Origin of the sequence: Mycobacterium riyadhense (assembly GCF_963853645.1) — a bacterium.
Lineage (GTDB): Bacteria > Actinomycetota > Actinomycetes > Mycobacteriales > Mycobacteriaceae > Mycobacterium > Mycobacterium riyadhense.
Map to the genome: position 1 here is coordinate 1,956,874 of NZ_OY970456.1, position 57,671 is coordinate 2,014,544.

Annotated in this window: 49 protein-coding genes and 4 pseudogenes (2 of these 53 only partly in view); 37 read left to right on the plus strand and 16 right to left on the minus strand. The window is 66.7% G+C overall.

Annotated elements, in window-relative coordinates; all coding sequences use genetic code 11:
* The 3 genes from ispG to AADZ78_RS08805 form a co-directional block, all read left to right on the plus strand.
* Positions 1-306 carry the end of a flavodoxin-dependent (E)-4-hydroxy-3-methylbut-2-enyl-diphosphate synthase gene (gene ispG / locus AADZ78_RS08795; RefSeq protein ID WP_085250345.1) on the plus strand. 840 nt of this gene lie to the left of the window's left edge, so the window shows 306 of its 1,146 coding nt (coding positions 841-1,146); its start codon lies off the left edge, out of view; the stop codon is at positions 304-306.
* Positions 307-344: 38 nt separating this feature from the next.
* On the plus strand, positions 345-1,199 hold the full coding sequence (locus AADZ78_RS08800; RefSeq protein ID WP_085250310.1) for a GNAT family N-acetyltransferase: 855 nt from the start codon (positions 345-347) through the stop codon (positions 1,197-1,199).
* 99 nt (positions 1,200-1,298) lie between these two features.
* On the plus strand, positions 1,299-3,110 hold the full coding sequence (locus tag AADZ78_RS08805) for a penicillin-binding transpeptidase domain-containing protein (RefSeq protein ID WP_085250309.1): 1,812 nt from the start codon (positions 1,299-1,301) through the stop codon (positions 3,108-3,110).
* A 261-nt stretch (positions 3,111-3,371) separates the two neighbouring features.
* On the opposite strand, the gene AADZ78_RS08810 is transcribed toward AADZ78_RS08805, so the two are convergent.
* Together AADZ78_RS08810 and AADZ78_RS08815 are read right to left on the minus strand one after the other, a co-directional pair.
* Entirely contained in the window at positions 3,372-4,811 is a 1,440-nt protein-coding gene (locus AADZ78_RS08810) for an ISNCY family transposase (RefSeq protein ID WP_085251832.1), read from the minus strand.
* A 120-nt stretch (positions 4,812-4,931) separates the two neighbouring features.
* Positions 4,932-6,176 (minus strand): annotated as a pseudogene (locus AADZ78_RS08815) (PE family protein); the annotation flags it as partial.
* 167 nt (positions 6,177-6,343) lie between these two features.
* Here AADZ78_RS08815 and AADZ78_RS08820 point away from each other — a divergent pair.
* The 8 genes and pseudogenes from AADZ78_RS08820 to AADZ78_RS08855 all read left to right on the plus strand — a co-directional run bounded on the left by AADZ78_RS08820 (position 6,344) and on the right by AADZ78_RS08855 (position 14,241).
* Positions 6,344-6,931 (plus strand): DUF1707 SHOCT-like domain-containing protein, encoded by a 588-nt coding sequence (locus tag AADZ78_RS08820; RefSeq protein WP_085253353.1) that lies wholly within the window; start codon positions 6,344-6,346, stop codon positions 6,929-6,931.
* Between the two features lie 14 nt (positions 6,932-6,945).
* The gene (map, locus tag AADZ78_RS08825; protein ID WP_085253360.1) at positions 6,946-7,803 is read left to right on the plus strand and encodes a type I methionyl aminopeptidase; all 858 of its coding nucleotides are present in this window, start codon (positions 6,946-6,948) and stop codon (positions 7,801-7,803) included.
* A 69-nt stretch (positions 7,804-7,872) separates the two neighbouring features.
* Positions 7,873-9,366, plus strand: a pseudogene (locus AADZ78_RS08830) (cobyric acid synthase); the annotation flags it as partial.
* A 74-nt stretch (positions 9,367-9,440) separates the two neighbouring features.
* Positions 9,441-9,995 carry an alpha/beta hydrolase gene (locus AADZ78_RS08835; protein ID WP_085253351.1) on the plus strand — a complete coding sequence of 185 codons (555 nt, stop codon included), beginning with the start codon at positions 9,441-9,443 and terminating at the stop codon, positions 9,993-9,995.
* A 23-nt stretch (positions 9,996-10,018) separates the two neighbouring features.
* On the plus strand, positions 10,019-11,371 hold the full coding sequence (locus AADZ78_RS08840) for a glutamine synthetase family protein (RefSeq protein WP_085253350.1): 1,353 nt from the start codon (positions 10,019-10,021) through the stop codon (positions 11,369-11,371).
* 22 nt (positions 11,372-11,393) lie between these two features.
* The gene (locus AADZ78_RS08845; RefSeq protein WP_085253349.1) at positions 11,394-12,101 is read left to right on the plus strand and encodes a gamma-glutamyl-gamma-aminobutyrate hydrolase family protein; all 708 of its coding nucleotides are present in this window, start codon (positions 11,394-11,396) and stop codon (positions 12,099-12,101) included.
* Complete coding sequence (locus AADZ78_RS08850) at positions 12,098-13,468, plus strand: aldehyde dehydrogenase family protein (protein WP_085253348.1); 1,371 nt, start codon at positions 12,098-12,100, stop codon at positions 13,466-13,468. The genes AADZ78_RS08845 and AADZ78_RS08850 overlap by 4 nt, the downstream gene beginning before the upstream one ends.
* Positions 13,465-14,241, plus strand: a complete 777-nt coding sequence (locus tag AADZ78_RS08855) for a 3-oxoacyl-ACP reductase (protein WP_085253347.1) — start codon at positions 13,465-13,467, stop codon at positions 14,239-14,241. The genes AADZ78_RS08850 and AADZ78_RS08855 overlap by 4 nt, the downstream gene beginning before the upstream one ends.
* Positions 14,242-14,253: 12 nt before the next feature.
* Here the strand turns inward: AADZ78_RS08855 and AADZ78_RS08860 are convergent, their stop codons facing one another.
* From AADZ78_RS08860 to AADZ78_RS08895, 8 genes and pseudogenes are all read right to left on the minus strand, one after another.
* Positions 14,254-15,372 (minus strand): alkaline phosphatase family protein, encoded by a 1,119-nt coding sequence (locus AADZ78_RS08860; protein ID WP_085253346.1) that lies wholly within the window; start codon positions 15,370-15,372, stop codon positions 14,254-14,256.
* Positions 15,373-15,825: 453 nt separating this feature from the next.
* Entirely contained in the window at positions 15,826-16,956 is a 1,131-nt protein-coding gene (locus AADZ78_RS08865; protein ID WP_085253345.1) for a HoxN/HupN/NixA family nickel/cobalt transporter, read from the minus strand.
* A 170-nt stretch (positions 16,957-17,126) separates the two neighbouring features.
* The gene (locus AADZ78_RS08870; RefSeq protein ID WP_085253359.1) at positions 17,127-18,971 is read right to left on the minus strand and encodes a PE family protein; all 1,845 of its coding nucleotides are present in this window, start codon (positions 18,969-18,971) and stop codon (positions 17,127-17,129) included.
* Positions 18,972-19,152: 181 nt separating this feature from the next.
* Positions 19,153-20,982, minus strand: coding sequence for a PE family protein (locus AADZ78_RS08875; protein WP_085253344.1), 1,830 nt, complete (start codon positions 20,980-20,982; stop codon positions 19,153-19,155).
* A 107-nt stretch (positions 20,983-21,089) separates the two neighbouring features.
* Positions 21,090-21,317, minus strand: a pseudogene (locus tag AADZ78_RS08880) (FAD-dependent oxidoreductase); the annotation flags it as partial.
* Between the two features lie 18 nt (positions 21,318-21,335).
* The gene (locus AADZ78_RS08885; protein WP_085253358.1) at positions 21,336-23,171 is read right to left on the minus strand and encodes a PE family protein; all 1,836 of its coding nucleotides are present in this window, start codon (positions 23,169-23,171) and stop codon (positions 21,336-21,338) included.
* A gap of 233 nt (positions 23,172-23,404) precedes the next feature.
* A complete protein-coding gene (mtr, locus tag AADZ78_RS08890) occupies positions 23,405-24,784 on the minus strand; it encodes a mycothione reductase (RefSeq protein WP_085253343.1) in 1,380 nt (459 codons plus the stop codon).
* A gap of 10 nt (positions 24,785-24,794) precedes the next feature.
* Entirely contained in the window at positions 24,795-25,811 is a 1,017-nt protein-coding gene (locus AADZ78_RS08895; protein ID WP_085253357.1) for an alpha/beta hydrolase, read from the minus strand.
* Between the two features lie 233 nt (positions 25,812-26,044).
* On the opposite strand from AADZ78_RS08895, the gene AADZ78_RS08900 reads away from it, so the two are divergent.
* From AADZ78_RS08900 to AADZ78_RS08940, 10 genes and pseudogenes are all read left to right on the plus strand, one after another.
* On the plus strand, positions 26,045-26,686 hold the full coding sequence (locus AADZ78_RS08900; RefSeq protein ID WP_239655216.1) for a chorismate--pyruvate lyase family protein: 642 nt from the start codon (positions 26,045-26,047) through the stop codon (positions 26,684-26,686).
* A 145-nt stretch (positions 26,687-26,831) separates the two neighbouring features.
* Positions 26,832-28,313 carry a malate dehydrogenase (quinone) gene (gene mqo / locus AADZ78_RS08905; RefSeq protein WP_085253355.1) on the plus strand — a complete coding sequence of 494 codons (1,482 nt, stop codon included), beginning with the start codon at positions 26,832-26,834 and terminating at the stop codon, positions 28,311-28,313.
* 15 nt (positions 28,314-28,328) lie between these two features.
* A pseudogene (locus AADZ78_RS28980) lies at positions 28,329-28,412 on the plus strand (hypothetical protein); the annotation flags it as partial.
* The gene (locus AADZ78_RS08910) at positions 28,387-28,857 is read left to right on the plus strand and encodes a GNAT family N-acetyltransferase (protein ID WP_085253341.1); all 471 of its coding nucleotides are present in this window, start codon (positions 28,387-28,389) and stop codon (positions 28,855-28,857) included. The pseudogene AADZ78_RS28980 and the gene AADZ78_RS08910, both read left to right, overlap by 26 nt.
* Positions 28,854-30,677: a magnesium chelatase subunit D family protein gene (locus AADZ78_RS08915; protein WP_085253340.1), complete on the plus strand. Its 1,824-nt coding sequence runs from the start codon at positions 28,854-28,856 to the stop codon at positions 30,675-30,677. Before AADZ78_RS08910 ends, AADZ78_RS08915 begins: the two co-directional genes overlap by 4 nt.
* 10 nt (positions 30,678-30,687) lie before the next feature.
* Positions 30,688-31,311: a cob(I)yrinic acid a,c-diamide adenosyltransferase gene (gene cobO / locus AADZ78_RS08920; protein WP_085253339.1), complete on the plus strand. Its 624-nt coding sequence runs from the start codon at positions 30,688-30,690 to the stop codon at positions 31,309-31,311.
* An 88-nt stretch (positions 31,312-31,399) separates the two neighbouring features.
* Positions 31,400-32,785, plus strand: a complete 1,386-nt coding sequence (locus AADZ78_RS08925) for a cobyrinate a,c-diamide synthase (protein WP_085253356.1) — start codon at positions 31,400-31,402, stop codon at positions 32,783-32,785.
* Positions 32,782-34,008 carry a uroporphyrinogen-III C-methyltransferase gene (gene cobA, locus AADZ78_RS08930; RefSeq protein ID WP_085253338.1) on the plus strand — a complete coding sequence of 409 codons (1,227 nt, stop codon included), beginning with the start codon at positions 32,782-32,784 and terminating at the stop codon, positions 34,006-34,008. Before AADZ78_RS08925 ends, cobA begins: the two co-directional genes overlap by 4 nt.
* Before the next feature lie 22 nt (positions 34,009-34,030).
* A complete protein-coding gene (locus AADZ78_RS08935; RefSeq protein WP_085253337.1) occupies positions 34,031-35,623 on the plus strand; it encodes an MFS transporter in 1,593 nt (530 codons plus the stop codon).
* An 89-nt stretch (positions 35,624-35,712) separates the two neighbouring features.
* Entirely contained in the window at positions 35,713-37,461 is a 1,749-nt protein-coding gene (locus tag AADZ78_RS08940) for a proline--tRNA ligase (RefSeq protein ID WP_085253336.1), read from the plus strand.
* An 80-nt stretch (positions 37,462-37,541) separates the two neighbouring features.
* Here AADZ78_RS08940 and AADZ78_RS08945 read toward each other — a convergent pair whose 3' ends face one another.
* From AADZ78_RS08945 to AADZ78_RS08955, 3 genes are all read right to left on the minus strand, one after another.
* Positions 37,542-39,308 (minus strand): IS1634 family transposase, encoded by a 1,767-nt coding sequence (locus AADZ78_RS08945; protein WP_239655096.1) that lies wholly within the window; start codon positions 39,306-39,308, stop codon positions 37,542-37,544.
* A gap of 223 nt (positions 39,309-39,531) precedes the next feature.
* Positions 39,532-40,020 carry a ferritin-like domain-containing protein gene (locus AADZ78_RS08950; RefSeq protein WP_085248518.1) on the minus strand — a complete coding sequence of 163 codons (489 nt, stop codon included), beginning with the start codon at positions 40,018-40,020 and terminating at the stop codon, positions 39,532-39,534.
* On the minus strand, positions 40,017-40,550 hold the full coding sequence (locus AADZ78_RS08955; protein ID WP_085248520.1) for a hypothetical protein: 534 nt from the start codon (positions 40,548-40,550) through the stop codon (positions 40,017-40,019). Before AADZ78_RS08955 ends, AADZ78_RS08950 begins: the two co-directional genes overlap by 4 nt.
* A 179-nt stretch (positions 40,551-40,729) precedes the next feature.
* On the opposite strand from AADZ78_RS08955, the gene rimP reads away from it, so the two are divergent.
* The 11 genes from rimP (at position 40,730) to AADZ78_RS09010 (ending at position 52,741) form a co-directional block, all read left to right on the plus strand.
* The gene (gene rimP / locus AADZ78_RS08960; protein WP_085248522.1) at positions 40,730-41,272 is read left to right on the plus strand and encodes a ribosome maturation factor RimP; all 543 of its coding nucleotides are present in this window, start codon (positions 40,730-40,732) and stop codon (positions 41,270-41,272) included.
* A gap of 49 nt (positions 41,273-41,321) precedes the next feature.
* Positions 41,322-42,365 carry a transcription termination factor NusA gene (gene nusA, locus AADZ78_RS08965; RefSeq protein WP_085248524.1) on the plus strand — a complete coding sequence of 348 codons (1,044 nt, stop codon included), beginning with the start codon at positions 41,322-41,324 and terminating at the stop codon, positions 42,363-42,365.
* Positions 42,366-42,536: 171 nt separating this feature from the next.
* Positions 42,537-42,803 (plus strand): YlxR family protein, encoded by a 267-nt coding sequence (locus AADZ78_RS08970; RefSeq protein WP_341343634.1) that lies wholly within the window; start codon positions 42,537-42,539, stop codon positions 42,801-42,803.
* 73 nt (positions 42,804-42,876) lie between these two features.
* Positions 42,877-45,663, plus strand: coding sequence for a translation initiation factor IF-2 (gene infB / locus AADZ78_RS08975; RefSeq protein WP_085248526.1), 2,787 nt, complete (start codon positions 42,877-42,879; stop codon positions 45,661-45,663).
* A 156-nt stretch (positions 45,664-45,819) separates the two neighbouring features.
* Positions 45,820-46,287, plus strand: a complete 468-nt coding sequence (gene rbfA, locus AADZ78_RS08980; protein WP_085248530.1) for a 30S ribosome-binding factor RbfA — start codon at positions 45,820-45,822, stop codon at positions 46,285-46,287.
* A complete protein-coding gene (locus tag AADZ78_RS08985) occupies positions 46,262-47,275 on the plus strand; it encodes a DHH family phosphoesterase (protein WP_085248532.1) in 1,014 nt (337 codons plus the stop codon). Before rbfA ends, AADZ78_RS08985 begins: the two co-directional genes overlap by 26 nt.
* A 2-nt stretch (positions 47,276-47,277) precedes the next feature.
* Positions 47,278-48,600, plus strand: a complete 1,323-nt coding sequence (locus AADZ78_RS08990) for an MATE family efflux transporter (protein WP_169726201.1) — start codon at positions 47,278-47,280, stop codon at positions 48,598-48,600.
* Between the two features lie 22 nt (positions 48,601-48,622).
* The gene (locus tag AADZ78_RS08995; RefSeq protein ID WP_139828473.1) at positions 48,623-49,522 is read left to right on the plus strand and encodes a carbohydrate ABC transporter permease; all 900 of its coding nucleotides are present in this window, start codon (positions 48,623-48,625) and stop codon (positions 49,520-49,522) included.
* Positions 49,519-50,352: a carbohydrate ABC transporter permease gene (locus tag AADZ78_RS09000; protein ID WP_085248539.1), complete on the plus strand. Its 834-nt coding sequence runs from the start codon at positions 49,519-49,521 to the stop codon at positions 50,350-50,352. Before AADZ78_RS08995 ends, AADZ78_RS09000 begins: the two co-directional genes overlap by 4 nt.
* A gap of 6 nt (positions 50,353-50,358) precedes the next feature.
* Positions 50,359-51,666, plus strand: coding sequence for an ABC transporter substrate-binding protein (locus AADZ78_RS09005; protein ID WP_085248541.1), 1,308 nt, complete (start codon positions 50,359-50,361; stop codon positions 51,664-51,666).
* The gene (locus AADZ78_RS09010; RefSeq protein WP_085248543.1) at positions 51,659-52,741 is read left to right on the plus strand and encodes an ABC transporter ATP-binding protein; all 1,083 of its coding nucleotides are present in this window, start codon (positions 51,659-51,661) and stop codon (positions 52,739-52,741) included. Before AADZ78_RS09005 ends, AADZ78_RS09010 begins: the two co-directional genes overlap by 8 nt.
* Here the strand turns inward: AADZ78_RS09010 and AADZ78_RS09015 are convergent.
* Positions 52,738-53,487, minus strand: a complete 750-nt coding sequence (locus AADZ78_RS09015; RefSeq protein WP_085248545.1) for an enoyl-CoA hydratase — start codon at positions 53,485-53,487, stop codon at positions 52,738-52,740. The two genes, AADZ78_RS09010 and AADZ78_RS09015, sit on opposite strands and share 4 nt — an antisense overlap.
* A 45-nt stretch (positions 53,488-53,532) precedes the next feature.
* Between AADZ78_RS09015 and AADZ78_RS09020 the strand changes: the two genes are divergently transcribed.
* From AADZ78_RS09020 to AADZ78_RS09035, 4 genes are read left to right on the plus strand one after another with little or no spacing between them, the layout of a single operon-like run.
* A complete protein-coding gene (locus AADZ78_RS09020; RefSeq protein WP_085248547.1) occupies positions 53,533-53,748 on the plus strand; it encodes a type II toxin-antitoxin system Phd/YefM family antitoxin in 216 nt (71 codons plus the stop codon).
* Positions 53,745-54,137, plus strand: a complete 393-nt coding sequence (locus AADZ78_RS09025; RefSeq protein ID WP_085248878.1) for a type II toxin-antitoxin system VapC family toxin — start codon at positions 53,745-53,747, stop codon at positions 54,135-54,137. Before AADZ78_RS09020 ends, AADZ78_RS09025 begins: the two co-directional genes overlap by 4 nt.
* A 27-nt stretch (positions 54,138-54,164) precedes the next feature.
* Entirely contained in the window at positions 54,165-54,437 is a 273-nt protein-coding gene (locus AADZ78_RS09030; protein WP_085248549.1) for a DUF2277 domain-containing protein, read from the plus strand.
* Entirely contained in the window at positions 54,434-54,979 is a 546-nt protein-coding gene (locus tag AADZ78_RS09035) for a DUF1802 family protein (RefSeq protein ID WP_085248552.1), read from the plus strand. The genes AADZ78_RS09030 and AADZ78_RS09035 overlap by 4 nt, the downstream gene beginning before the upstream one ends.
* Here the strand turns inward: AADZ78_RS09035 and AADZ78_RS09040 are convergent.
* Both AADZ78_RS09040 and AADZ78_RS09045 read right to left on the minus strand, forming a co-directional pair.
* Positions 54,941-56,557, minus strand: coding sequence for a CocE/NonD family hydrolase (locus AADZ78_RS09040; RefSeq protein WP_085248877.1), 1,617 nt, complete (start codon positions 56,555-56,557; stop codon positions 54,941-54,943). The two genes, AADZ78_RS09035 and AADZ78_RS09040, sit on opposite strands and share 39 nt — an antisense overlap.
* Before the next feature lie 33 nt (positions 56,558-56,590).
* Positions 56,591-57,175: a DUF3558 domain-containing protein gene (locus AADZ78_RS09045; RefSeq protein ID WP_085248554.1), complete on the minus strand. Its 585-nt coding sequence runs from the start codon at positions 57,173-57,175 to the stop codon at positions 56,591-56,593.
* Between the two features lie 91 nt (positions 57,176-57,266).
* Here AADZ78_RS09045 and AADZ78_RS09050 point away from each other — a divergent pair, with 91 nt between their 5' ends.
* On the plus strand, positions 57,267-57,671 hold the 5' end (the start) of the coding sequence (locus AADZ78_RS09050) for a metallophosphoesterase family protein (RefSeq protein ID WP_085248556.1). It continues 558 nt past the right edge of the window; only the first 405 of its 963 coding nucleotides appear in the window; its start codon is at positions 57,267-57,269; its stop codon lies off the right edge, out of view.

A 57,671-nucleotide genomic window follows, 5' to 3' on the forward strand; every position in this document is an offset into this window, starting at 1 on the left:
CAGGTCGACGTCTACACCCTGGCCAACGAGGTGACCGCTGGCCTGGACGGCCTGGACGTGCCGTTGCGGGTGGCCGTGATGGGGTGTGTCGTCAACGGTCCGGGTGAAGCTCGTGAGGCGGATCTGGGTGTGGCCTCCGGCAACGGCAAGGGGCAGATCTTCGTGCGGGGCGAGGTCATAAAGACCGTGCCCGAGGCGCAGATCGTCGAGACGCTGATTGAGGAAGCGATGCGAATCGCCGAAGAAATGGGCGAGCACGATCCGGGCACGACAGCGAGCGGTTCGCCTATTGTGACCGTAAGCTAATAGTGGCCTAATTCACTGCCCTTCAGAGAGTTCTCCAGATGTCGGCTCCGCCCATCTTGCGCCTGGTTGGCGAGAGACGGGTATCCGTGGTGCGCGACGCGGCGGCCGTGTGGCGAGTACTTGACGACGACCCGATTGAATCGTGCATGGTCGCCGCCCGGGTCGCAGACTATGGCGTCGAACCGAATTCGATTGGCGGCGAACTGTGGACCTTTCGCGGCGCGCAGGAGTCGCTGTGTTTCGCCGGCGCCAATCTCATCCCGCTGCGCGGTGGACTAATCGATCTGAATGCTTTCGCGGATGAGGCGATGAGCACATCGCGGCGGTGTTCGTCACTGGTCGGCAGGGCCGATCTGGTGTTGCCGATGTGGCGTCGGCTCGAGTCAACCTGGGGCCCGGCCCGTGACGTGCGTGACCACCAACCGCTGATGGCCATCAGCACCCATCCCAGCTGTCCGATCGACACCGCGGTGCGTCAGGTTAAGCCGGAGGAACTGGACGCCTATCTGGTGGCGGCCGTCGACATGTTCATCGGCGAAGTGGGTGTGGACCCGCGGCTCGGCGACGGGGGCCGGGGCTATCGCCGTCGGGTAGCCAGCCTCATCGCGGCCGGGCGTGCCTGGGCCCGCTTCGAGCACGGCCAGGTCGTCTTCAAGGCCGAGGTGGGTTCGCAATCCCCGGCTGTCGGGCAAATCCAGGGCGTTTGGGTTCATCCTGAGTGGCGAGGCCTGGGCATTGGTACCGCCGGCACCGCGACGTTGGCTGCCGTGATCGTGGGTAGCGGGCGCATCGCCAGCCTGTATGTGAACAGCTTCAACACCGTGGCCCGTGCCGCATACGCGCGCGTCGGCTTCAAGGAAGTCGGCACCTTCGCGACGGTGCTACTGGACTAGGGCTGGCTTCGCGAGCGTAACCGGGTTGCCAATCTCGGCGTGGTTTTTCGCCGTGGCGTTACGCTCGGGCGCATAACGTCTCTCTTAACATCAGCAACGATGGTAACGAAAACAACACTGGCCTCATCTGTCGCAACTGTGCTATTGCTCGCGGTGAGCGTGCTGCCGGGCTGCACACCGCGACCCGAGGGGCCGGGCCCGGCCGCCGAGAAGTTCTTCGCCGCCCTCGCTGTTGGCGACACTGCAACGGCAGCCGAGCTCTGTGACAATCCCAACGAAGCTCGCGAAGCGCTCAATGCGGCCTGGGCGGGGCTGCAGGCGACGCATTTGGATGCCCAAGTCCTCAGCGCGAAGTACGCCGAGGACGTGGGCACGGTCGCGTACCGCTTCACGTGGCATCTGCCCAAGAACCGGACCTGGAGCTACGACGGCCGGCTGAAAATGGCCCGCGACGAGGAGGGCTGGGAGGTTCGCTGGGCGACCACGGGGCTGCATCCCAAGCTCGGGGAGCATCAGACGTTCGCACTGCGGGCCGACGCGCCCCGGCGCGCCTCGGTCAACGAACTCGGCGGCACCGATGTGCTGGCCCCGGGCTACCTGTACCACTACTCGCTGGACGCCACCCGTGCGGGGCCGGACCTGATCGGGACGGCACACGCGGTAGTGGATACGCTGCGGCCCTTTAACGACACACTCAACGACCCGCAGCTGCTTGCCGAAATGGCCAGCTCGGCGACTGAGCCGCTGGATCTGGTCACGCTGCTTCCCGACGACAGCAACAAGGTCTTCCCCGCGATCGGCAAGCTGCCCGGCGTGGTCATCACACCCCAGGCCGAGCTGTTGCCCACCGACCCGCATTTCGCGCCGGCGGTGATGAGCGAGGTGAAGAAGGCCGTCGTCGACGAACTCGACGGTCAGGCGGGGTGGCGCGTGGTCAGCGTCAACCAGAACGGCGTCGACGTCGCGGTGCTGCACGAGGTTGAGCCCTCCCCGGCGCCGTCGGTGTCGATCACCTTGGACCGGACCGTGCAGAACGCGGCTCAGCACGCCGTGGACACTCGCGCCGGCAAAGCGATGATCGTCGTGATTAAGCCGTCGACCGGAGAGATCTTGGCCATCGCGCAGAACGAGGGCGCCAATGCCGACGGGCCGCTCGCCACCACCGGCCTGTTCCCGCCCGGGTCGACGTTCAAGATGATCACCGCCGGCGCGGCCGTCGAACGCGACATGGCGACCCCCAACACGATGATGGGTTGCCCTGGCCAGATCGACATCGGACACCGCACCATTCCCAATTACGGCGGCTTCGATCTCGGCGTGGTGCCGTTGTCGCGTGCCTTCGCCAGTTCGTGCAACACGACATTCGCCGAGCTGAGTAGCCGGATGCCGCCGCGTGGTCTGACGCAGGCGGCCGCTCGCTATGGCATCGGGCTGGACTATCAGGTGGAGGGCATCACCACGGTGACCGGCTCGGTGCCGCCGACGGTGGACCTGTCCGAGCGCACCGAGGACGGCTTCGGGCAGGGCAGGGTGCTGGCCAGCCCGTTCGGGATGGCGTTGGTGGCCGCCACGGTCGCCGCCGGCAAGACTCCGGTTCCGCAGCTGATCGTCGGCCGGCAGACGAAGGTCGACGGCGCCAGCGCGCCGATCACACCGAAAATGGTCGACGCATTGCGGCCGATGATGCGGCTGGTGGTCACCAACGGCACCGCCAAGGAGATCGCTGGCTGCGGCGAGGTGTACGGCAAGACCGGTGAAGCCGAATTCCCGGGCGGGTCGCATTCCTGGTTCGCCGGCTACCGCGGCGATCTGGCCTTCGCAGCGCTGATCGTCGGAGGTGGCAGCTCGGAATATGCGGTGCGGATGACCAAGGTGATGTTGGAATCGCTGCCGCCGGGCTTCCTGGCCTAGGACTAGCTTGCCAGCCCGGGTAACCCAGGCAGGCCGAACAGCAGCCCGCCGTTGCCGCCGCTGCCGGGAGTGGCCGGAGATTTGCCGGTACCCGCGTTGCCGCCGCCTCCGCCGTTGCCGATGAGCTGCGCGTCGCCGCCGTTGCCGCCGTCCCCGCCGTTAGCTACTTCGACCTGAAAAAGTGACGGCCCCTGAGTCTGCTGTTGGTGCGCGAATACCGCGTGACTGTGGAGGCAGAGATCCGTGCTTTGGGGCGTCGGGTCATGCTGCGAGGCCGCTGATCTTGACTAGGTTGTGGGCGAGGACGCCGTGTCCGGTCCAGATTCGGGTTCCTTCGGTGCCATCGATGGAGGAGCGGCTCCAACCGTAGTTTCGTTTGAGAGTGCTGATGCGGCCTTCGCTGCCGGTGCGCCACTTGATTGTTCGTCGGAAGGCTGGCCGGTGTTCCTCGGCTTGCCGAGCCTTGCCGGGTTTGCCTTTTCGCGGTATCACGACCGTACGTACACCGAGGTCGTGCAGGTCGTTTTCGACGCGTTCCTCGCCGTAGCCGCGGTCGGCGGTGACGGTGCCCGGGGTACGCCGGGCGCGTTTGGTGACCCGTTTGACCGCGGGCGCTAGTTGCGGCGCGTCGGGTGGATTGCCTTGCTCCACACGGTGGTCCAGGACGATGCCGTCGTCGTTGTCGACGATCTGGGCCTTGTGCCCGAACTCGACCGGCCGGCCCAGCCTGCCCTTGGCGATCGGGCGGGCATCGCCGTCGTGAAGGCTGACCCGCCGACTCGCCCCGTCCGGGATGTGCCCGGCGACGCGCTGCTGGGTCTGCGCCACGATCTGCCGCGTCGCTTCCAGCAGTTTGGCCAGGTCGTTGACCGCACGCACCAGCCGGCCACGTCGCCGGCCGGCTGCTGCATCATGCTCGCCGCGGGCGCGCAGGTCGGCAGCTTTGACCTGGGCCCGGCGCACCGCCCGCTTGGCGTTGACCAGTAGCCGCTCGGCCTCGCGCGCCGCGGTTTTGGCCAGCACAGCCAGCTCCCCGGTGCTGGTCAGCACCGCGGCCTTGGCCTCGTCGCGGCCCAGCGCGGCGCGAGAGCGCAGTTTCGACGCGATCGCGTGCGCGCGCTTGCCCGCCGCGCGGGAGCGGTCCCGCAGCTGGGTGCGCACCGCGCCCCCAGCGGCCTGGATCCGCTTGCCGATCCCGGCGATCCGGCGCGTCGCCTTGGCCAGCAGACTCGAATCGGTCGGATAGGCCACATTAGCCGGCACCACCGTGGTATCCACCCGAATCCGATTAGTACGCAACAACTTCGCCTCAGCCGCCTTGGCCAACAGCACCTCATTGAGCCCGTCGACCGCCGCACTGCCACACCGGGTGGTCAGCTTCATCAACGTGGTCGGATGCGGCACCGACCCATCCAGTCCGATCCGGCAGAACCGGCGCCAAGTGATCGAATCCGCGACTTCTCGGCACAGCGACTCATAGCCCAGCCGGTAACGGAACTTCAAGAACATCAACCGCAGATAGGTCTCCATCGGCGTGGACGGACGCCCGATCCGTGTATCGAAGAACGGCTCGAACGGGGCGAAGAACACCGGATCATCGAGCAGCCCATCGACCCGCGCCAACTCATCGGGCAACTTCAACAACTCCGCGGGAAGCACTGCCTCCCAAAGCGACACCTGATCGCCTACAGTACGAAACACGATGGCCTCAATCCCTTCCGCAACAAGGGCTTGAGGCCATCTTTCCTGTTCAGCACCATCAACCCGCGGATCAACGCGCCGACTTTTTCAGGTCGAAGTAGCTAGGCCGTCCATCGACTCGCCACCCGCGCCACCCGTTCCGCCGTTGCCGATCAGTCCGGCCTTGCCGCCGTTGCCACCGGCTCCGCCGATGGCTGTGCCAATGCCGGCGGTCCCGCCGCTGCCGCCGGCTCCGCCATTGCCGAAGAGCAAGGCGCCGTTCCCGCCGGCTCCGCCGATACCTCCGCTGTTTTGGCCAGGTCCGGCGGCACCGCCGGCGCCGCCATTGCCGAACAGCCCGATGGCGTTGCCGCCGGCCCCCCCATTGCCGCCGTTGGCGAGGCCGATCCCGGCGGGCCCGGCGTCGCCGCCGGCGCCGCCGTCGCCAAAGATCAGGCCGCCGACGCCGCCAGCTCCGCCGGTACCCCCGGCGTTGTGACCGGCCCCGCCCGCGCCGCCGGCGCCGCCCGAGCCGAACCACCCGCCTGGTCCGCCGGCGCCGCCGGTACCGCCGGCTTGGGCCAACGAGGCCCCGCCGACGCCGCCTCTACCGCCCGGACCGAACAGGCCACCGGCACCGCCGGCCCCGCCGGGACCGGCCGCCAAGGTGGATGCCTGGCTGCCAATGCCGCCGGCGCCACCGGCTCCGGCGGTGCCGAACAGCCCGGCGTTGCCGCCGTCGCCGCCGGCGCCGCCATTGAAGCCGAATCCGCCAGTGCCGCCGGTTCCACCTACTCCGAACAGCCCGCCTGCTCCGCCTGCCCCACCGTTGCCGGCCTGGAATGCGGTCGAGCCGCCGCCGTTGCCGCCGTTACCGCCGTTGCCGAAAAGCAGCCCAGCGGCTCCGCCTCGACCGCCATTCTGGGCGGGTCCCGTAGTCCCGTCGGCGCCGGACCCGCCGGCCCCGCCAGTGCCGATCAGTATTCCGGCGTCCCCGCCGTTGGCGCCCGTTCCCGGGGCCCCCGGCGTGCCGTCGCCAATCAACGGGCGCCCCACCAGTGCCAGGCTCGGGGCGTTGATCGCGTTGAGCAGACTCTGCTGGACGTTCGCTGCCTCGGCGGCCGCATAGGCGCCCGCGCTGCCGTTCATGACCGCGACAAGCTGGGCGTGAAACGCCGCGGCTTGGGTGCTCAGTGCCTGATACGCCTGGGCGTGCGCGCTGAAAAGCGCCGCGATGCCCGCCGACACTTCATCGGCGCCCGCGGCCAGTACCGACGTGGTCGGAAGTGTCGCAGCTGCGTTGGCAGAGCTGATGGTTGAGCCGATCTTCGCCAAATCGGTGGCGGTCGCCGCCACCATCTCGGGCGTCGCGATTACGAACGACATCTGACACCTCGCGATACATCATCACCGCGACGCCGTGCCGCGGATATTCCCGGTCCAGCGATCAATAAGCGTATCGCCGTTGCGCGGGATCGTTGCTGCCTTTCAGCGTCCCGGGTGCCTGTAACCTGGGGTTCGCTGGATAGCGCGGCACAGCATCAGGAAAGGCCATGACGGAGACCGGTGGGGACATGGTGGCGTTGCGGGTCTCGGACGCCGACCGTAACGGCACGATGCGGCGCCTGCACAACGCCGTCGCGCTCGGGCTGATCGATATCAACGAGTTCGAGCAGCGCTCGTCACGAGTGTCCTTCGCGCGGACCCGAAACGAACTGGACGGGCTGGTCGGTGACCTGCCCGGGCCGGGCGCGATCGTCACGTCCGCAGCCGACCGGGTGGAACTGCGCGGCTGGGCCGGCTCGCTGAAGCGCCACGGCGCCTGGATGGTGCCCACCCGGCTGGCGCTGGTCCGCCGGCTGGGGTCGATCGACCTCGACCTCACCAAGGCCCGTTTCGCGGGGCCGGTGGTGGTGATCGAGCTCGACATGAAGTTCGGGTCGCTGGATCTTCGGCTGCCTGACGGCGCGAGCGCCTCGATCGACGACGTCGAGGTCTACGTGGGCAGCGCAAGCGACCGTCGCAAAGACGCACCGGCGGAAGGAACGCCGCATGTCGTACTGACTGGTCAGGTGGTGTGCGGCTCCGTGGTCATCCGGGGACCGCGCCGCGCATTGCTGCGCCGCGCGCGCAACGCGTGATTAAGCTAGCTGCCATGCCTGCTCGAACCGCGCTTTCCCCCGGCGTGCTCTCTCCGACGTTGCCGGTGCCTTCATGGATCGCGCGGCCCGAGTACGTCGGCAAGTCGACGGCCAAGGAGGGCACCGAGCCGTGGGTGCAGGAACCTGAGGTCATCGAGAAGATGCGCGTCGCCGGGCGCATCGCGGCGGGTGCGTTGGCCGAGGCCGGCAAGGCGGTCGCACCGGGTGTCACCACTGACGAACTCGACCGGATCGCCCATGAGTACATGATCGACAACGGCGCCTATCCATCAACGCTGGGCTACAAGGGGTTCCCGAAGTCGTGTTGCACCTCGCTCAACGAAGTCATCTGCCACGGAATCCCGGACTCGACGCTGATTGAAGACGGCGACATCGTCAACATTGACGTCACCGCCTACATCGATGGGGTGCACGGCGACACCAATGCGACCTTTCTGGCCGGTGATGTGTCCGAGGAACACCGTCTGCTCGTGGAACGAACCCGGGAAGCGACGATGCGTGCTATCAACGCGGTGAAACCCGGGCGGGCGTTGTCGGTCATCGGTCGAGTTATCGAGTCATATGCAAATCGGTTTGGGTACAACGTGGTTCGTGATTTCACCGGCCACGGCATCGGCACCACGTTCCACAATGGCCTGGTGGTCCTGCACTACGACCAGCCCGCCGTCGGGACTATCGTGCAGCCGGGCATGACGTTCACCATCGAGCCGATGATCAACCTGGGCGCGCTGGACTACGAAATCTGGGACGACGGCTGGACGGTGGTCACCAAGGACCGCATGTGGACGGCGCAGTTCGAGCACACCCTGCTGGTCACCGACACCGGCGTCGAGATCCTCACATGTCTCTAGCGCGAGCAGACGCAAAAGCCCCCTTTTCGTCCCGAAAACGGGGCTTTTGCGTCTGCTCGCCGTAGACCGGTGAGCGGGGCGCTGCTGGTCGCGGGCACCAGTTCTGACGCCGGGAAGTCCATGATGGTCGCGGGCCTGTGCCGACTGCTCGCGCGCGACGGAGTCCGGGTCGCGCCGTTCAAGGCGCAAAACATGTCCAACAATTCCGCGGTCACCATCGAGGGCGGCGAAATCGGCCGGGCACAGGCAATCCAGGCCCGCGCGGCGGGACTGGACCCCAGCGTGCGGTTCAACCCGATCCTGCTCAAGCCGGGCAGCGATCGAACGTCTCAGCTGGTGATCCGGGGGCAGGTCGCCGAATCCGTCACCGCGACCGGCTATATGAAGCACCGCGACCTGCTCGCCGACATCGTCATGCGCGAATTGACTTGCTTGCGTGACGAATTCGATGCTGTTCTCTGCGAGGGGGCCGGTTCTGCTGCTGAAATCAACTTGCGGACAACGGATTTAGCAAACATGGGATTGGCCAGGGCGGCGTCGCTGCCGGTAGTTCTGGTGGGGGATATCGACCGCGGCGGCCTGCTCGCCCATCTGTTCGGAACGGTCGCAGTGCTCGAGCCCGACGACCAGGCGTTGATCGCCGGCTTCATCGTCAACAAATTCCGCGGCGACCCAGCATTGCTGGAACCTGGGCTAGAGCAGCTCCGCACCTTGACCGGCCGCCCCACCTACGGGGTGGTGCCCCACGCCGACCAGCTCTGGCTCGACGCCGAGGATTCGCTCTCGGTGGTTGCCCACCGCGTCGTCGGCACGCCGGCGCCACCACGCGGTGACGAGTGGTTGCGGGTGGCCGCAATCCGGCTATCCCGGATTTCCAATTCCACCGATGTCGAGGCGCTGGCGTGTGAACCCGGCGTGCTGGTGCGCTGGATCACCGATCCCGTCGACTTGGCCGACGCAGATCTGATCGTGCTTCCCGGCAGCAAGGCCACCGTCGCCGACCTGACCTGGCTGCACGACCGGGGCCTGGCCGCCGCAATCGCTGACCACGCGCGCGGCGGCAAGCCGGTGCTGGGCATCTGCGGGGGTTTTCAGATGCTATGCCGGCGAATCGAGGACACGGTTGAATCCGGCGCCGGGATAGTCGCCGGGCTGGGCCTGTTGGACGCCGACATCGCGTTCTCCCCGGACAAGGTCCTGCGCCGTTGGCAGTCACCGCTGAGCGGCTACGAGATCCATCATGGCCGCATCGGTCGCTGCACCGAGGCGAGCTGGTTCGACGCCGGCGGCGGCACGCAAGGTGTGATGAGCGGCAGCGTGTACGGCAGCCACTGGCACGGTTTGCTGGACAACGACGAATTCCGCCGCGGCTGGCTCACCCGCGTAGCCCAAGCCGCCCGTCGCACCGGATTTGTCGTCGCTGACGACGTGAACGTTGGCGCGCGCCGCGACGCGCAACTGGACCTGATGGCTGACCTGTTGGCCTCCCATGTCGACATGGGCGCCATCCTCAGGCTGCTCGACGGCCCGCTGCCGCGACGTCCATACCTGGTCAGCGAGCTGCGCACCAGCGTCCATTCGGTTGGGGGAACGCCGCGCACCCAACTGAGTCGCGGTAACTTGCGTGAGTGCCCTCGATGATGACCACGCTCGACGGATTCCCGGTCCCAGTCGCGGTGGCCGGTCCGGAGAAGGGCGTCGTTGTTGTCTTACTCGCCGCCGAGCAGCGCGCGCTGGCCGCGTACGAAGCCGTCTGTGAGCGTCTGCACACCGCGTCGCTGCGGACCGTCGTCATCGGCGCTGACGTGCGGCTGACGCCCAAGTCTGTGATCGGCATCCTCGATGCCCTCGGGATCGTATGGGCGGTGCTGGTTGGCGACCGCGCCGGTGCCGAGCTGGCCTGGGATCTGGCGGCGACCAGGTTGGGTCGGTTCGTCGGGCTGGTGGCGGTCGACCGCGGACACCCGCGGGTGGCCGGCCCTGATGGCATGATTCGCGACGCCAATTGTCCGCCGGTGGAGATTGGCACGACCGTTCTGGTCAGTTCGCCTGCCGCGCGGGCAATTGCCGACGAAAGCCAGCGGTTCGTCTACGCCGAATATCGGGTGGTGGACCTCGCCGGGCGGCGCAGTGCACAGGAGTCGACCGCTCAGCTGGCCACCGAGATCGTGTTGCGCGCCAACGGTTGGTAGTTCCTGATGGTTGACTAGCGGTCATGTTGCCATGGGCCGAGCTGGAACAACTGGTTGCCGCGGGTGACATCGACACCGTCATCGTGGCGTTTACCGACATGCAGGGCAGACTCGCCGGCAAGCGGGTCTCGGGCCGGTTTTTCGTCGACGAGGTGGCCCGTAACGGCGCCGACTGTTGTAGCTATCTGTTGGCCGTCGATGTCGACCTGAACACCGTTTCCGGCTATGCCATGTCGAGTTGGGAGACCGGCTACGGCGACATGGTGATGACGCCGGACCTGACCACCCTTCGGCGCATTCCCTGGCTACCCGGCACGGCACTGGTGATAGCCGACCTGGTCTGGGCCGACGGCAGCGCGGTCACCGCGTCGCCGCGCGGCATCCTGCGCCGCCAGCTCGAGCGGCTCAAGGAACGGGGACTGGTCGCCGACGTCGCCACTGAGCTGGAGTTCATCGTGTTCGACCAGTCGTATCGCCGGGCATGGGCCAGCGGCTACCGGGGGCTGATCCCGGCCAGCGACTACAACATCGATTACGCGATATTGGCGTCGTCGCGGATGGAGCCGCTGCTGCGTGACATCCGGCTGGGCATGCAGGGCGCGGGCTTGCGGTTCGAGGTCCTCAAGGGCGAGTGCAACCAGGGTCAACAAGAGATCGGGTTCCGTTACGACGAGGCGCTGGTCACCTGCGACAACCACGCGATCTATAAGAACGGCGCCAAGGAAATCGCGGACCAGCACGGCAAGAGTCTGACGTTCATGGCGAAATACGATGAGCACGAAGGCAACAGCTGCCACGTCCATCTCTCGCTGCGCGGCACCGACGGCTCGGCGGTATTCGCCGACGACAGCGGCTCGCACGGCATGTCGGCCACTTTTCGCAGCTTCGTCGCCGGTCAATTGGCCACACTGCGCGAACTCACCTTGTTCTATGCGCCGAACATCAACTCCTACAAGCGATTTGCCGACGCAAGCTTCGCGCCCACCGCGGTGGCATGGGGACTGGACAACCGCACCTGCGCGCTGCGGGTTGTCGGGCATGACCGCAACATCCGGGTCGAATGCCGGGTTCCCGGCGGGGATGTCAACCAATACCTCGCCGTGGCGGCGCTGATCGCGGGAGGGCTGTACGGTATCGAGCGGGAACTGGAGCTTCCGCAGCCGTGCGCCGGGAATGCCTACCAAGCCCACGACATCGAGCGGCTGCCCGCCACGCTGGCCGAAGCCGCCGCGGAGTTCGGCAAATCGGTGATCGCGCGGGAGGCCTTTGGCGACGACGTCGTGGCGCACTACCTGAACAACGCGCGCGTGGAGCAGGCGGCCTTCGACGCGGCGGTCACCGATTGGGAGAGGATACGTGGTTTTGAACGCCTGTAACGGGAAGCAGCCGCTTGTGGGCATGACCATGTACCTCGAGCAGATCAAGACCGGGCCGTGGGACGTTCCCGCGGGTTATCTACCCGCCGACTACTTCGAGGGCGTCGTCATGGCCGGTGGCGTCGCGGTGCTGCTGCCGCCGCAGCCGGTGGACACCGGCGCCGCCATCCGCGTGCTGGACAGCCTGCACGCTTTGGTAATCACCGGCGGCTATGACGTCGACCCCGCCGCATACGGTCAGCAACCGCACCCGACCACCGATCAGCCGCGGCCCGACCGCGACGCCTGGGAGCTGGCGTTGTTGGCTAGTGCGCTGGACCGCGGGCTGCCGGTGCTGGGCATCTGTCGGGGCGCTCAGCTGCTCAACGTCGCCTTCGGCGGCACCCTGCACCAGCACCTGCCCGAGGTCATCGGCCATGATGGGCATCGGGCCGGCAACGGGGTGTTCACTAGGCTGCCGGTGCGCACCGTGGCGGGCACGCGGCTCGCCGCACTGCTCGGTGAGTCCGCCGACGTGCCGTGCTACCACCATCAGGCCATCGACAAAGTCGGCGCCGGCCTGGTGGTCAGCGCGTGGGACGCCGACGGCGTGGTCGAGGCGCTGGAGTTGCCCGGCGATAGGTTTGCGCTTGCGGTGCAGTGGCATCCGGAGAAGTCCCTGGACGATCTACGGCTGTTGCGGGCCCTGGTCGACGCGGCGCGGTCGTACGCGGCATCAAAGCCGACATGAGCACAGTGCAGCTGATCAACCCCGCCACCGAAGAAGTGCTGCGGTCGGTCGAGCACGCCGACGCAGCCGCGGTGGACGACGCGGTGCGGCGCGCCCAGGCAGCGCAGCGGCGCTGGGCGCGCCTGGACCCCGCCGAACGGGCTTCCGGCCTACGAGCGTTCGCGGCCGCCGTCGACAACCACATCGACGAACTGGCCGCGCTGGAAGTGGCCAACTCCGGACACCCGATCGCGTCGGCCGAGTGGGAGGCCGGCAACGTCCGTGACGTGTTGCAGTTTTATGCTGCCAGCCCGGAACGCTTGTCCGGCAAGCAGATTCCCGTGGCGGGTGGGCTCGATGTTACGTTCAACGAACCACTGGGTGTGGTCGGGGTGATCACGCCCTGGAATTTCCCGATGGTGATCGCCTCCTGGGGTATCGCGCCGGCCCTGGCCGCCGGCAATGCGGTGCTGGTCAAGCCGGCCGAACCGACGCCGTTGACCACGATGCGCCTGGGTGAGCTGGCGGTCGATGCGGGCCTGGACGAAGATCTGCTGCAGGTGTTGCCGGGACGGGGCGCGGTGGTCGGGGAGCGGTTCGTCACCCATCCCGACGTGCGCAAGATCGTGTTCACCGGGTCCACCGAAGTCGGCAAGAAGGTGATGACCGGCGCCGCCGCTCAGGTTAAGCGGGTGACGCTGGAACTGGGTGGCAAGAGCGCCAACATCATCTTCGCCGACTGCGACCTAGAGCGCGCAGCGGCGAGTGCACCGGCCGGGGTTTTCGACAACGCCGGCCAGGACTGCTGCGCCCGCAGCCGAATCCTGGTGCAGCGCAGCGTCTACGACCGGTTCATGGAGCTGCTGGAACCGGCGGTACGCAAGGTTGTCGTTGGGGATCCCAGCTCGCGCGACACCGAAATGGGGCCGCTGGTATCGGCTGCGCATCGTGACAAGGTGGCCTCCTATGTGCCCGACGACGCCCCCGTCGCGTTCTGCGGCACCGTCCCCCAAGGGCGCGGATTTTGGTTCCCACCAACGGTTCTCACTCCCAAGCGCACCGATCGCAGCGTCACCGAGGAGATCTTCGGCCCCGTGGTGACGGTGCTGAGATTTGACGACGAGGCCGACGCCATCGCGCTGGCCAACGACACCGCATACGGGCTGTCCGGATCAATCTGGACCAACGACCTATCGCGCGCGCTGCGGGTGTCGCGGGCAGTCGAGTCGGGCAACCTGTCGGTGAATTCACACTCGTCGGTGCGTTTCAATACCCCCTTCGGTGGCTTCAAGCAGTCGGGACTGGGGCGCGAGCTCGGGCCGGATGCGCCGCTGCATTTCACCGAAACCAAGAATGTGTTCATCGCAATCGCTCAGGAGGTTCCGTGACGGACCTGACCCGACGGCTGGCGGGCCGGGTGGCGGTCATCACCGGCGGTGGCAGCGGCATTGGCCTGGCCGCCGGACGCCGGATGCGGGCCGAAGGTGCGACGATCGTCGTCGGCGATATCGACGTCGAGGCCGGTGCCGCCGCCGCTGCCGAACTTTCCGGTTTGTTTGCGCCAGTTGATGTTTGCGATGAAACAGCGGTCAATGCGTTGTTCGACATCGCAGCGAAAACCTACGGCTCCGTCGACGTCGCGTTCAACAACGCCGGCATCTCGCCGCCCGAGGACGACCTGATCGAAAACACCGAACTGCCGGCATGGCAACGGGTTCAAGACGTCAATCTGAAATCGGTGTATTTGTGCTGCCGGGCCGCGTTGCGGCACATGGTCCCCGCCGGGAAGGGTTCGATCATCAACACCGCGTCGTTCGTCGCGGTGCTGGGGTCGGCGACATCACAGATCTCCTACACCGCTTCGAAAGGCGGTGTCCTGGCCATGTCACGGGAACTGGGCGTGCAATTCGCGCGGCAGGGTATCCGGGTCAACGCGCTATGCCCCGGGCCGGTCAACACCCCACTGCTGCAAGAGCTTTTCGCCAAGGATCCGGAACGGGCCGCGCGCCGGCTGGTGCACGTGCCGTTGGGACGATTCGCCGAGCCCGAGGAAATAGCAGCTGCGGTTGCATTTTTGGCCAGCGACGACGCGTCGTTCATCACCGCATCGACGTTCCTAGTCGACGGGGGCATTAGCTCGGCTTACGTCACCCCGCTGTAGTGCCGACAAGTCTCAGCCGCGAAAAGCTATCAGCGGTATCGCCATTTCGGCCGCGGTGGCCCCGCCGTGAAAACCGATGAGACGAACCGTTTCTGGAGGTTCGTGCGCGGTTGCCAGTATCGCCGCCTCGGCCACGCAGGTGACCACCACATCGCCGAGGCGGGCCAAATGTCGCGGATTCATACGCCCGAAGCTTCCGGATGCAACCGCCTCATCGCGGCTGCGCACATCCGCGCAATGGCCAAGCAACTCGCGCCATGTGGCCAGCACGTCCGTCGCGGCGCCCGGCTCCGTGTGCAGGTAGCGCACTCGGGGTTCGCCGGCGACCACCCGTACCGCAGCCATCAGCCTCGGGTCGCTATCGACGTCGACGCGGGCGTTCGCGGGGATGTTGAGGCCGCCGTGGTCGGCGGTCACCAGCAGGGCCGCGTTGGGCGGCAACGCGTCGACCACGCGGGTCAGCAGCGCATCTATTCGGACCGCCGCCTCGTGCCACTGGGTCGACCCGATGCCGAATACATGTGCCGCGGTGTCCAGGTCGGCGATATAGCCGTAGACCAGTCCGGGCGAAGCGCGCAGCTCGTCGATCATGCGCTGGGCGTAGTCCTCGTCGCCACGCGTCGGTCGAAACGCCGCGCCGCGATATGCCGCGGCCGTCAACCCGCTGCCGATAAACCACTCCGGCAGTACGGCGCGGGCACTGACACCCGCCTGTGCCAAGCGCTCGAACCACGTTGGTAGCGGCTGCCATTCGGTGTGTGGTGGGTCATCGCGCCACCTGATGTGGTTGAGCACGCGGCTAGTGCCGGGGATATTGAGCGTGAAGCCGAGGATGCCGTGCTCGCCGGGTGCGGCGCCGGTTCCCAGGGACACCAGATTCGTTGGTGTGGTGGACGGAAAGGTACAGGCCAGTCGGTTCATCCGGCCGGTGCGCCCGGTCAGAACGGAAGCCAACAGCGGCGCATCGCCATCCAACTGTGGAAGCAGATGCCAACCCATCCCGTCGACAAGGAGCACGGCCACTCGATCGGCGTCACCGACCCAATCGGCCAATTGCAGCCTGTCGACCGCGCCTGGAACCCCGAGCAGCGCGGCTGCGGCGGGCAGCACATCGCAGATCGAACCGGGCACGACCGTCAGTCTGGCACGGACCTGCGCGTATGCGAGCCGCGTTTGACGAGCGCCGTCGAGGGCAGTGAGAAATGCTGTGTCTGAAACGCACGTCCAGGGTGTGCGGGTGCGCTACGACAGCACGAAGACTTACGCCGAGCTGCTCGCCGCATCGCTGGTCGATATCGCGAAAAGCCGGCTCTGGTCACCGACTTCGCGACGGGCCTCGACAGGACGCCCTTCAGGCCGTCATCGCTGATGGTCGTCGACAACAATTCCCCGCCGCTCAGTACCGCGCCCGCGAGCAACCGTGCCGAGATCGACGTTTTGCAGGTCGCCTCTCGCACTTTGTCTGCAAAAGGTCGATCTCGCGGCTGTTTTGGCACTCAGCGACGAGGACTTTACGGCTCCGGGCACCATGAAGTCAGCCCGGCGTCACTGGTGAGTACGTGTGGTTGCGGGGAAGGTTAGGAGTTAGGTCGTGCTGGTGGTCGCCAGGGCCCACTTCTCTTCAAATCGGCCATAGCGCCAGATCAGCAAGGCAAGGGCCCAAGCAGCGACGAACAATCCCACCACAACGAAGCCGACGGCGTTGAGATTCAGACCACCAAGCCAGTCCCAGAAGGGGCCATGCCAGCCAAACTGCTCGGCGAACAGGCCAACCAGTTCGACGCTGCCAATCAACAACGCGACAGCCACCGAAAGGGCAGTGATGGTGATGTTGTAGTAGATCTTGCGCACCGGGTTGGAGAATGCCCAGCCGTAGGCGAAGTTCATGAACGAGCCGTCGATGGTGTCCAAGAGACACATGCCCGCGGTGAACAGCACGGGCAGACACAGGATGGCGTACCAGGGCAGCCCGGCCGCCGCGCCGGTGCCGGCGAGGACCAAGATTGCGATTTCGGTGGCGGTGTCGAATCCCAGTCCGAACAGCAACCCCACCGGATACATGTGCCACGACTTGGTGATCGACTTGGTCAACCGGCCGAGAAAGCGATTGATCAGTCCGCGGTTGTCTAGTTGCCGTTCGAGTTCGGTCTCGTTATAGCCGCCCCGGCGCAACCGTGCGAACACCCGCAGGATGCCGGCCAGCACAATGACGTTGAGGATCGCGATCAAATACAGGAACAGGCCCGAGACACTGGTGCCGATCAAACCGGTGTAGCGGTGCAGCGTCGAGGAATCGTTCTCGACCGATCCGGCGATGACCCTGAGCCCGGTCGCCAGCAGCATCGCCAGCACAAAGACCACTGTGGAGTGGCCCAGCGAGAAGAAGAAGCCGACGGCCAACGGGCGCTGCCCGTCGCTCATCAACTTGCGGGTGGTGTTGTCGATGGCGGCTATGTGGTCGGCATCGAACGCGTGACGCAACCCCAGGGTGTAGGCCGTGAGCCCGACGCCGACGCCAAACGCCTTGCCGCCCAGGCTAAGCCGTGCCGGATCCACGACGCAGAGCAGGGTGAGCCAACCAACCAGATGGAACGCGACGATCACCGCCAGCATCAGTCCCAGGCGTCGCCACTCCGAGGCCGACAGGAAGCTGCGCAGTCGAGACCATCGTGGCCCGCGACGGTGGCGGTGCCGGTCGCGCTCACTGCTGGCCATATCGGTCCTTCCAGCATTGGGCAGACCCAACGACTCTAGGTTCACGCTCGAGGTGGACGCAAATTCGTTGCAGGAAGGGCCTTCCGATTCCCACGGCACCAACCGTTGGCAACCTCAGGCATCAGCGGCGACGCCGTAGAGCGCAGTCAGAGCCTCAGAGCCCTGGACGGTCAGCCATGCGCGCCAGGGTTGCCGTCGAAGCCTGCCGTACCGGACAAGCCGGCGCTACCAGATTTGGTGTCCCCACCGCCACCGGCACCGCCGCCGCCAGCCGTGCCACCGGCACCTCCGGCGCCACCCGCACCGCCAGCGCCACCGGCGCCGGTGCTGCCAGGCTGTCCGATCAGCCATCCCCCGGCGCCGCCGGCGCCGCCAAGGCCCGCGGCACCGCCGCCACCGCCGCTGCCGCCATTACCGCCGTCACCGCCGTCACCGCCGTCACCGCCGACGGAGTTGGTACCACCGGCGCCGGGACTAGCGTGGCCGCCGGCACCGGCGGCGCCGCCCGCACCGCCGGCGCCGCCGACACCGCCCGCACCCCCGATGCCGCCGGCACCACCGGCGCCGCCGTTGCCAATCAGCACCCCGCCAGCGCCCCCGCGACCGCCTAGACCCCCGGCGCCCCCGGCGCCCCCGGTACCCAGGGCGCTGCCGCCGTCACCGCCGTCTCCGCCATCGCCGCCGGTGACGGTGGCACCGAAGTCGAGGTTGTTGGCAACGTCGGCTTTGCCACCGTTGCCGCCGGCCCCGCCGTGGGCACCAACGCCGCCGGTCCCGCCGATGCCGCCGGAACCGCCGGTGCCTCCGTTGCCGGCCAGCAAACCGCCGCGGCCGCCGTCACCGCCGACGCCACCCGCGCCGCCAGCGCCACCCGAAACGTCACTGTCATGGCCGTTACCGCCGTTGCCGCCGTTCCCCCCGGTCACGGTGGTGCTGGCCTGAGCAAACCCACCGTTGCCACCGTGGCCGCCGTTGCCGCCGGAAGCCTCGGCGTTACCTCCGTTACCGCCAGCACCACTGACGGCGGTGGCACCGTCTTCGGTTACGGCTGCCCCACCGGCACCACCGTCGCCGCCGTTGGCGCCGTTCCCTCCGTCGCCGCCCGCACCTCCAAAGGAATTGCCGGTGCCACCACCTGTGTTCCTTGCTTCGCCGCCGTGGCCTCCCTTGCCGCCGTTCACGGTGACGCCGCCATCGTCGCCGCCCGTCCCGGCTCCGCCCGTGACGTCGGTATTGCTATTCACGTCGTGACTTGCGCCGTCGCTGCCGGCCGCGGCGGTGCCGATGGGGGTGGGATTGCTGCCGGCAAGGCCGTCGGCGCCGGTGCCACCGTGCCCGCCCGGTCCGCCGTCGCCGAACAGAATTGCGCTGCCACCGTGACCCCCATGCCCGGCGTTACCGCCATTGACACCCGGTACGCCAGGCCCGCCTTGCCCGCCGGGCCCACCGTTCCCGAACAGCAACCCCCCGGTGCCGCCGTTCCCGCCGGCCGCGCCAATGCCCCCGGATCCGCCGGCCCCGCCATTGCCGATGAGTCCCGCGTTCCCGCCGGCACCGCCCGCCTGGTTGGCCCCACCGGCGGCGCCCTTGCCGCCATTGCCGTACAGCAACCCGCCGGCTCCGCCGGGCTGGCCCGGTGCCGACCCATCCGCGCCGTTACCGATCAGCGGACGTCCCAGCAGTGCCCGGACGGGCGCATTGACCGCGTCCAGCACAGTCTGAAGCGGCGAGGCGCTGGCGGCGTCTGCGCTGGCATAGGAGGCCCCGGCCGTGGTCAAAGCCTGCACAAACTGGTTATGAAACGCCGCCGCCTGGGTGCTGAGGGTCTGGTAGCTCTTCGCGTGCGCCCCAAACAGCGTCGCGATCTGCGTCGACACCTCGTCGGCGGCCGCGGCCAGCAATCGTGTAGTCGGAACCGCCGCGGCGGTGTTAGCCGCACCGACCGCCGACCCGATGGCCGCCAGATCCGAAGAGGCGGCCGCCAGCATGTCCGGTCTTGCGATGACGAACGACATGAGGGGCGACCTTCCACTCAAGAGGCCGGCGACCCGGCCCTCCGTCAGAGCACGATCGGCAAATCGGATCGTATAGCTAACACGCAGGCGGTGTCTCGCGGATCGCGTAAGAGGAGCGGGCGCGTCTCGGGGTCGGCTCACAGCCGCGGTCGAGGCCTTGCCGCCTATCCGGCCGACTCGATCAACCGTGCGCGCCAACCGCGCCGTCTGCGCCCGCAACACCGTCGGATCCGGGGTTGCCCGGCGAGATTGACCCGGAGCCTCCCGCACCGCCGCCGCCGGCCGCCCCGCCCGCACCGCCGGCGCCGCCCGCACCACCCGCGCCGCCCGCACCGGTGCCGCCGGTGTGTCCGATCAGCCACCCCCCGGACCCACCCGTGCCACCGAAGCCCGGGGCGCCGCCGGCACCGCCATTACCGCCGTTGCCGCCGTAACCGCCGTCGCCGCCGTCGCCGCCTAGGAACATCAAAGACAGGCCGCCACCGGTACCGTTTCCACCGGCGCCACCGCCGCCGCCGGTGCCGCCATCGCCGCCCGCGCCACCCGCACCGGCGTTGCCGCCCGCGCCGCCTACGCCGCCGTCCCCAACCAGCAGCCCGCCCGCACCACCGTGACCGCCCAGACCCCCGGCGCCACCCGTGCCGCCCGTGCCGAGGGCGCTGCCGCCGTTACCTCCTGCACCGCCATCGCCACCGACGGCCGAGTTGCCCGCGCCGGCGGTGTTGCTGGCATTGCCGCCGGTGTTGCCGCTGCCGCCGGCACCGCCGGGGGCTCCCACTCCGCCGTCGCCGCCGGTGCCGCCGCTGCCTCCGATGCCGCCGTTGCCGGCCAGCAGTCCGCCGCGACCGCCGTTACCACCGGTGCCGCCGGCGCCGCCCGCGCCGCCGGAGACGTCAGTATCATGGCCGTTCCCGCCGCTACCGCCATTACCCCCAGTGCTGTTGCTGACCGCACCAGCGCTTCCGCCCTTCCCGCCGCTACCGCCCGCACCGCCGGGAGCCTGCGCGTTGCCTCCGTCACCGCCGGCACCACCGACGGCGGTCACACCCCCGGTAGTGGTGGCGGTCCCGCCGGCACCGCCGTTGCCGCCGTTGCCGCCGTTTCCGCCGTCGCCGCCGGAACCGCCGGTGGCGGTGCCAACCGAGGTCGTCACGTTGCCGCCGGCTCCGCCGCCCCCGCCAGTCATTGCGACGCCGCCGTCGGCTCCGGTCCCACCGGCGCCGCCGACCCCGTTGGCGGCGGTTGAACTTGCGCCGTCGGTGCCCGGGGCGGCCGTGCCGACGGGGGTGGGGTTGCTGGCTGTGATGCCGGTAGCCCCGGTGCCGCCCTGCCCGCCGAGTCCGCCGCTTCCGAACAGGACGGCGCTGCCACCGTGGCCCCCATGCCCGCCTATACCGCCGTTGATATTCGCGGCGCCGGACCCACCGAGTCCGCCGGCCCCGCCGTTACCGAACAGCAGGCCCCCGATGCCGCCGTTACCACCGGCCGCACCTGTCCCGCCGGCGCCGCCGGCCCCGCCATTGCCGATCAACCCCGCGTCACCGCCGGCGCCGCCCGCTTGCGTGGGCCCACCGGCGGCGCCATTACCGCCGTTGCCGTACAGCAACCCGCCCGGCCCGCCGGCCTCGCCGGGTGCCGACCCATCGACGCCGTTGCCGATCAGCGGGCGGCCTAGCAGCGCCTGCGTGGGCGCATTGACCGCGTCCAGCAGGGCTTGCAAAGGCGTCGCGTTGCCGGCTTCAGCGCTGGCATAGGAGCCTCCAGCCGTGGTCAAAGCCTGCACAAACTGGCCATGAAACGCCGCCGCTTGGCTGCTAACGGCGTGGTATTCCCGGGCGTGCGTGCTGAATAGCGCCGCGACCGCCGCTGACACCTCATCCTCGGCTGCGGCGAGCAACTGAGTTGTGGGAACCGACGCGGCGGTGCTAGCCGCAATGATCGATGACCTGATGGCCGCCAAATCTGAAGAGGCCGCCGCGAGCAGGTCCGGTGTTGCGATCACAAACGACATCAGCGGGCACCTTCCACTGAAGAGACCTGGTGTTCAGGCATTCTGTCGAGGCACGATCGACACGACGGATCTTATCGATGACACGCCTTGGCGTCTCGCGTTTTGGTGCGGGCTTCGTGATTGGCGACCCGCCCGAGCTGATACGGCAACGAGACGTCGCCGAGTGCGAAAACCCCACCCGCCGTGGTCCGTTGGTATTCGTCGAGGACTGTTCGGCCGGACCGACATCGATACCGGCCTGCTCGGTGTCTAGCAGGTTGGGCATTAGACACCTGCCGGCCACCACGAGCAGCAGGTAGGGCGTTGACCGTGCGACCGCCGTCGAGCTCGAGTGCGAACGCCGGGCGAGCGCGTTAGCCGTGAGCGCCCTGCATGCCGTCGACGCCGGCCTGGCCGGGGGAGCCGTCGTCGCCAGTGGATTGGCCGGCGCCGCCCCCGCCAACGGTTCCCGCGGCGCCCCCAGGACCGCCGTTGCCTCCCACACCCCCGGCGCCACCGGCACCGCTGTTGCCAATCTGCCCGATCAGCCAACCCCCATGCCCGCCCGCGCCACCAAATCCGGGCGCTCCGCCGGTACCGCCGTCGCCGCCGTTGCCGCCGTCGCCGCTGTCACCACCATCTCCACCGACACCATTAGCAAGTGCATTCGCGGCGCCGCCGTTGGCGCCGTCCCCACCGCTGCCCCCGGCCCCACCTGCGCCGCCCAAACCGCCTGCGCCGCCTGCGCCGCCGTCGCCGCCGGTGCCGACCAGTAGCCCGCCCGCGCCTCCGCGACCGCCGAGGCCCCCGGTGCCCCCGGTGCCGCCGGTTCCCAGGGCGCTGCCGCCGTTACCACCCGCGCCGCCACTGCCTCCCAGAGTTTCCAGAGGTTGGGCGTCGTAGGTGGTGGCATCCCCGCCGCCGCCTCCGGTGCCACCAGCGCCACCCGCGGCACCGGCGCCGCCCGTGCCGCCAGCGCCCCCAACGCCGCCGGCGCCGCCATTGCCGGCGAACAGCCCGCCACGGCCGCCGTCGCCGCCAGCGCCGCCGGCGCCGCCCACGCCGCCGGACACATTGGTGTCATGGCCGTTACCGCCGCTACCGCCATTGCCTCCGTCGGACCAGAAGGGCGCGTAAGCCGTCCCGCCGCTGCCACCATTGCCGCCGGCGCCGCCGGGCGCCTCGGCGTCACCGCCATTACCGCCAGCACCACCCACGGAGGTGAAGCCGGCGAACATGCCGTCGTCCGCGGCGTTCCCACCCGCACCACCGGCGCCGCCATTGGCGCCGTTTCCGCCGTCGCCGCCAGCACCGGCGGTGTTGCTGTCAAAGGCGTTTGTCGCGTTACCGCCGGCGCCACCGTTGCCGCCGTTCAGGGCCACTCCGCCGCTGCTGCCAGCCCCCCCTGGGGTGCCGGTGGCATTCGGCTCCCCAGGAGCATCAACCGATGTCCCGTCGCTGCCAGGGGCTGCTGAGTGGATCACGGTGGGATTGGTGCCCGCGACGCCCGTCGCACCCGCGCCCCCATGCCCGCCGGCACCGCCACTTCCGAATAGAACGGCATTGCCCCCGTAACCCCCGAGCCCGCCACTGCCGCCATTGACACCGGCGACGCCGAGTCCGCCGTCCCCGCCGGCGCCGCCGTTACCGTAGAGCAGCCCTCCGATGCCGCCGTTTCCGCCGGCCGAGCTCGTTCCCCCGGCGCCGCCGGCCCCGCCGTTGCCGAATAACCCCGCATTGCCGCCGGCGCCACCAGCCTGGTTGGGTCCGCCCGCGGCGCCGTTGCCGCCATTGCCGAACAGCAGTCCACCGGGCCGGCCCACGTCGCCCGGGGCGGTTCCATCGGCGCCGTTCCCGATCAGTGGGCGCCCCAGCAACGCCTGCGTGTGCGCGTTGACCGAATCCAGTGCAGCCTGCAGACGCGCCGCGTTGGTGGCCTCAGCGCCGGAATAGCAGTGCGAAGCTTCGGCCAGGGCCTGGGCGAATTGACCGTGAAACGCCGTCAGTTGGGAGCTCATCGTCTGATACGCGCGGCCGTGCGTGCCGAATAGGGCCGCGACGGCTATCGACACCTCGTCCTCGGCCGCTGCTAGCAGGCGCGTGGTCGGCGCCGCCGCGGCGGCGTTAGCCGCGCTGATCGCCGAACCAATCGCTGCCAAATCCCTGGAGGCTCCCGTCAACACGTCCGGTGCTGTGATCACAAACAAGATGAGGCGCCTCCTGCCCGGGCTGCCATCCACTCCCGTCGGATTAGTCGAGATCGGCCAGGGCACTCATACTAGAGAGGTGCACTAAGCAATTTGGGGTTTCGTGCAAATACATACATGACACTTTCGAAGATTCTCATTACAAATTCGCAATGGTTCGAAGCGAGGAGCAAGCGATGATGCGCCGTCGTATGGAGCCGAGCAGGCAGTGATGTGCGGGGACGCGATATGCCAACTCAGTGCAGATCCAATAGGGCGTTTTCGACAGCCTCAGGCAGCGCCGGATGGATCCAGTACTGGCCGCGGGCCATGTCGCGGGCGGTTAGGCCGAAGCTCATCGCCTGGATCAACGGTTGAATGAGCGACGAGGCTTGGTAGCCCAGGAGATGCGCCCCCAGCAGGCGTCCGCTACCGCGTTCAGCGATGAGTTTGACCATGCCGGTGGTGTCTTCCATCGCCCAGCCGTACGCGACGTCGCCGTATTCTTGGATCTTGACCGAGATGGCGAAACCCTTTGCAACAGCTTGATTTTCGGTCAATCCGACGGTCGCCAGCGGGGGATCGGTGAACACCGCCGACGGCACGAAACGGTGATCGGTGACGGCCATCGACGCGGTGTCATCCCAGTCGCACAGCAGATTGTGCTGGACGACACGGGCTTCGTGGTTGGCGACGTGCTTCAGCAGATACGGCGACGAGACGTCACCAAGCGCGAAAACCCCACGCGCCGTGGTCCGTTGGTACTCATCGACCACAATTCGACCGGCGTCAACATCGATACCCGCCTGCTCGGCATCTAGCAGATCGGCATTAGACACCCGGCCGGTCGCGACCAGCAGCAGGTCGGCATTCACAACGCAACCGTCGTCGAGCTCCAGGGCGACGCCGGAGCCGCGGTTCTGGGCACGCACGACGTTGCGCTGGGTGCGCAGTTCCCACTTCTGGGACGCGATGCGGGTGAACCGCTCGCAGATGGAGTCATCGTAGTGCCGCAACATGGTGCTGCCCCGGATCACCAAGGTGACCCGCACGCCCAGAGCGGAAAACACGTGCGCGAATTCAGCTGCCACAAAGCCGCTTCCGACGATCACCAGGTGTTCGGGCAGCTCGGCGATCCGCATGATGGTGTCGCTGGTGTGGTACTCGACGCCGGACGCCAGAATGGCCGGCGGAATCACCGGTCGCGAGCCCGCCGCGATCACCACCTGTTCGGCGGTGAACTCTTCGCCCACGGCGGTGCGCAACAGATAACGCCCGTCGGCCTGAACCGGCCCGAAGCGGGTGTGCAGCCGGTACACGTCGATATTGGGCGAAGAGCGCCGATAGTCCTCGCCGCTGAGCGCGATCGGATCGATCCGGCCGAATACTCGCGAGACGATGTCGTCCCAGCGCACCCGGTCGATGTGGGCGTCCACGCCGTAGCGGGCCGCGCCCTGGATCGTCTTCGCGACATCGGCGGCGTAAACGAACATCTTCGTGGGAATACATCCGACATTCAGGCAAGTACCGCCAAATGCGCCCTGCTCGCAGATCGCGGTACGCTTGCCGGCATACCGCTCGTCGAGAATGCTGTTGCCCGAACCTGTTCCGATGATCGCGAGGTCATACGTTTCCATTTTGGGTCGCTTACCCTTTCGTTGACGATGCCGCGGTATCGGTTTCGTTCAGCATTCGGAAGTACTCGTCGAGCCAGAGATTTAGTTGGCGATAGGCTATTTGGCGCGGCCCTGGCAGCGACAAGAACACATCGTGTTTGGCGTCCGCCACGGGAATGATGGTGCTGCGGTTGCCAATACAGCCGGCCCATTGGGCGATATGAGTGACGTCGAGGACCGCGTCGCCGCGTTGCAGGGCTATCGGGCCGGCGTTTTCGCGAACCGTGTGATCCGAACGCAGGATCAGGTTGGGCACACCAACGTCGAGTCCGCGATGCAGCCTGGCCTGGCCGCGGCGCACGGCATGCAGCCAGCCGGCGGTGATCGGAAAGCCCCCCACCGGTTTCCACTGCAGGTTGTAGTCGAACTCGCCGTCGTAGTCTCGATGCAGGCTGGTGCCGTACCCGCCCTCGACTGGCACCCGGACCACCGCCTTGGACCGCACTCGCGAGAGCGCGGCGATCGTGGCCGAGGTCACGCCCATACGCACAATCGCCGGGCCTTGCAGATCCAGGAACGGGCTGTTGAGCACCAGGCCGGTGACGCCCAAACGTGTGGTCGCGCCGCGACGGCGCAACCGGTCCAGCCAGAGCGACACGATCAATCCACCCGCCGAATGGCCATATACCAAGATCCTGGCCGAAGGGTTCTGTGCGCCGATGACCGCAAGGGCTTGTTCGAGTTCGGCATCGTAGTGGGCCAGATCGGTTGTGTAGTGCGGCGTCTGGCTGGGCTGTCGAGAGCGGCCGCACTTGCGTAGGTCCAGCGCGTAGAAGGCGAAGCCGCGACCGGCAAACTGATCGGCCAACTCGGTGTGGAAGAAGTAATCGGTATAGCCGTGTATCGCCAGGACCGCATGATCCGCTCCGGCGCAAACACCGCGACGTATCAGGGTTGCGACTACGTCGCCCTCGCCGTCGGGATCGGGCCCAAGCGGGATCGTCTGCTGCCAGTAGTCGGGCAGCACATCGGCTACCCAGCCAGGCACCGCGTCAGTCACGGGGTCAGCTTAGAACGTGGTCACGGCTCTTGTTGCGACCCTGTTGTCCCCTGATTGGGGGACATCCCGTGTCCTACCGATGGAGGGTCCGATTTTCCTCCAGTCATCAGCCAATCGGGGGATAGAGGGCGTAACCGGACCCTCCAAAGATGATCCTCAGCGAGACGCCGCCGACGACAACAGCGAATAACCGAGCTCATTGGCCCGCGAGGGAGAATCCCATGGCAATGGAAACCGCCTCCACCGAGCTCGCCAGCGCCGCCGATGTCGAGCCGACGCCTGTCGGTTATCACACCGGCCGAGGTTCTGTCTTACAGCACACACGACCTAACAGGCAGCGCCGTTTGTCGAGCGATCAAATCCGAATGCTTAGTCGCGACCTGCGGGTGCTCATAGCAACGAATGGAACACTTACCAGAATCCTCGGCGTCGTTGTCGACGAGGAGATCGGGGTGCAGGTTATTGAGCAGCAGATTCACCCCAGTGCGCCGAAAATTCTGCAGTCTGAGCAATTGCCGTCCGGTCGCATCCTGCAACGCAATGTGGTGCTTAAAGGACGGCGTTCGGGTCGGCCGTACATAGCAGCGGAGACGTTGGCTGCAATCGATTTCCTACCGCCAACGATCGTGACAAGCCTGGTAACAACGGATCGCCCCATCGGCGAGCTATTGGTGAGTGCCAGCCTTGAGACCCTGAAAGAGCTTCCTGAAGTCTGGATGGGGGAGCACCCCAGTTGGGGCCTACCCACAGGACATGCGAATTCGCGATTGGAAGCAGTCGGCCGTCGCTATCGCCAATTTATCGGCGGGCAACCGGTCATTACGATCAGTGAATACTTCCCATTGGATGTGTTTTCGAACTAGTCCGGCACCGGTGCCACCGGCGTGAGACGCGGCCGCATGGGTGCCGCCGGTTTGACCATCCCAGGTTCCATCGCTGTCGGGTGACGCCGACGCCACCGCGATAACCTTGGGAACCGGCACAGCCGAGGGAAGGACCAACGATCCGGTGTCAGAGCTAGCCAGAACCGACGTCGTACTGGTGGGCGCGGGCATCATGAGCGCCACGCTGGGTGCGTTGCTGCGGCGGCTACAACCGGACTGGTCCATCACGCTGATCGAACGGCTCGATGCCGTCGGCGCCGAAAGCAGTAGTCCCTGGAACAATGCGGGCACCGGACACTCCGCGTTGTGCGAAATGAACTACACGCCCGAAAGACCGGACGGCTCGATCGACATCACCAAAGCGGTATACGTCAACGAGCAATTTCAGGTCACCCGCCAGTTCTGGGCGTACGCCGTGGAAACCGGCATCCTGACCGACGTCCGCAGTTTCCTCAATCCCGTTCCGCATGTGAGTTTCGTTCACGGTGCGCAGCGCGTCGACTACCTACGGCGCCGACAGCGCGCGCTTGCGGGCAACCCGCTGTTCGCCGGCACCGAGCTGATCGACGACCCGGATGAGTTCGCCCGACGGCTGCCGTTGATGGCTGCCAAACGTGACTTCTCCGAACCGGTTGCGCTCAATTGGGCCCAGGATGGCACCGATGTCGATTTCGGTGCGCTGTCTCGCCAACTCATCGGCTATTGCGTGCGCAGGGGCGCCAACGCACTATTCGGTCACGAGGTTCGCAACCTGTCCCGAGAGTCCGACGGCAGTTGGACGGTATCCACCAGCAACCGCCGAACCGGCGAAAAGCGCAAGCTGAAGGCCAAATTCGTCTTTGTCGGGGCCGGGGGCGACGCGTTGCCGTTGTTGCAGAAGTCCGGCATCAACGAAGTCAAGGGCTTCGCCGGCTTTCCGATCGGCGGCCGGTTCCTGCGGTCCGATAATCCGGCTCTCACTACCGCGCACCGGGCCAAGGTATACGGCGTTCCGGCGCCGGGAGCCCCTCCGCTGGGGGCGCTGCACCTGGATCTCCGCTTCGTCAACGGCAAATCGTGGCTGGTGTTCGGGCCTTACGCCGGCTGGTCGTCGAAGTTCTTGAAATACGGCCACGTCAGCGATCTGCCCCGCTCGATCAAGCCACACAACGTGCTGTCCATGCTCGGCGTGGGCATCACCCAGCTGACATTGCTCAACTACCTGATCGGCCAGCTGCGGCTCTCCCAACCCGACCGAGTCCAGGTCCTGCGCGAATTTGCGCCCAGCGCAATGGATTCCGATTGGGAGCTGACGGTGGCCGGTCAACGCGTACAGGTGATCCGGAGGCACAGGCGCAAAGGCGGTGTGCTCGAGTTCGTCACGACCATGGTGAGCGCAGCCGACGGCAGCATCGCCGGACTGCTCGGAGGCTCACCGGGAGCATCGACTGCTGTGCCCGCCATGCTGGAACTGTTGCAACGGTGCTTTGCCAGCCGGTATCAGTCCTGGCTGCCCACGCTCAAGGAGATGGTGCCATCATTGGGCGTCGAACTGTCGCGTGAGCCGGCGCTGTTCGAGGAAGTGTGGTCATGGAGCACCAAGGCACTGCAGCTGGAGGCCTCATGATCCGCGCCGGTGACGATGCAGAGCGAAGCGATGAGGTGGGGGCACCTCCCGCTTGCGGGGGAGAGCGGCGCAAATGACAGAAGCATTGCGCCGCATGTGGGCCAAAGACCTTGACGCCCAGATTCTTTACGAGTTGCTCAAGCTACGGGTCGAGGTGTTCGTGGTCGAACAGGCTTGCCCCTATCCGGAATTGGACGGGCGCGATCTGCTCGCCGAAACCCGGCACTTCTGGCTGGAAACGCCCGACGGCGAGGTGATCTGCACGCTGCGGCTGATGGAGGAGCATGCCGGCGGTGAGAAGGCGTTCCGGCTTGGGCGGCTGTGCACCAAACGCAGCGTGCGCGGCATGGGTCATGCCACCCGGCTGCTGCGCGCCGCGTTGGCCGAGGTGGGCGACTACCCGTGCCGGATCAACGCGCAGACCTACCTCGCCGCCATGTATGCCAAGCACGGGTTTGTCCGCGACGGTGATGATTTCCTCGACGACGGCATTCCGCATGTGCCAATGTTGCGGTCCGGTTCTCCTCTGGCGGCCCAGCGGTGAAGCCCTATCCGTTCAGTGCCATCGTCGGGCACGATCAGCTGCGGCTCGCGTTGTTGTTGTGTGCGGTTCGACCCGAGATCGGCGGAGCGCTGATCCGTGGCGAGAAGGGCACGGCGAAGTCGACAGCGGTGCGCGGGCTGGCGGCGCTGCTGTCGGCCGCGACCGGAAGTGCCGAGGCCGGCCTGGTCGAGATGCCGCTGGGCGCAACCGAAGACCGCGTTGTCGGGTCACTCGACCTGCAACGTGTGCTGCGCGACGGGGAGCACGCCTTCGCACCCGGACTGCTGGCTCGTGCCCATGGCGGTGTGCTCTACGTCGACGAGGTCAACCTGCTGCACGATCATCTGGTCGACATACTGCTCGATGCCGCGGCCATGGGGCGGGTGCACGTCGAACGCGACGGCATCTCCCACTCGCACGAGTCTCGGTTCGTACTGATCGGCACCATGAATCCGGAAGAGGGCGAACTGCGTCCGCAGCTCCTGGACCGGTTCGGGCTCACCGTGGACGTGCAGGCGTCGCGTGATGTTGACGTGCGGGTGCAGGTGATTCGCCAGCGGATGGCCTACGAGGCGGACCCGGACGCGTTCGCTCAACGCTACGCCGACGCCGACGCCGAGCTGGCCCGCCGGATCGCCGCGGCCCGGGCGATCGTTGACGATGTGATGTTGGGCGACAACGAGTTACGGCGAATCGCGGCGTTGTGCGCGGCGTTTGACGTCGACGGGATGCGGGCCGACCTCGTGGTGGCCAGAACCGCCGTTGCCCACGCCGCCTGGCGCGGCGCGCACGCGGTGGCGGAAGAAGACATCCGAGTGGCAGCCGAATTGGCGCTGCCGCATCGACGTCGCCGCGACCCGTTCGACGATCACGGCATCGACCGTGAGCGGCTGGACGAGGCGCTCGCCCAATCCGGCGCCGACTTAGAACCCGATCCCGACCCCTCCGGCGGTGGTCAGGCGGCCAACGGCGAACGTGATCTACCGCAGCAGTATTCGAAATCAAGCCGTCCGAAGCCCAGCGCGCCGCCGTCGAAGGTTTTCCGCACCCGGGCGTTGACCGTTCCAGGCGTCGGCGAAGGCGCTCCCGGGCGACGGTCGCGGGCCCGCAACGCTGCTGGCAGCGTGGTGGCAGCAGCCGACACCAGCGATCCTGCAGCTCACGGACTGCACCTGTTCGCCACCCTGTTGTCGGCCGCCGAAAATTCGAGCGGAGCCGGGCCGCTGCGGCTGCGGCCGGATGATGTCCGGCGCGCCATCCGCGAGGGGCGCGAAGGAAATCTGGTGATCTTCGTCGTCGATGCTTCCGGGTCGATGGCCGCACGGGACCGCATGGCGGCCGTCAGCGGCGCCACCATGTCACTGCTGCGCGACGCCTATCAGCGGCGCGACAAGGTCGCGGTGATCACCTTCCGCCAGCACCAAGCGACGGTGTTGCTGCCGCCCACATCGTCGGCGCACATCGCTGGCCGGCGACTGGCGCGCTTCGACACCGGCGGCAAGACTCCACTTGCTGAGGGCCTGCTGGCCGCGCGTGAGCTGGTCATGAGGGAAAGGGCGCGTGACCGCGCGCGACGTCCGCTAGTGGTCGTGCTCACCGATGGTCGGGCCACTTCCGGACCGGATCCGTTGGGCCGCAGCCGGATAGCGGCGGCCCGTCTCGTCGCCGAAGGTGCGGCCGCGGTGGTCGTGGATTGCGAAACGTCGTACGCACGGCTGGGGTTGGCCGGAGAGCTGGCCCGGCAGCTGGGCGCGCCGGCCATGCGCCTGGAGCAATTGCACGCCGATTATCTGACCCAGGCCGTGCGCAGCGTGGCGTGAGGATCAACAGGTGCCACAGGGCAATCCACTCCAAGTCCCCGACGATGGCCTAACTACCCGGGCCCGGCGTAATACACCGGTGTTGGCGGTCCACACCGGAGACGGTAAAGGAAAATCGACGGCTGCGTTTGGAATGGCGTTGCGAGCCTGGAATGTTGGCCTCAATGTCGCGGTCTTCCAGTTCGTCAAGAGCGCCAAGTGGAAGGTGGGCGAGGAGGCAGCATTCCGTCAACTGGGCCAGTTGCACGACCAGCACGGCGTCGGCGGGGCGGTCGAATGGCACAAAATGGGTGCAGGCTGGTCCTGGACGCGCAAGTCACGCAAGCCCGGCAGCGCTACCGATCACGCCGCGGCGGCGGCGGACGGCTGGGCTGAGATCGCGCGCAGGCTGGCCGCGCAACGTCACGACTTCTACGTGCTCGACGAGTTCACCTATCCGTTGAAGTGGGGCTGGATTGATGTCGAGGAGGTGGTCGAGGCCCTGGTATCCCGCCCCGGCTACCAGCATGTGGTGATCACTGGCCGCGACGCTTCGCCTCGGCTGGTCGAGGCCGCCGATCTGGTTACCGAAATGACCAAGGTGAAGCATCCGATGGACGCAGGTCGCAAGGGACAGCAGGGCATCGAATGGTGAACCCATCCGCTTGCGAGGGTGCGTGTCTGTACACCGACACGCCGCATGGGGCGTCATTCTGTGCACGCTCGCGGCAGCGGTTCGCAAAGTGACTCGAGTCCCCGCGGTGGTCCTCGCAGCCCCCGCATCGGGCAGCGGAAAGACCACCGTTGCCACGGGTTTGATCGGCGCGCTGCGCCAGGCGGGCCATGCCGTCGCACCGTTCAAGGTGGGTCCGGACTTCATCGACCCCGGCTACCACGCACTGGCCGCGGGCCGGCCCGGCCGCAACCTCGACCCGGTGCTGGTGGGGGAGCAGCTCATCGCTCCGCTGTACGCACACGGCACCCATGGCGCGGATATCGCGGTGATCGAAGGAGTGATGGGCATGTTCGACGGGCGCATCGACCCCGTCGCCAGCACTCCGCCAGCCGGGTCCACCGCGCACGTCGCCGCACTGCTGGGCGTCCCCGTCATCTTGGTGGTCGACGCGCGCGGCCAAGGCCACAGCATCGCCGCACTGCTGCACGGCTTTACCACGTTCGACACGGCAACCTCGATCGCCGGCGTAATCCTCAATCGGGTCGGGTCGGCCCGACACGAGCAAGTGCTGCGCCAGGCGTGCGAACACGCCGGTGTCCCGGTACTGGGCGCCATTCCGCGGACTACCGAATTAGAGCTGCCGTCAAGGTATCTCGGTCTTGTCACCGCCACCGAGTACGGCCGGCGCGCGCGGCACGCCGTCGAGGCGATGACGGCATTGGTGGCCCGCCACGTCGACCTCGCCGCGGTGTGCAAGGCCGGAAGCCGGCCCGCCGCCGATCAGCCGTGGGACCCGGCGGCTGCGATCGCGGAGCGCCCCGGCCGCGGTGTCACCGTGGCGCTGGCCGCTGGCAAGGCATTCACCTTCGGCTACACCGAGTACGCCGAGCTATTGCGGGCCGCCGGGGCCGACGTGATCGAGTTCGACCCGCTCAGCGAAACGCTGCCCGACGGTACGGACGCGGTGGTGTTGCCCGGCGGGTTCCCCGAGCAGTTCACCGCGGAGTTGTCCGCCAACGACGTCGTCCGCCGCCAGATCAATCAATTGGCAACCGCAGGCGCTCCGGTACACGCCGAGTGCGGTGGCCTGATCTACCTGGTTTCCGAGATTGACGGATACCCGATGTGCGGTGTCCTACACGGTTCGGCACGGTTCACCCAGCATCTGACGTTGGCCTATCGCGATGCGGTCGCGGTAACCGACTCGTCGCTGTATTCGGTTGGCCAGCGGGTGGTTGGACACGAATTCCACCGAACGGCAGTCACATTCACCGACAGCTACCAGCCGGCGTGGGTGTATCGGGGCCGCGACGTCGATGCCGCCCGTGACGGCGTGGTGCATGCCGGCGTGCACGCGTCATATCTGCACACTCATCCAGCGGCGACGCCCGGCGCGGTGTCGCGTTTCGTCGCACACGCCGCCGCTTACCCTGCTTCTAAACTTGGCGGGTGACCGAGAACCCCTATCTGGTCGGATTGCGGCTAACCGGTAAGAAGGTCGTCGTGGTCGGCGGGGGCTCGGTCGCGCAGCGCCGCTTACCCCTGCTTATCACCAGCGGCGCGGACGTCCACGTCATCTCGCGCACTGCCACCCGCGCCGTCGAGGCGATGGACGGCATCACCCTGTCGCTGCGTGAATACCACGATGGTGATCTCGACGGAGCCTGGTATGCCATCGCGGCCACCGATGATGCGCAGGTGAACGCAGCCGTCGTCGCCGAGGCCGATCGGCGCCAGATCTTCTGCGTCCGGGCCGACGTCGCCCTCGAGGGAACCGCGGTCACCCCGGCGACGTTCGGCTACGCCGGTCTGTCGGTGGGGGTGCTGGCCGGTGGTGAGCATCGCCGATCGGCGGCGATCCGGTCGGCCATCCGCGAGGCCTTACAACAGGGCCTGATCACCTTGGAAACCCCAGAGAGCTCCGACGTGGTGCGCGGCGGGGTAGCTCTGGTTGGTGGTGGCCCTGGCGATCCGGAACTGATCACCGTCCGCGGCCGCCGTCTGCTTGCCCATGCCGATGTGGTGGTTGCCGACCGGCTGGCGCCGCCCGAACTGCTGGCCGAGCTGCCGCCGCATGTCGAAGTCATCGACGCGGCCAAGATCCCGTACGGGCGGGCCATGGCCCAGGACGCCATCAACGCCGTCATGATCGAACGGGCTAAGGACGGGAAATTTGTGGTCCGTCTCAAAGGAGGCGACCCCTTCGTGTTCGCGCGGGGTTATGAGGAAGTGCTGGCGTGCGCCGACGCCGGAATTCCGGTGACTGTGGTGCCGGGTGTGACGAGTGCCATAGCCGTGCCCGCTTTGGCCGGTGTTCCGGTCACTCACCGGGCCACAAATCACGAATTTGTGGTGGTCAGCGGCCATCTTGCGCCCGGTCACCCCGAATCGTTAGTGAATTGGAATGCATTGGCAGCACTGTCCGGCACCATTGTTTTGCTGATGGCGGTCGAACGGATCGAGCTTTTCGTCGATGAGCTGTTAAAGGGCGGCCGACCTGCGGATACTCCGGTGCTGGTGGTTCAACACGGAACGACGGCCGCTCAGCAGACGTTGCGGGCGACCCTCGCCGACACGCCGGAAAAAGTCCGCGCAGAGGGGATTCGACCTCCCGCGATCATCGTGATCGGGCCCGTAGTAGGTCTGCGCGGCGTTCGGCGTTTAAACAATTCTTAAGAGTACTGTAAGGTAACCCGCTATGACGGCTCTCAATGACACCGAGCGGGCGGTCCACAACTGGGCGCCCGGCCGCCAGGAACATCCGGCCGCTGCGCGCCCGTCGCGCCCGGTCGAAACCGTCGCAGAACGCATGAGCAGGTATTACCCGACTTGGCTGCCCTCGCGTCGCTACATCGCCGCAGTCATCGCCATCGGCGGGATGCAACTGCTCGCGACCATGGACAGCACCGTCGCCATCGTCGCGCTTCCTAAGATTCAGAACGAGCTCAGCTTGTCCGACGCTGGCCGTAGCTGGGTGATCACCGCCTATGTGCTGACGTTCGGTGGGCTCATGCTGCTTGGCGGTCGCCTCGGCGACACCATCGGGCGCAAGCGGACCTTTATCGTCGGCGTTGCACTGTTCACCATCTCCTCGGTGCTGTGCGCGGTTGCCTGGGACGAAGCGACGATGGTCATCGCCAGGCTCTCCCAGGGCATCGGGTCGGCGATCGCGTCGCCGACCGGTCTGGCGCTGGTAGCGACGACCTTCCCCAAGGGGCCGGCGCGTAACGCCGCCACGGCCGTGTTCGCCGCGATGACGGCAATCGGTTCGGTAATGGGCCTGGTGGTAGGCGGAGCGCTTACCGAGGTTTCCTGGCGGCTGGCGTTCCTGGTGAATGTGCCGATCGGGCTGGTGATGATCTACCTGGCCCGCACCGCGCTGCGGGAAACCAACCGGGAGCGGATGAAGCTCGACGCCGCCGGGGCCATGCTGGCCACGCTGGCGTGCACCGCGGCCGTCTTCGCCTTCTCGATGGGCCCGGAAAAGGGCTGGGTCTCGGTCACCACCATCGGTTCCGGCGTGGTGGCCCTGGCGGCGGCCATCGCGTTCGCCATCGTCGAGCGCACCGCAGAAAACCCCGTGGTGCCGTTCCACCTATTCCGCGACCGCAACCGGCTGGTCACGTTCGGCTCGATCCTGCTGGCCGGCGGCGTCATGTTCAGCCTGACGGTGTGCATCGGCCTTTATGTGCAGGACATCTTGGGTTACAGCGCGCTGCGCGCGGGCGTCGGCTTCATCCCGTTCGTCATCGCGATGGGAATCGGGCTGGGCATCTCCTCGCAGCTGGTGTCCCGGTTTTCGCCGCGGGTGTTGACGATCGGCGGCGGGTGGCTGCTGCTCGTCGCGATGCTGTACGGCTCGTTCTTCATGCACCGTGGTGTGCCTTACTTCCCCAACCTGGTCATGCCGATCGTCGTCGGCGGCATCGGTATCGGCATGGTCGTCGTCCCGTTGACACTTTCGGCGATCGCCGGCGTTGGTTTCGACCAGATCGGCCCGGTATCGGCGATGGCGCTGATGGCGCAGAGTCTGGGCGGTCCGCTGGTGCTGGCCGTCATCCAGGCGGTGATAACGTCGCGCACGTTGTACCTGGGTGGTACCACCGGCCCGGTGAAGTTCATGAACGACGTCCAGTTGCAAGCCCTTGACCACGGCTACACCTATGGCCTGCTGTGGGTGGCCGGGGCGGCCGTTATCGTTGGCTGTGCGGCGCTGTTCATCGGCTACACCCCTGCGCAGGTTGCCCACGCCCAAGAGGTCAAGGAAGCAATCGACGCCGGCGAGCTGTAACTTTTCCCGCCGAACAGACACAAAGGCCCCCATTTTCGTGCCGACCTGGGAGCTTTCGCGTCTGCTCGGCCAGGCTAGGCTGGCCCGCTGTGATTACCCGGATGTCCGAGCTGTTCCTGCGCACCCTGCGCGACGATCCCGCCGACGCCGAAGTGGCCAGCCACAAACTACTGATCCGGGCCGGATACATCCGGCCCGTCGCGCCGGGGCTATACAGCTGGCTACCACTGGGACTGAAGGTGCTGCGCAACATCGAGCGTGTGGTCCGTGACGAGATGAACGCGATCGGAGGCCAGGAGATCCTGTTTCCGGCGCTGCTGCCGCGGGCGCCCTACGAGACGACGAACCGATGGACCGAGTACGGCGACAGCGTATTTCGGCTAAAGGACCGCCGCGGCAACGACTACCTGCTGGGCCCCACCCATGAAGAGCTGTTCACCTTGACCGTGAAGGGCGAGTACAGCTCGTACAAAGACTTCCCGCTCACGCTGTACCAAATCCAGATCAAGTACCGCGACGAGGCGCGGCCGCGGGCCGGCATCTTGCGCGCCAGGGAGTTCGTCATGAAGGACTCCTACTCGTTCGATATCGATGCCGCCGGGCTGAAGGCGTCCTACCACGCACACCGGGAGGCCTATCAGCGCATCTTCGATCGGCTGCAGGTGCGCTACGTCATCGTTGCCGCGGTTTCCGGTGCAATGGGCGGTAGCGCCTCGGAGGAGTTCCTCGCCGAGAGCCCGATCGGTGAGGACACCTTCGTACGGTGCGTGGAATCGGGCTACGCGGCCAACGTCGAGGCGGTCATCACGTCCCGCCCGGAGGCGCAGCCCGTTGCTGGGTTGCCCGAGGCGGTGGTTCACGACACCGGCGATACCCCGACCATCGCGACCCTGGTGGCCTGGGCCAATGAAGCCGGTCTGGGTAGAACGGTCACCGCCGCGGACACCCTGAAGAACGTTCTGGTCAAGGTCCGCCAGCCCGGCGGGGCCTGGGAACTGTTGGCCATCGGCGTGCCCGGTGACCGTGAGGTCGACGACAAGCGGCTCGCCGCGGCCTTGGAACCGGCCGACTACGCGTTGCTCGACGACGACGATTTCGCCAAGTACCCCTTTCTGGTCAAGGGTTACATCGGGCCGAAAGCCTTGCGTGACAACAATGTTCGTTATCTGGTCGATCCGCGGGTGGTCGACGGCACCAGCTGGATCACCGGCGCGGACCAGCCCGGTCGCCACGTCGTCGGCCTGGTTGCCGGCCGCGACTTCACCGCCGACGGCACCATCGAGGCCGCCGAGGTGCGCGAAGGCGATCCGTCTCCTGACGGCGCCGGTGCGCTGGTCATGGCCCGCGGCATCGAGATCGGGCACATCTTCCAACTTGGCCGCAAATACACCGATGCCTTCACCGCCGACGTGCTCGGCGAGGACGGCAAACCGGTGCGGCTGATCATGGGCTCCTACGGCATCGGGGTGTCGCGGCTGGTTGCGGTCGTCGCCGAGCAGCACCATGACGAACTAGGCCTGCGTTGGCCATCGGCAATAGCGCCATTCGATGTCCATCTGGTGATCGCCAACAAAGACGCGGCGGCCGGCGCCGGGGCCACCGCGCTGGCCACCGACCTCGACAAGTTGGGTATCGAGGTGCTGCTCGACGACCGTCAGGCATCGCCCGGCGTCAAGTTCAAGGACGCTGAACTGCTGGGAATGCCGTGGATCGTCGTGGTGGGACGCGGTTGGGCAGACGGGGTGGTCGAGCTACGCAACCGCTTCAGCGGCGAGAAGCGCGAGTTGGCTGCCGGCGCCTCGCTGGCCACCGAAATCGCGGCGGCCGTCACCGCCTAGTCCGAAGTTGCGGCGTTATGGGTGAGTGGATTTCTAGTTGACCTGGGGTTTTGCTGGTCTTGTTGGGGTGGTGGTTCTGGCTACGCTGCGGTTAGTGGGATCGGGGTGCCGATGAGGTCGAAGGCGCGGCGTTGATCGGGGGTGGGTTCGGCCAAGGTGGGCACCGTGGCGTTGGTGCCGTGGTAGTGAATGTCGTTGCGGGTCAGGGTCGCTAGGTGGTCGAGTAGGCCGCGGAAGCTGCGTAGCGGGTTGCCGTTGGCGTCGTGTTGGGTGGAGGCCTTGGCTTGGGCCTGCGGTGAGCGTTGCGCGGGGGCGACGGGGTTGTCGCGGGTGGGTGGGTGTTCGTCGGTGAAGGTCAGTGGCGCCCAGGCTTTGCGCAGGTGCCAGATGAGGTAGCAGGCTAGCAGGCAGATCAGTACGTGGGCGCGGACGCGCTCGTCGAGGCGGTGGTGAATGGGTCGTAGATCCAGGTCGTCGGTTTTGATGTTGCGGAAGTCGCGTTCGACGTGGGCCAGGTTCTTGTAGCTTTCTACGACCGCGGTCGGATCGAGTTCGGTGGCGGGTACCGGTGTGCGTAGCACGTAGATGCCATCGAGGGCGGCTTCGGCATCGATGGCGGCCTGGTCGCGGTGGTAGGTGAAGGTGGTGTCGGTGATCTCGCGGCGAAAGTGCTTGCCTACTTTGCGTTTGGCGATTACCCGGCCGATGGCCTCGCCGATTTTGCCCGCTCCGCGCAGGCGCCCGGATGCCACCCGGGCGGCGATGGCGGCCAGGTCGGCGTCGGTGGCGGCCAGCAGTTCGTTGCGTTTGCGGGCCCGCTCGGTGGCCAGGGCGGGGTTGCGGCAAGCGATCAACCGTTCCCCCGGGTAGTCGGGGTGGCTGATCTCGGCGAGGTCTTGGGTGTCGAACAGGCTCATTTGCAGCGGTCCCTGCTCGGCGGCCAGTGTGGCGATATCCGGGGCGCGTAGCGCCGTGATCCACCCGAAAGCCGTTGCGGTGTCGGGGCTGTCGTTGAGCTTGCGCAGCGCGTCGATGCGCGCGGAGGTGATCATGCCGCGATCGCCGACCAGCACCAGCCGGGTCAACCCGAAGCGGTCGCGGATCACCTCGACGATGTCGCTGAACGCGACCGGGTCGGCGGTGTCCCCGGGCACTACCCGTACCGCCACCGGGCGCCCGGCCGGGTCGGTGAGCACCCCGTATTCAATCTGCGGCAGGCCCTTCTTGCCGTCGCGGGAATAGCCATAGGCGGCCAGCTCACAGCACCGCCCGGTCACCCACGAGCTGGTCAGATCAAACAACGCCATCCGGCTTGGGTTCGCCTCTGGCCCAAGGTGTTTGGCGGCTAGCTTCTTCTCGATTGCGTCCTGGCGATTGGCCAACCAGTCCATCGCGGCATACACCTCATCGGTAGACGCATCTGCCACCGCCAGGTCGGGCCCCAGGGTGCAATCGGCCCATCGCGACAGCGTGGACAGTTTGGAGGCCGGGCGGATCACCCGCGAGATAATCAACCCCAGCACCAGGTCCCGAGATCGGCAGGCCGGGCCCAACAGGCCCGGAAACCCCAATCGGCGGGCCATCGCGGCGACCGCGGCCACATGCCCGTGCGGCAGCGAGCGAGTGATGGTGCACGCCGCCTCGGCGGGTACCAGTGCCTGCCCCTTCAGCGTTGCCTCGATCGCGGCGATCGCCTCCGCGGGCAGCTTGGACAGATTGGCCAGGGTCTCGTGGCGGACCTTCTTGCCCTCGCGGTAGGTGCGGCGCACCAGCACCGACTCGTAGCGGTGCACGTTGCCGGCCTTGTCCACGTACCTGCTCGGTGTTCGGGCTACATGCATTCGCATCGGCTTCACCATAACCGGATACTACCAGGCAAATTCACCAATATGCGTCATCAACACGCCACATTCACTGGCTACATATCCAGGCCCCAAACCCACACAGATCCCAGCTCAACCGCCAAATTCGCCATCTCACCCGACGCAACTTCGGCCTAGTTTGGCCGAGCAGACGCAAAAGCCCCCAAAACGGCCCAGTTTTGGGGGCTTTTACGTCTGCTCGGCCGGGCTATTCGTTGCCGCCCGGGAATGACGCGGTAATGGGCCAGGCGCCCAACACCTTGTTCCAGCGGGCGGCCATGACCGCGCTCTGGGTCAGGGCCGTCGCCGCGAACGCGCGGTCATCGGCCGTGTCGGCATGCTCAATCACGGCGCGCCACGCCGTGGCGCCGTCGTTTTCCATCCGCGCGGCGAGCCGGGCCGCCTCGGCCGGGCTGCCAACAGGCGCGGGCAGCTGATAGCCGGGGGCGGCGACCGGTGCGGTGGCTTTGCGCGCGGCCAGCATGGCGATGACGTCGTCGCGACGTTGCCGATGCTGGGTCAGCGCTTCCACCACCAAGTCGTTGACGCTCGGGGGCGACATCGCCGACACGATGCCATAGCCGTAGATCGTGGCGTGCTCGACGGTAAGCGCTTCGCTCAGCGCCGCGATGTCGGCATCCTTGCCGGCGGGGGACCGTTTGGGCGTGGCGCCCGCGGTGGGCTCGGACGATGTCATATCGATGGACCCCCGGGCACCAGCGCCACCGTGTAGGACGCGGTGCAGGAAGCGGCGATGGATGCGAGCAGTCCTGCCCGGTACCCCGACGACGTGGCCACCAGGCGACTGGCGCTTTCGGCCGAGGCGCGCAGCGCATCGACCACATCGGATACCGGCGGCGGCGGTGGCGGCGGCCCCGCCGGCTCAGTGGGACTGGGGCTTGAGCTGCTTGTCTCGCTGGTCGCGGATACCAGCTTGCCGGCGGCCCGGGCGACCTCGGTGGCCAGCGCTCGAGCATGTGCGGCGCGCTGGGAGGCGACCACCGTCAGCGCGGCAGCGATCTGCGGCGGGCTGCCGACGGCCCCGGCAGCCGCCGAGGCGAGCGCGCTATCGTGTCGGGCCTGCTCCAGTGGACCCAGCAGCTCTTCGACGGCAGGGGGCTTGGGCGTCGACTCGCCGCAGGCGGTCGCGACCACCCCGAGTGCAGCGAGAGCGACACCACCGGCGAGCACACCCCGCCTGTTGATAAGGGGTACTGCTCTATGCACAGCAACATCCTGCCATTAGAGATCTTGACGCCACGATTACGTCGTCATTTGCGATTACTGGCGTATCGTTGATAGCTGGTTCTGGTAGAACGCTGGCTGTTGCACGCCCGCGGGACACCTGGGCCACCCTGGCGGCGACATCCGCCGGTCACCGGACAATTCAAGATGAGGAGCTCGCCGTGACCACCGGGCTACCTTCGCAGACGCAGGTGATCGAGCTACTCGGTGAAGAGTTCGCGCGCGCCGGATACGAGATCGAAGACGTGGTCATCGATGCTCACACCCGCCCACCACGAATTGCGGTGATCGCCGACGGCGATACTGCCCTGGATCTCGACACGATAGCCGCGCTGTCGCGGTCAGCTTCGGCTTTGCTCGACGGCATGGACAGCATTCGTGACCATTACGTCCTCGAGGTGAGTTCCCCCGGCGTGGAACGCCCATTGACCAGGGAGAAGCACTTCCGCCGCGTGCGTGGCCGCAAGGTTGAACTGGCGTTATCGGATGGATCACAGCTGACCGGCCGAGTCGGCGAGACGCGCGATGACACTGTCTCGCTGGTGGTCCGGCAGGGCCGGGGATGGACGGTGCGTGAAATCCCATTGTCGGAAATTGTGAAAGCTGTTGTCCAAGTTGAGTTTTCGCCACCAGCCCCAGCAGAGCTGGAACTGGCCCGACCGGCTGAGGTAGGTCGGGCACAGGAGACGGAGGCCGGAGCATGAACCGCGCCGGCGACGATGCAGAGCGTAGCGATGAGAAGGAGCGGCGCAGATGAACATTGACATGGCTGCGCTGCATGCGATCGAGGTAGACCGGGGCATCTCGGTCAACGAATTGCTGGAAACGATCAAATCGGCGCTGCTCACCGCCTACCGGCATACCCAAGGCCACCAGACCGACGCGCGTATCGAGATCGACCGCAAAACCGGTGTCGTTCGAGTGATCGCGCGCGAACTGGACGACGACGGCAATCTCATCAGTGAATGGGACGACACTCCCGAGGGTTTCGGCCGGATCGCCGCCACCACCGCGCGGCAGGTGATGCTGCAACGATTCCGCGACGCGGAGAATGAGCGCACCTACGGCGAGTTTTCCACCCGCGAGGGCGAGATCGTCGCCGGCGTGATCCAGCGAGATAGCAGGGCAAACGCGCGCGGTTTGGTCGTCGTCCGGATGGGCAGCGAAACCAAGGCCTCCGAGGGTGTGATCCCGGCGGCCGAACAGGTTCCCGGCGAGAGTTACGAACACGGCAACCGGCTGCGCTGCTACGTGGTCGGTGTGAGCCGCGGTGCCCGCGAGCCGCTGATCACGCTGTCACGGACCCACCCCAACCTGGTGCGCAAGCTGTTCTCGCTGGAAGTCCCGGAGATCGCCGACGGGTCGGTAGAGATCGTGGCGGTGGCGCGGGAAGCGGGCCATCGCTCCAAGATCGCGGTGCGGTCGCACGTTGCGGGGCTCAACGCCAAGGGCGCTTGCATCGGTCCCATGGGGCAACGGGTCCGCAATGTGATGAGCGAACTCTCCGGCGAGAAGATCGACATCATCGACTACGACGAGGACCCGGCCCGCTTCGTCGCCAATGCGTTGTCGCCCGCAAAAGTGGTCTCGGTGTCGGTAATCGACCAGACTGCCCGGGCCGCGCGCGTGGTGGTTCCCGACTTCCAGTTGTCGCTGGCAATCGGCAAGGAAGGCCAGAACGCGAGGCTGGCCGCCCGGCTCACCGGCTGGCGCATCGACATCCGCGGGGATTCACCGGGACAGCCGGCGACCCAACCCGAACCGGGGGCCAGCCGTGGGATGGCACACGAGCGCTAACATCCGCATCGCCGGTGGGTGCTGACGGGTTGTCTGGTGACGCTAGACTGAGCCGTGATCCAGCGCGAGCCTTCGGCCACCCTCACCAGCTGGGCGCACAGCTGCACCGATGGACCGGTGCGGACGTGTGTCGGGTGCCGGAAGCGAGAGTTGGCTGTCGAGCTGCTTCGAGTGGTAGCTGAGTCAACCGGGAACGGCAACTATGTCGTAATCGTTGACACAGCCAGAAGACTGCCGGGGCGGGGTGCATGGCTGCATCCCGTACCGCAGTGCCTACAACAAGCGATTCGGCGGCGGGCTTTCACAAGAGCGCTGCGCATCACCGGTTCGCCGGATACATCCGCGGTAGTCGAGCACCTTGCTCATCTGGAGGAGCTCGATTCACCAGGCAACAGAACAGGCAGCAACGAACATGAGCACACCGTGAAGTCCCGATGACTCCCACCTCTATGCGTTACAGCTAGCACCCGAGGCGCGGCCCACGACTGTCGCCTCATGGACAGGAGATGTAGTGGCAGGTAAGGCCCGCGTACACGAGTTGGCTAAGGAACTCGGTGTTACCAGCAAGGAAGTTCTCGCCCGACTGAATGAACAGGGCGAATTCGTCAAATCGGCATCGTCGACGGTGGAGGCCCCGGTCGCTCGCCGGCTTCGCGAGTCGTTCGGTGGCGGCAAACCGGCCACCGACAAAGGCGGCACCAAGGCCGCCGAAATGGTGCCCGGCGGCACTCCCGGTAAAGGCCCCGGCAAGCTCGACCAAGCCCTGGAGACCGCAATTGACAAGGCGGTCGGCAACGGGGCAGGGGCTGATGCACCCGCTAAGGCCGCCGAGTCCGGTCGGACCACCGCGGCGACTCCAGCCTCGCCGGCCGCTGTCGCCGCGACGCCTGCGCCTCCAGTAGCGCCGGCTCCCGGACAACCGGCAGCGCCGACACCCGGACAGCCACCCAGCCCGGCCGCGCCCCACCCCGGAATGACCCCGGGGCCCCGGCCAGGTCCGGCGCCGAAGCCGGGCGTTCGTACTCCGCGCGTCGGCAACAACCCATTCTCGTCCGCACAACCCGTGGACCGGCCCATCCCGCGGCCGCAGGCTCCGCGTCCCGGAGCGGCCAGGCCGGGTGCGCCCCGTCCGGGCGGCGCTTCCCCGGGCAGCATGCCGCCGCGGCCCGGTGGCGCGGTGGGTGGGCCACGTCCGCCGCGGACCGGCGCACCCCGACCCGGCGGTGGCCGGCCCGGGGGGCCCGGTGGTCGCGCCGATACCGGTGGCGGCAATTACCGCGGCGGCGGCGGGGTGGGGGCCGCACCCGGAACCGGTTTCCGTGGCCGTCCCGGCGGTGGTGGTCCGGGTGGCGGCGGTGGCCGTCCCGGGCAGCGCGGCGGTGCCGCCGGTGCGTTTGGCCGTCCGGGCGGTGCGCCCCGACGCGGCCGCAAGTCCAAGCGGCAGAAGCGCCAGGAATACGACTCGATGCAGGCGCCGGTCGTCGGCGGCGTGCGGTTGCCGCACGGCAACGGTGAGACGATTCGGCTGGCCCGCGGTGCGTCACTGAGCGACTTCGCCGAGAAGATCGACGCCAACCCGGCCGCGTTGGTGCAGGCGCTGTTCAACCTCGGCGAGATGGTGACGGCCACGCAGTCGGTCGGCGACGAGACGCTGGAATTGCTGGGCAGCGAGATGAACTACAACGTTCAGGTCGTTAGCCCCGAGGACGAAGACCGCGAACTGCTGGAATCGTTCGACCTCTCCTATGGGGAGGACACGGGAGACGAGGCCGATCTGCAGACCCGTCCGCCGGTGGTGACGGTGATGGGTCACGTCGACCACGGCAAGACCCGCCTGCTGGACACCATCCGCAAGGCCAACGTCCGCGAGGAAGAGGCCGGCGGCATCACTCAGCACATCGGCGCCTACCAGGTAGGCGTCGACCTCGACGGCGACGAGCGGCTGATCACCTTCATCGACACCCCGGGTCATGAGGCGTTCACCGCCATGCGTGCCCGCGGTGCCAAGGCCACCGACATCGCCATCCTGGTGGTTGCGGCCGACGACGGCGTCATGCCGCAGACGGTGGAGGCCATCAACCACGCGCAGGCCGCCGACGTGCCGATCGTGGTGGCGGTGAACAAGATCGACAAGGAAGGTGCCGACCCGGCCAAGATCCGCGGCCAGCTCACCGAATACGGTTTGGTGGCAGAGGATTTCGGTGGCGACACCATGTTCGTCGATATCTCCGCCAAGCAGGGCACCAACATCGAGGCGCTGCTGGAGGCGGTGGTGCTGACCGCCGACGCGGCCCTGGACCTGCGGGCCAACCCCGACATGGAGGCCCAGGGTGTGGCCATCGAAGCGCACCTGGACCGCGGCCGCGGCCCAGTAGCCACCGTGTTGATCCAGCGCGGCACCTTGCGGGTCGGCGACTCCGTGGTCGCCGGCGACGCCTACGGCCGCGTCCGCCGCATGGTCGACGAACACGGCGAGGACATCGAGGCGGCGCTGCCGTCGCGTCCGGTACAGGTCATCGGCTTCACGTCGGTTCCCGGCGCCGGGGACAACTTCCTGGTTGTCGACGAGGACCGCATCGCCCGTCAAATCGCCGACCGGCGCAGTGCCCGCAAGCGCAACGCGCTGGCGGCACGCTCTCGCAAGCGGATCAGCCTGGAGGACCTGGACTCGGCGCTGAAGGAAACCAGCCAGCTGAACCTGATCCTCAAGGGCGACAACGCCGGTACCGTCGAGGCGCTGGAAGAGGCCCTGATGGGTATCCAGGTCGACGACGAAGTGGTGCTGCGTGTCATCGACCGCGGCGTCGGTGGCATCACCGAGACCAACGTCAACCTGGCGTCGGCCTCGGATGCGGTGATCATCGGGTTCAACGTGCGCGCCGAAGGTAAGGCGACCGAGCTGGCCAACCGCGAAGGCGTGGACATCCGCTACTACTCGGTCATCTACCAGGCGATCGACGAGATCGAGAAGGCCCTGCGTGGCATGCTCAAGCCGATCTACGAGGAAAACCAGTTGGGCCGCGCCGAGATCAGGGCGCTGTTCCGGTCTTCGAAGGTCGGCGTCATCGCGGGCTGCCTGATTACCTCAGGAGTGGTGCGCCGCAACGCGAAGGCACGGCTGTTGCGAGACAACATCGTGGTCAGCGAAAACCTCTCGATCGCTTCGCTGCGCCGGGAAAAGGACGACGTGACCGAGGTCCGCGAGGGCTTCGAGTGCGGTATGACGTTGGGCTACTCCGACATCAAGGAAGGCGACGTCATCGAGTCCTACGAATTGGTCCAGAAGGAACGCGCCTGACCCGCGCCGGCGACGATGCAGAGCGTAGCGATGAGGAGGAGCGGCGCGTGGCGTCGGCCGGCGACGATGCAGAGCGTAGCGATGAGGAGGAGCGGCGCGTGGCGTCGGCCGGCGACGAGCGGGGACGAAACGATGAGGAGGAGGCGGTGAATCGTAATGGCTGATCCCGCCCGGGCGCGTCGCCTGGCCAAGCGGATCTGCACTATCGTCGCCTCGGCGATCGAGTACGAGATCAAGGATCCCGGGTTGTCCGGGGTGACGATCGTCGACGCCAAGGTGACGGCCGACCTGCACGATGCGACGGTGTACTACACGGTGATGGGACCCACCCTGGACGCCCAGCCCGACTATGCCGCCGCCGCGGCCGCTCTGGACCGGGCAAAAGGTGTACTGCGTTCCAAGGTCGGCGCGGGCACTGGTGTGCGCTTCACTCCCACCTTGACGTTCAGTCGCGACACGACGTCGGACAATGTGCATCGAATGGAGGAGTTGCTGGCCCGCGCCCGTGCCGCCGACGAGGATCTGGCGCGGGTTCGGGTAGGGGCAAAGCCGGCAGGGGAGGCCGATCCGTACCGGGTGAGCGGCACTAAGGAAACCGGTGACGACGACCAACTCGAAGACTGAGCTGACCGCTTTGCCGCGCCTCACTGGGGGGCGCGTTGACGCCGTCGGTGCCGCCGAGCTGTTGTCCGCCTCGGCCACGATCGGGGTGGTGTGCCACGTCCATCCCGACGCCGACACGATCGGGGCCGGGCTGGCATTGGGATTGGTGCTCGACCAGTGCGGCAAGCAGGTAGAGGTGAGCTTTGCCGCGCCGGCGCTGCTTCCGGAGTCGTTGCAGACGTTGCCCGGCTGCCACTTGCTGGTAAGCCCCGAGGTGATGCGGCGCGACGTCGATTTGGTTGTGACTGTTGACGTTCCCAGCGTCAACCGGCTCGGCGGCCTAAGTGATCTGGTGGCGCCGGATCGCGACGTCCTGGTCATCGACCATCACGCCTCGAACGACTTGTTCGGCACCGCGAACTTCGTCGACCAGTCGGCCGATTCCACCACGATGCTGATTGCCGAAATCCTTGACGCGTGGGGGAAACCAATCGACCGGGGCGTGGCGCATTGCATCTACGCCGGGCTGACCACCGACACCGGGTCGTTCCGCTGGGCCAGCGCGCGTGCTCTTCGGTTGGCGGCGCGGCTGGTTGAGGTCGGCGTGGACAATGCCGCGATCAGCCGGTCACTGATGGATACCCATCCCTTCGTGTGGCTGCCGATGCTGTCGCGGGTGCTGGGCTCTGCCCAATTGATCCCGGAGGCGGTCGGCGGTCGCGGATTGGTATACGCGGTCGTCGACAACCGGAACTGGGTCAGTTCGCGCCCTGAGGAAGTCGAAAGCATCGTCGACATCGTCCGCACCACACAGCAGGCCGAGGTGGCGGCGGTGTTCAAGGAAGTCGAGCCGCAGCAATGGTCGGTGTCCATGCGGGCCAAGACCGACATCGATTTGGCGTCGGTCGCAGCCGAGTTCGGTGGCGGCGGCCACCGCCTGGCAGCTGGATATACGATCACCGGCTCGATCGACGACGCCGTGGCCGCACTGCGCGCGGCCCTTGGCTGACCTTGGCTGACGGGGCCCGGACCGCCGCCGGTCGCCGGCAGATCGCGAAGTTGGCGCTGCCCGCGCTGGGTGTGCTGGCGGCCGAGCCGCTGTATTTGTTGTTTGACACCGCAGTGGTCGGCCGGCTTGGCGCGCTGTCATTGGCGGGGTTGGCTATCGGGAGTCTCGTGCTGGGCCTGGTTGGTTCCCAGCTGACGTTTCTGTCCTACGGCACGACGGCGCGCGCGGCGCGCTACTTCGGGGCCGCGGACCGCGCGGCGGCGGTCAACGAGGGCGTCCAGGCGACTTGGTTGGCATTGGGGCTGGGTGCGGTGATCATCGTCGCGGTGCAAGCCGCAGCGGTGCCGCTGGTGTCGGTGATTGCTTCCGCGGATGACATCACCGTCGCCGCCCTGCCGTGGTTGCGGATCGCGATTTTGGGTGTGCCCGCGATTCTGGTCTCGATTGCCGGAAACGGCTGGATGCGCGGTGTGCAGGACACGGTGCGCCCGCTGCGCTATGTGGTCGCCGGTTTCGGCGTCTCAGCACTGTTGTGCCCGCCGCTGGTTTACGGCTGGCTGGGCCTGCCCCGGATGGAGTTGGCCGGCTCGGCGGTGGCCAATCTGGTGGGGCAGTGGCTGGCGGCGCTGCTGTTTGTGGGCGCGTTGTTAGCCGAGCGGGTGGAGCTGCGGCTCGACCGGGGTGTGCTGCGCGCCCAGCTTGTGCTGGCCCGTGACCTGATCGTGCGGAGCCTGGCCTTCCAGGCTTGCTTCGTCTCGGCCGCGGCGGTGGCCGCAAGGTTTGGCGCGGCGGCGCTGGCGGCCCACCAAGTCGTGCTGCAACTGTGGGGTTTCCTTGCGCTGGTCCTTGATTCGCTGGCAATCGCGGCGCAATCGCTGGTCGGTGCGGCGCTGGGCGCCGGCGATGCCGAGCACGCGAAGTCGGTGGCGTACCGGGTGACCGTGTTTTCGGCGCTGGCGGCCACGTTGTTGGCCGGAATTTTCGCGGCTGGCGCCGGAGTCCTGCCCGGGCTGTTCACCGACGATCGATCGGTGCTCGCCGCGATCGGCGTGCCATGGTGGTTCATGGTGGCCCAATTGCCGGTTGCTGGAATCGTTTTCGCATTGGACGGGGTGTTGCTGGGTGCCGGCGACGCGGCGTTCATGCGCACCGCCACCGTGGTGAGTGCAGTGCTGGGCTTTTTGCCGCTGACCTGGTTGGCACTGGTGTTCGGCTGGGGGCTGGCGGGCATCTGGTCTGGACTGAGCACATTTGTTGCGCTGCGTTTGTTCTTCGTGGGATGGCGGGCGCTGGGCGGCCGCTGGGTGGTGACGGGAACGGTGTGACCTCTGCCGATACACTGCGCCGGTGAGCCTCCCGGCGCAGCAGTCGCATCGATCATGGCGGGATTACGCGCTATTCGTCGTCCTGGTGGGCCCCAATGTGGCGTTGTTGACGCTGTTCATCTACCGCCCGCTGGCCGACAACATCCGGCTGTCCTTTTTCGACTGGAATATCTCCGATCCCAGCGCAGAGTTTGTCGGATTGTCCAACTACACCGAGTGGTTCACCCGTTCCGATACGCGCCAGATCGTGGTCAACACGGCGATCTTCACCCTGGCCGCGGTGATCGGCTCGATGGTGTTGGGGTTGGTTCTGGCGATGTTGCTCGATCGATCGCTGCGGGGTCGGAACCTGGTGCGCTCGACCGTATTCGCACCCTTTGTGATCTCTGGCGCCGCCGTCGGTCTGGCGGCCCAGTTCGTCTTCGATCCGCATTTCGGTCTGGTGCAAGACGTACTACGCCGCGCCGGGGTCGGCGTGCCCGACTTTTACCAGGATGCGCATTGGGCGCTGTTCATGGTGACGATCACCTACATCTGGAAGAACCTCGGGTACACCTTCGTCATCTATCTGGCTGCGCTACAAGGGGTCCGTCGAGACTTGTTGGAGGCGGCCGAAATCGACGGCGCCGGCCGGTGGGCCACGTTTCGCCGTGTGCTGTTGCCGCAGCTGCGCTCTACCACTTTCTTCTTGTCGATCACCGTGTTGATCAACTCGCTGCAGGTGTTCGACGTCATCAACGTCATGACCCGAGGGGGGCCGGAAGGCATCGGCACCACAACCATGGTGTACCAGGTGTATCTGGAGACCTTCAGGAACTTCCGGGCCGGCTACGGCGCCACCGTGGCCACAATCATGTTCTTGGTACTGCTGGCCGTCACGTACTACCAAGTGCGGGTGATGGATCGAGGGCAGCGCGAATGACATCGTATCGCATCCGCGCTGCACGCCTGTTGGGTTACGCGGCAATGTTGTTGGTCGTCACGCTGGTAGCCGGGCCGCTGTTGTTCGTGTTCTTCACGTCGTTCAAGGACCAGCCCGACATCTATTCGCAGCCGACCAGTTGGTGGCCGCCGCGCTGGCATTCGCAGAACTACCGGACGGCCACCGAGCAGATTCCCTTCTGGACGTTCCTGCGCAATTCGGTGATCATCACCTCGGTGTTGGCCGCGGTGAAGTTCACGCTCGGTGTGCTGAGCGCGTTTGGCTTGGTGTTCGTGCGGTTTCCAGGGAAGACAGCGGTGTTCGTGCTGATCATCGCAGCGCTGATGGTGCCCAATCAGATCACGGTGATTTCCAACTATGCGCTGATCTCACAACTGGGTCTGCGCAACACTTTTCCGGGCATCATCCTGCCCTTGGCGGGGGTGGCGTTCGGAACTTTCTTGATGCGCAACCACTTTCTGTCGCTGCCGCCGGAGATCATCGAGGCCGCCCAAATGGACGGCGCGCGTTGGTGGCAGCTGTTGCTGCGGGTGGTGCTACCGATGTCCGGGCCCACCATGGTGGCCTTCGGCATCATTACCGTGGTCAACGAATGGAACGAGTACCTTTGGCCCTTCTTGATGTCCGACGACGAATCGGTGGCGCCGCTCCCGGTGGGCCTGACGTTTCTGCAGCAGGCCGAGGGCGTGACGAACTGGGGTCCGGTGATGGCGGTGACGCTGCTGGCGATGCTGCCCATCCTGCTCATCTTCATCGTCTTGCAGCGGCAGATGATCAAAGGCCTCACGTCGGGTGCGGTCAAGGGCTGACCCACGATGAATACCTTGGGCCGCCGAGACTTTCTGCTGCTAGCCGGACTCGCGACTTCCGCGTGTGCCGGGATGGGTGGCGGTGTCTCGGTGAAGTCGGGATCGGGACCTATCGCGTTCTGGTCGAATCATCCTGGCCAATCCACTGCGGTGGAAAAGGAACTGGTCAGCCGATTCCAGAGCCAGTTTCCCGAGTTGCCGGTCAAGCTGATCGACGCGGGTAAGGACTACGACGAAGTGGCGCAGAAGTTCAATGCGGCGCTCACCGGAACAGACGTGCCCGATGTCGTTGTGTTGGACGACATCTGGTGGTTCCATTTTGCCCTCAGCGGTCATATCGCTCCGCTCGATGACCTTTGCCGTCAAGTCGGGGTGAACTCAACCGATTACGTCGACACGCTACTGGCCGATTACGAGTTCAACGGAGAACACTATGCGCTGCCGTACGCGCGCTCGACGCCGCTGTTTTACTACAACAAAGCGATATGGGAACAGGCCGGCCTGCCCGACCGCGGACCGCAAAGTTGGCAAGAACTCGACGACTGGGGTCCGCGGTTGCAACGTGTCGTCGGCGCTGGAAAATGGGCGCACGGCTGGGCTAACGCCGAAATCATTTCCTGGACATTCGAAGGACCTAACTGGACGTTCGGCGGCGCCTACTCCGACAAGTGGACCCTGCGGTTCACCGATCCAAAGACCATCGCGGCGGGCAACTTCTTCCGGGATTCAATCCATCGCAAGGGGTACGCTGCGATCGCCAACGATGTCGCCAACGAGTTCGCGACCGGCATCCTGGCGTCCACCGTGACATCGACCGGTGCCCTGGCCGGCATCACCGCCGCGGCCCGTTTCGATGTCGGGGCGGCACCGCTGCCCACCGGCCCCGGTGGAGCACCCGGCTGTCCGACCGGCGGGGCGGGGCTCGCGATACCCAACAAGCTATCCGAGGAGCGAAAGTTAAACGCACTCAAGTTCATTGAGTTCGTCACCAACTCGGCGAATACCGCGTACTTCAGCCAGCGCACCGGCTATCTGGCGGTGCGAAAGTCCGCTGTTGGCTGCCCCAGCGAACAGAGCTACCTGGCCGACAATCCGCGCGCGCGAGTGGCGCTCGACCAGCTCCCGCACACCCGCCCGCAGGACTATGCGCGCGTATTTTTGCCCGGCGGTGACCGCATCATCTCCGCCGGGTTGGAATCCATCGGATTGAGGGGAGCCGACGTGACCAAGACCTTCGCCCAGATCGAGCGCCAGCTAAAGGTCATTCTGGACCGCCAGATCGCGCGGAAGTTACCGGGCGTGCGGCATGGCTAGAGTGCGATATTGCGCGGTTACCCATCGCTATCCCGGCGCCGACGCGCCGGCGGTCGATGACCTGGACCTCGACATCGACGACGGCGAATTTCTGGTGTTGGTTGGCCCTTCCGGTTGCGGCAAGTCCACTACGCTGCGAATGCTCGCCGGGCTGGAAACCGTCAAAAGCGGTCAGATCAGCATTGGCGGCGTGGACGTGACACACCTTCCGCCGCGGGCGCGCGACGTCGCGATGGTGTTCCAGAACTACGCGCTGTACCCGAATATGACCGTGGCCGCCAACATGGGATTCGCGCTGCGAAACGCCGGCATGTCGCGCGCCGACACCCGTCAGCGGGTACTTGAAGTCGCTAGCATGCTGGAACTGACTGAACTGCTTGACCGTAAGCCATCCAAGCTATCCGGCGGCCAGCGTCAACGGGTGGCGATGGGACGGGCGATCGTGCGGCGGCCCCAGGTGTTCTGCATGGATGAGCCGCTATCGAACCTGGATGCCAAGTTGCGGGTGAGCACTCGATCACAGATTTCGGGTTTGCAGCGTCAGCTGGGCACCACCACTGTCTATGTCACCCACGATCAGGTCGAGGCGATGACGATGGGTGATCGGGTCGCTGTGCTTAAAGACGGTGTGCTGCAACAGGTTGACGCGCCGCGCGCACTTTACGACAACCCGGTCAACACATTTGTCGCCACGTTCATCGGGGCGCCGGCGATGAACCTTATCGACGTGGCGGTGACCGACGGCGTGGTGAAATCGCCCGACTTGGCGATACCGGTTCCGCGCGGTGTGATCGACCGGGTGCTGATCGGGATACGGCCGGAGTCGTGGGGCGTGGCCCCCGCGGACACGCCGGGAGCCCTGACCGTGACCGTCGAATTGGTCGAGGAACTCGGCTTCGAATCCTTCGTCTATGCAACGCCGGTCCGGCCGCAAGGGTGGTCATCGCGCACGCAGCGCGTCGTTTTCCGCACCGACCGCCGCACCGCGGTCACCGTGGGTGAATCCCTGGCTATCGTGCCGCACGCGCACGAGGTGTGCTTCTTCGACGCACGGACCGAGGAGCGTATCCGTTAACGCACCTGGGAGCGGCCGCGTTCCAGCACCGCCGCGCGGTTGGCTGCGATGTCATCGCCGCTGGTCCGAAATTGCTTGGCCGCCATGGCTTCCAGCCATAACCCCTCGGCGGTCTGCGATTCGTCGATTCGGTGATAGGAGGCCAACAATGCCCGAACCGCGTTCTGGTTGTTGCCGACGATCGACGCCGCGACTCCGCGGGCGGTGTTCAGCAGTTGGTCGTGTGGCACCACCTCGGTAACCAGGCCGGCGCGCAGCGCGTCGGCGGCGGAGAGGTAGTCCCCGGTCATGCTCATCCGTCGGGCCAACCCCACGCCCACCTTCTGCGGCAGCCGCACACTGAGGCCCCACGTGGGTAGCAGGCCCACTCGGGCGTGAGTGTCGGCGAAGCGTGCCTGCTCCGAGGCGATCAGGATGTCGCAGTACAGCGCGAGCTCGAGGCCACCGGTGACCGCGGCGCCGTTGATCGCGCCGATCACCGGCTTGGTCATCGCCGGCCACCGCGGTGAGATGTCCGGCAGCGCCGACTGCCCGCCCAGCTCTTTGAGATCCAGTCCCGCGCAGAACACCGGATCGGCGCCGGTGACGATGACGACGTCGACGTCGTCGTCGGTCTCGGCGTCGATCAGGGCCCCGAAGAACTGATCGCGCAGTGCCGCGGACAGGGCATTGCGGGCCTGCGGCCGGTTGAGGGTGAGCGTGCGGATCCGCTCGTCGGTGTCGATCAACAGGATGTCGTCCGTCATGCGATTAGCCTACAGGACCAGTAACCTGTCTTTATGACTAGAAAAATGACCGCTACGGAGGTGAAGGCGAAGATCCTCGCCTTGCTTGATGAAGTGGCTCAAGGCGAGGAGATCGAAATCACCAAGCACGGCCGCACCGTGGCCCGGCTGGTCGGAGCGACGGGGCCGCACGCGCTGAAGGGTCGGTTCTCGGGTGTGGCGATGACGGCCGTCGATGAAGACGAACTCTTCACCACCGGGGTTCCGTGGAACGTTTCATGACGACGGTGCTGCTCGACACGCATGTGGCCTACTGGTGGTCGACCGAGCCCGGACGTCTCAGCCAGACCGCGAGCCAGGCCATCGAACATGCCGACGAGCTCGCCGTCGCCGCGATTTCGTGGTTCGAACTGGCTTGGCTTGCCGAACATGAGCGCATCCAACTCGCGATTCCCGTGCTGTCCTGGCTTCAGGGGCTCGCCGAGCATGTTCGCACGATCGGCATCACTCCATCCATCGCCGCTACCGCGGTGGGGCTGCCCTCGTCTTTCGCCGGCGATCCAGCCGACCGGTTGATCTACGCCACTGCTGTCGAACACGGCTGGCGCCTGGTCACCAAGGACCGGCGGCTGCGAGGTCATCGGCACCCGCGCCCAGTCACGGTCTGGTAGCCGTGGCCCGCGCCTATCGTGGAAGCCATGTGCCGGAACATCACCGAACTGCGCGGTTTGCAGCCCGCAGCCACACCCGAGGAGATCGCGGCGGCCGCGCGTCAGTATGTGCGCAAGGTCAGCGGTATCACCCGCCCGTCCGCGGCCAACGCCGAGGTGTTTGAGGCCGCGGTCGCCGAAGTCACCGCCACGACGACGCGGTTGCTGGCCGCGTTGCCACCACGGCGCCAGCCGCCCAAGACCGTCCCGCCGTTGCGTCGGCCCGAGGTGCTGGCCCGGCTCGGCGCACGTTCGCTGTGACGCCCGCTCTCAAGGAGTGGAGCGCGGCGGTGCACGCGCTGCTCGACGGCCGCCAGACCATTCTGTTGCGCAAGGGCGGCATCGGAGAGAAGCGGTTCGAGGTGGCCGCGCGGGAGTTTCTGTTGTTTCCGACGGTCGCGCACAGTCACGCGGAACGGGTTCGGCCCGAGCATCGCGACCTGCTGGTCTGCGCGGCGGCCGACAGCACCGACGAGTGTGTGCTGCTGCGGGCAGCGGCGAAAGTTGTTGCTGCGGTGGAGGTTAACCGGGCAGAGGGTCTGGAAGAAATCGAGGATCTGCATATCTGGACAGCCGAGTCGGTGCGCGCCGACCGGCTCGACTTCCGGCCCAAACACAAACTCGCCGTGCTGGTGGTGTCCGCGATTCCGCTGGTGGATCCGGTAACGCTACCCCGCACCCCCGAATTCGCGGGTTGCACCAGTTGGGTGCAACTGCCCGTGACGCCGCGGCTCGCCGCGCCGGTGCGTGACGACGCCGCGCTATCAGACGTCGCCACTCGAGTCCGTGAGGCAGTCGACTGATCCGACCGGTAACAACAGCCGCGACTCTCCGAAATGCACCGCATGGGTGGCCGGCTTCACCTGCCGGCCGGTCAACACCGGTTCTTCGGTCCCGAGATTGCGCGCGTATCGGGGGAACCAACTGCCGGCGATCAGGACGCGAATGCGTGAGCCGGCGCGGAATCGGTGCGCGATGGCGTCGAGCTCGATGCTGACGGTCTCCGGCGCGTCGCCCAGTCGCCGGTAACCGTCGCTGACATTGCGTGACCGTCCCCTGGCGTCGACCTCACTGACCCGGACGAACAGGTCGACATTCGGATTGTCGGAACTGTGCGTCAGTTCAATGACGGGGTTTCCGTAAACGTACAAATCGTGGGTCAGGGTCGGGCCGGTGAACGCGAGTACGTCGTCACGCAACGCCAATCGACTGTCGTCGCGATATCCACCGGTCGGCGCGAGCAGCGGCCCGCCGGTGGTGGGCGTCGGGTCGGCCGGGTCATAGCGGAACGTCGCCGGTGGTTGCCGAGTCGGGGCGGCCGTCGGCGCTGCATGGCCCAGGCGCCCGTTGGGTTGCAGAAATAGCGCGCGTTGGTCGGTCTGTGGCGGCCAATCCGACAGATGGCGCCAGCCCTGGCCCGTCACGAAGATCCGCACCGTGCTGGGTCGATGCAGGGTCGGCGCGCCACCCAAGTGGGCGTCAAGCCAGTCCAACGATTCCCGAGCGCTGACAGCCAGCCCTTTGGTGAGCATTTGGGTGTGAGTCCAGGGCCCAATCGTCAGCGCGACGTTCACCCCTCGATTGCGCAAATGCCGGTACTGCTGCAGCGTCTGACCCAGAAAGATGTCCTGCCAGCCGCCTATCAGCAGCACCGGCACCTGCATGCGATCCAACGCGACCGGAAACCGCAGCCGGTCCCAGAACGGGTCGTCGTCCTCGGCGTGCTCCACCCACGATTCGAACCACGGCGCGCCCGCGCCAAGTAGGGCACGGGCCGACTCACCCATCGGCAGTTGACCCAAGGCACGTTTCACCCTGCGCGGGGCGGTGAGCTGGCGGATACCGGCTCGGATGCGGCCGGGGTCTTCCTGATGGGAAACCAGATCGCTCCACCCCAAGAAGTCGTTGATCGTGAACGAGCCGGTGCCCCACACCGAGGCCCTGAAGTCGTGCGGGCCCACGGTGATAACGGCCGCGGCCAACTCGGGCGGCGGGTCCTGCAGCAGCGCCCACTGCGTGAAGCCCAGGTACGACAGTCCGACGGTGCCGAAGCGGCCGGTGAACCAGGGTTGTTGCCGAAGCCACTCGACCGTGTCGGCGCCGTCGGCGGCCTCGTTGACCATGGGCTCGAACTCTCCGGCGGATCCGAAGGTTCCGCGCACACTTTGCAGCACCACGTGGTAGCCGCGAGCGGCATACAGCCTGGCGAAAACCAGCGAGAACGGAAGTTTTCGCCCGTACGGTCCCCGGACCAGCAAGGTGCCGACGGGCTCAGCGGTGGTGGGTGCGTAGTGGTCGGCGACTAGGGCGATCCCGTCCCGCATCGGGACTCGGACGCGGCTAACGGTGTAGCGGCTGCTCGGGCGCGGCAGACCCAACATGCGGCCCAATGCCGTCCCGACTGCGGTGGTCACCTAGAACTTGTAGTAGGGGACGAGGTCGTTGGCCCGCTGCAGGTTGGTCGACGGGCAGTCCACGTCGGGCTCGGAATAGACCGTCGAATAGAACAGCGCCTGCTGGATCACCCCGTAGCTGGTCTTGAAGGCCACCATGCACGAGGCGTACCAGAAGCTGTTGTGATACGTCGGCTTCAAGACCCAGTACTGGGCGGCTCGGTGGCCGGCGATCGTGGTCTCAATCGCGTCGGGGGGCAGAGTCTGGGCGTAGGTGCGCCAAATGATGGGCTCCACGGCCAGCTGGTAGTTGCCCGCGTCGTAGTGGCAGCGCAGCCCCTCCTCGGCTTCGGGCGGGGTGAACGCTAGGCCGAGCCGCTGCACCGCGTCGAAGGGAATGTCGCTGCACGGGTCGAACGGGCTCGGGTCCGTGGTCGCCACGATTGGGCTCTTCATGGTGGTCGACATCGGCTCGGCGGTCGACCGCAACTCGACAGTCTCGCGGTCGGTTGGCGCTGCTGGGACACCCTGCCAGCCCGCAATGCCCACTAAGACCGCTGTGATCAGCGCACCAAGCGCTCCGAGCAGACGCACCTTGGCGAACACGACACCCCCTGGCTTTGGCGGTCCCTTGCCGGGAGTGTACAAGTCGCGTGCCCGCCGCCACAGCGCAACCAGGACGTTAGGGTGGTTAGTCGTGACGAGGCAGGACGGAACCGGCGGGCAGCCGACATTGTGGGCGGTCTCCGATCTGCACACTGGCCACCTCGGCAACAAGCCGGTCACCGAATCGCTGTACCCGTCTTCGCCGGATGACTGGCTGATCGTTGCCGGGGATGTCGCCGAACGCACCGACGAGATCCGGTGGGCCCTGGACGTGCTGCGACGGCGGTTCGCCAAGGTGATCTGGGTGCCCGGCAACCACGAGCTGTGGACCACCAACCGGGATCCGATGCAGATCTTCGGCCGCGCACGCTACGAGTACCTGGTCAATATGTGCGACGAGATGGGCGTTGTCACGCCCGAGCATCCCTTCCCGGTGTGGACCGAGCGGGGCGGCCCGGCCACCATCGTGCCGATGTTTTTGCTGTACGACTACACC

Bases quoted from the DNA above. Each gene is read 5' to 3' on its own strand.
- AADZ78_RS09030 (WP_085248549.1), top strand. From the start codon at position 54,165: ATGTGCCGGAACATCACCGAACTGCGCGGTTTGCAGCCCGCAGCCACA.
- map (WP_085253360.1), top strand. From the start codon at position 6,946: ATGCCTGCTCGAACCGCGCTTTCCCCCGGCGTGCTCTCTCCGACGTTG.
- AADZ78_RS08850 (WP_085253348.1), top strand. From the start codon at position 12,098: ATGAGCACAGTGCAGCTGATCAACCCCGCCACCGAAGAAGTGCTGCGG.
- AADZ78_RS08870 (WP_085253359.1), bottom strand. From the start codon at position 18,971: ATGTCGTTCGTCATCGCAAGACCGGACATGCTGGCGGCCGCCTCTTCG.
- AADZ78_RS08805 (WP_085250309.1), top strand. From the start codon at position 1,299: ATGGTAACGAAAACAACACTGGCCTCATCTGTCGCAACTGTGCTATTG.
- AADZ78_RS08835 (WP_085253351.1), top strand. From the start codon at position 9,441: ATGATGACCACGCTCGACGGATTCCCGGTCCCAGTCGCGGTGGCCGGT.
- AADZ78_RS08910 (WP_085253341.1), top strand. From the start codon at position 28,387: ATGACAGAAGCATTGCGCCGCATGTGGGCCAAAGACCTTGACGCCCAG.
- AADZ78_RS08950 (WP_085248518.1), bottom strand. From the start codon at position 40,020: ATGACATCGTCCGAGCCCACCGCGGGCGCCACGCCCAAACGGTCCCCC.
- AADZ78_RS08820 (WP_085253353.1), top strand. From the start codon at position 6,344: ATGACGGAGACCGGTGGGGACATGGTGGCGTTGCGGGTCTCGGACGCC.
- AADZ78_RS08945 (WP_239655096.1), bottom strand. From the start codon at position 39,308: ATGCGAATGCATGTAGCCCGAACACCGAGCAGGTACGTGGACAAGGCC.
- AADZ78_RS09000 (WP_085248539.1), top strand. From the start codon at position 49,519: ATGACATCGTATCGCATCCGCGCTGCACGCCTGTTGGGTTACGCGGCA.
- AADZ78_RS09010 (WP_085248543.1), top strand. From the start codon at position 51,659: ATGGCTAGAGTGCGATATTGCGCGGTTACCCATCGCTATCCCGGCGCC.
- mtr (WP_085253343.1), bottom strand. From the start codon at position 24,784: ATGGAAACGTATGACCTCGCGATCATCGGAACAGGTTCGGGCAACAGC.
- AADZ78_RS08900 (WP_239655216.1), top strand. From the start codon at position 26,045: ATGGCAATGGAAACCGCCTCCACCGAGCTCGCCAGCGCCGCCGATGTC.
- AADZ78_RS09015 (WP_085248545.1), bottom strand. From the start codon at position 53,487: ATGACGGACGACATCCTGTTGATCGACACCGACGAGCGGATCCGCACG.
- nusA (WP_085248524.1), top strand. From the start codon at position 41,322: ATGAACATTGACATGGCTGCGCTGCATGCGATCGAGGTAGACCGGGGC.
- AADZ78_RS08840 (WP_085253350.1), top strand. From the start codon at position 10,019: ATGTTGCCATGGGCCGAGCTGGAACAACTGGTTGCCGCGGGTGACATC.
- AADZ78_RS08875 (WP_085253344.1), bottom strand. From the start codon at position 20,982: ATGTCGTTTGTGATCGCAACACCGGACCTGCTCGCGGCGGCCTCTTCA.
- AADZ78_RS08800 (WP_085250310.1), top strand. From the start codon at position 345: ATGTCGGCTCCGCCCATCTTGCGCCTGGTTGGCGAGAGACGGGTATCC.
- AADZ78_RS08865 (WP_085253345.1), bottom strand. From the start codon at position 16,956: ATGGCCAGCAGTGAGCGCGACCGGCACCGCCACCGTCGCGGGCCACGA.
- AADZ78_RS08935 (WP_085253337.1), top strand. From the start codon at position 34,031: ATGACGGCTCTCAATGACACCGAGCGGGCGGTCCACAACTGGGCGCCC.
- AADZ78_RS09020 (WP_085248547.1), top strand. From the start codon at position 53,533: ATGACCGCTACGGAGGTGAAGGCGAAGATCCTCGCCTTGCTTGATGAA.
- AADZ78_RS08845 (WP_085253349.1), top strand. From the start codon at position 11,394: ATGACCATGTACCTCGAGCAGATCAAGACCGGGCCGTGGGACGTTCCC.
- AADZ78_RS09005 (WP_085248541.1), top strand. From the start codon at position 50,359: ATGAATACCTTGGGCCGCCGAGACTTTCTGCTGCTAGCCGGACTCGCG.
- AADZ78_RS09025 (WP_085248878.1), top strand. From the start codon at position 53,745: ATGACGACGGTGCTGCTCGACACGCATGTGGCCTACTGGTGGTCGACC.
- rbfA (WP_085248530.1), top strand. From the start codon at position 45,820: ATGGCTGATCCCGCCCGGGCGCGTCGCCTGGCCAAGCGGATCTGCACT.
- AADZ78_RS09040 (WP_085248877.1), bottom strand. From the start codon at position 56,557: ATGTTGGGTCTGCCGCGCCCGAGCAGCCGCTACACCGTTAGCCGCGTC.